Here is a 57,671-nt window from a genome sequence, read left to right as displayed (position 1 = left end):
GAGGGTCCCGGCGAAACTGGTGGCCCCGAAGAGCACGAGGTCGTAGAGACGCTCCGACTTTTTCATCCTGCTCATGACACTCCTGGGTCCCACGGATCGCGCCGTTGTCGGTGGCCGAGGCTAGCGTGAGAAGTGCGGAGCCCGACGAGGAGCCCGGAGGTGGAACGGTGGCTGTGCCCGAAAGCGCACTGACGAAATGGGTGAAAGCGTGTGAGTTCGCCCTCGGGTCGCCGGACGCGGCGGAGTTCGGTGGGCGATGACCGGCCGATAATTGGCTAAGCGCTTGCTCGTTCTGGTCTTGTGTCCACGGGAACGTGTTCATAGCATCGCTGGTGTTACATCAGTTGTGTCACGCCAATGGGGGCTGGATGACAACGGCAAGGACGCCCGGGCACGGCCCGCTCACCGGCGTACGCGTGATCGAGCTGGCCGGCATCGGGCCGGGCCCGTTCGCGGGCATGCTCCTCGCCGACCTGGGGGCCGATGTCGTCCAGGTGTGCCGCCCCGGCGGCACCGCCCTCGCGATCGACCCCGACCACGACATCACCAACCGCAACAAGCGGTCGGTGGTCGTCGACCTCAAGGCCCCCGACGGCCCCGCGCGCGTGCTCGACCTCGCCGCCCGCGCCGACATCCTGATCGAGGGCAACCGCCCCGGCGTCGCCGAGCGCCTCGGGATCGGCCCCGAGCAGTGCCACGCGCGCAACCCCGCCCTCGTCTACGGCCGGATGACCGGCTGGGGCCAGGACGGGCCGCTGGCCGCGCGCGCCGGGCACGACATCGCGTACATCGCCGTCACCGGCACCCTCGGCCTGATCGGCGAACCGGGCCGTCCCCCCACCGTCCCCGCCAACCTCCTGGGCGACTACGCGGGAGGCTCCCTCTACCTCGTCGTCGGAGTCCTCGCCGCCCTGCACCACGCGCGCGCGGCGGGCACCGGCCAGGTCGTCGACGCCGCCATCGTCGACGGCACCTCCCACCTCACGGCGATGCTCCACGGCATGACCGCCGCCGGTGGCTGGCAGGACCGGCGCGGCGCCAACCTCCTCGACGGCGGCTGCCCGTACTACGGCACCTACGAGACCGCCGACGGCACGTACATGGCGGTGGGCGCGCTGGAGCCGCAGTTCTACGACCTGTTCCTGGACCTGCTAGGCCTGCCGGACTTCACCGACGCCCGCAAGGACTGGACCCGCTGGGGCGAACTGCGCGAGGCGGTCACGGCCCGCTTCAGGTCCCGCACCCGCGATGAGTGGACGGCCGTCTTCGAGGGCACCGACGCGTGCGTGGCGCCCGTCCTGTCGCTGCGCGAGGCCCCGCACCACCCGCACCTCGCCGCCCGCGGCACCTTCACCGACCACGGCGGCATCACCCAGCCCGCGCCCGCCCCCCGCTTCTCCGCGACCCCCACCGCCGTACGCACCGGGCCCGCCCGGCCCGGCGCCGACACCGCCGGCGTGGCACGCGACTGGGACGTACCCGATCTCCTGAGAGGCCCCGAATGAAACGCCGGATCTTCGCGCCCGAGCACGACGCGTTCCGCGAGACCGTGCGCGCCTTCCTGGTCAGGGAGGTCCTGCCGTACTACGAGCAGTGGGAGAAGGACGGCATCGTCTCCCGTGAGGCCTGGCGCGCGGCCGGCAAGCAGGGCCTGCTCGGCCTCGCCGTGCCCGAGGAGTTCGGGGGCGGCGGCACGACCGACTTCCGTTACGCCACCGTCCTGGCCGAGGAGTTCACCCGCGCGGGCACTCCCGGCCTGGCCCTCGGCCTGCACAACGACGTCATCGGCCCGTACCTCACCGGTCTCGCCACCGAGGAGCAGAAGCGCCGCTGGCTGCCCGGGTTCTGCGACGGCTCGCTCGTCACCGCCATCGCCATGACCGAGCCCGGCGCGGGCTCCGACCTCCAGGGCATCCGCACCCATGCTGAGGACCGGGGCGACCACTGGCTGCTGAACGGCTCCAAGACGTTCATCTCCAACGGGATCCTGGCCGACCTGGTGATCGTCGTCGCGAAGACCACCCCCGAGGGCGGAGCCCGCGGACTGTCGTTGCTGGTCGTCGAGCGCGGCACGGAGGGCTTCGAGCGCGGCCGCAACCTCGACAAGATCGGCCAGAAGGCCCAGGACACGGCCGAGTTGTTCTTCCACGACGTACGCGTCCCCAAGGCGAACATCCTCGGTGAGCGCGACGGCGCCTTCGGACACCTGGTGACCAACCTCGCCCAGGAGCGCCTGAGCATCGCCGTCGCCGCGGTCGCCGCCGCCGAACACCTCCTGGAGATCACCACCGCGTACGTCAAGGAACGCGAGGCCTTCGGCCGCCCGCTCGCCACCAAGCAGCACATCCGGTTCGAGATCGCCGAGATGGCCACCGAGTGCGCCGTCACGCGGACGTTCATCGACCGCTGCGTCGAGGACCACTCGGTCGGGGAACTGGACGCCGTCCACGCGTCCATGGCCAAGTGGTGGGCGACCGAACTGCAGAAACGCGTCGCCGACCGCTGTCTCCAACTGCACGGTGGTTACGGCTACATGAGCGAACATCCCGTTGCCCGTGCCTTCACCGACGGCCGCATCCAGACCATCTACGGGGGGACGACCGAGATCATGAAGGAGATCATCGGCCGTTCCCTCCTGAGCTGACCCTCCCCGAAAGGCCTCCTCGTGAGCACCGAAGCGTACGTGTACGACGCGATCCGCACCCCGCGCGGCCGCGGCAAGGCGAACGGCGCCCTGCACGGCACCAAGCCCATCGACCTGGTCGTGGGACTCATCCACGAGATCCGCGACCGCTTCCCGGACCTGGACCCGGCCGCGGTCGACGACATCGTGCTCGGCGTCGTCAGCCCCGTGGGCGACCAGGGCTCCGACATCGCCCGCACTGCGGCCATCGCCGCCGGACTGCCGGACACCGTCGCCGGCGTCCAGGAGAACCGCTTCTGTGCGTCGGGCCTGGAAGCGGTCAACCTGGCCGCCGCCAAGGTGCGTTCGGGCTGGGAGGACCTGGTCCTCGCGGGCGGCGTCGAGTCGATGTCCCGGGTGCCGATGGCCTCCGACGGCGGCGCCTGGTTCAACGACCCGATGACCAACCTGGCCGTCAACTTCGTGCCGCAGGGCATCGGCGCCGACCTGATCGCCACCATCGGGGGATTCACCCGCCGGGACGTCGACGAGTACGCGGCCCTCTCACAGGAGCGCGCGGCCACGGCCTGGAAGGAGGGCCGCTTCGGCCGCTCCGTCGTTCCGGTGAGGGACCGCGCGGGCCTGGTCGTCCTCGACCACGACGAGCACCTGCGACCGGGCACCACCGCCGACTCCCTTGCCAAACTCAAGCCCTCCTTCGCGGACATCGGGGAGCTCGGCGGCTTCGACGCCGTGGCCCTGCAGAAGTACCACTGGGTCGAGAAGATCGACCACGTCCACCACGCGGGCAACTCCTCCGGCATCGTGGACGGCGCCTCGCTCGTCGCGATCGGCTCCCGGGAGGTCGGCGAGCGCTACGGTCTCACCCCGCGCGCGCGGATCGTCTCCGCGGCCGTCTCCGGCTCCGAGCCCACCATCATGCTCACCGGCCCCGCCCCCGCCACCCGCAAGGCCCTCGCCAAGGCCGGTCTGACCATCGACGACATCGACCTCGTCGAGATCAACGAGGCCTTCGCGGCGGTCGTCCTGCGCTTCGTCCAGGACATGGGCCTCTCGCTCGACAAGGTCAACGTCAACGGCGGCGCGATCGCGCTCGGCCACCCGCTCGGCGCCACCGGCGCCATGATCCTGGGCAGCCTGATCGACGAACTGGAACGCCAGGACAAGCGGTACGGCCTCGCGACCCTCTGTGTCGGCGGCGGCATGGGCATCGCCACCATCGTCGAACGCATCTGACCTCTCCCACGGATACGACGGATCACACGGAGCACTTCCACATGAGCACTCAGTCCACGACCATCCGCTGGGAACAGGACCGCACGGGCGTCGTCACCCTCGTCATCGACGACCCGAACCAGTCGGCGAACACCATGAACCAGGCGTTCCGCGATTCCCTCGCGGTGATCACCGACCGACTGGAGGCCGAGAAGGACACCGTCCGCGGTGTCATCATCACCTCCGCCAAGAAGACCTTCTTCGCGGGCGGCGACCTGCGCGACCTCATCCGGGTCACACCCGAGACCGCGCAGGACCTCTTCGACGGCGGCCTCGCCATCAAGCGCGACCTGCGCCGCATCGAGACCCTGGGCAAGCCGGTCGTCGCCGCGATCAACGGCGCCGCCCTGGGCGGCGGTTACGAGATCGCCCTCGCCTGCCACCACCGCATCGCCCTCGACGCGCCCGGCTCCAAGATCGGCTGCCCCGAGGTCACGCTCGGCCTGCTCCCCGGCGGCGGCGGAGTCGTCCGCACGGTACGCCTCCTGGGCATCGCCGACGCCCTCCTGAAGGTCCTGCTCCAGGGCACCCAGTACGCCCCGCAGCGCGCCCTGCAGAACGGCCTGGTCGACGACGTGGCCACCACACAGGACGAACTCCTCGCCAAGGCCCGCGCGTTCATCGACGCCAACCCCGAGTCCCGGCAGCCCTGGGACAGGCCGGGCTACCGCATCCCCGGCGGCACCCCCGCCCACCCGAAGTTCGCGGCGAACCTCCCCGCCTTCCCGGCCAGCCTCCGCAAGCAGACCAACGGCGCCCCCTACCCGGCCCCGCGCAGCATCCTCGCGGCCGCCGTCGAGGGTGCCCAGGTCGACTTCGAGACCGCGCAGGTCATCGAGGCGCGCTACTTCGTGGAGCTGGCGGCCGGTCAGACGTCCAAGAACATGATCCAGGCGTTCTTCTTCGACCTCCAGGCCGTGAACTCCGGCGCGAACCGCCCCAAGGGCGTCGAGCCCCGCCAGGTCCGCAAGGTGGCCGTACTCGGCGCAGGAATGATGGGCGCGGGCATCGCCTACTCGTGCGCCCGCGCGGGCATCGACGTGGTCCTGAAAGACGTCTCCGCGCAGGCGGCGGCCAAGGGCAAGGCCTACTCCGAGAAGCTCTGCGCGAAGGCGGTCTCCCGGGGCCGTACGACCCAGGAGAAGGCCGACGCGCTCCTGGCCCGCATCACACCGACCGCGGACCCCCAGGACCTGGCCGGCTGCGACGCCGTCATCGAGGCCGTGTTCGAGGACTCGGCGCTGAAGCACAAGGTGTTCCAGGAGATCCAGCACATCGTGGAGCCGGACGCGCTGCTGTGCTCGAACACCTCGACGCTGCCGATCACGGCGCTGGCCGAGGGGGTGGAGCGCCAGGCCGACTTCGTCGGCCTGCACTTCTTCTCACCGGTCGACAAGATGCCGCTGGTCGAGATCATCAAGGGCGAGCGCACAGGAGAGGAGGCGCTGGCGAGGGCCTTCGACCTGGTCCGGCAGATCAGGAAGACCCCGATCGTCGTCAACGACTCGCGCGGCTTCTTCACCTCCCGCGTCATCGGGCACTTCCTCAACGAGGGCGTCGCGATGGTCGGCGAGGGCATCGAGCCCGCGTCGGTCGAACAGGCGGCGGCGCAGGCGGGCTATCCGGCGAAGGTGCTGTCGCTGATGGACGAGCTGACGCTCACGCTTCCGCGCAAGATCCGCAAGGAGACCCGGCAGGCGGTGGAGGAGTCGGGCGGCACCTGGACGCCCCACCCCGCGGAGACGGTCATCGACCGCATGGTCGACGAGTTCGGCCGCACCGGCCGCAGCGGGGGCGGCGGCTTCTACGACTACGGCGACGACGGCAGGCGCACATCCCTGTGGCCGGGTCTGCGCGAGCACTTCACCCGCCCGGCCTCCGAGATCCCCTCCGAGACGGTGCCTTTCAAAGACATGCAGGAACGCATGCTCTTCGCCGAGGCCCTGGACACGGTCAGGCTCCTGGAGGAAGGCGTCCTGACCTCGGTCGCCGACGCCAACATCGGCTCCATCTTCGGCATCGGCTTCCCGGGCTGGACCGGCGGCGTCCTGCAGTACATCAACGGCTACGAGGGCGGCCTCCCGGGCTTCGTGACCCGCGCACGCGAACTGGCGGAGCGGTACGGGGAGCGCTTCACGCCGCCGGCGCTGCTGGTGGACAAGGCGGCGAAGGGGGAGCAGTTCTCTTCCAGCCCGTCCGGCGCTTGAGGACGAGGCCCTTTCAGGGCCGATGGGGGTCTGGGGGCGCAGCCCCCAGGGAGCGGGGGTCGAAGGGGCAGCGCCCCTGAGGACGGGACGGGTAGGGGCGGCGGGGGCGAGAAGACCCTCCCCGCCGCCTCGTACCGCTGAGCGACACGCCCCCCTTGCCCCGCACCCCCCGACTCCCACGGCGACGGGCGGCCAGGGCACCTGCCCCGGCACCGAACCGGGCCCCCTCGACTTCACCCGGGCCGCCCGTTTCTTCGGCATCGACGCGGTCCGCGCCGCCGGCGCCGACCACCTGCGCGAACTGGTGGCCGGAGCCGGCGAACTGACCGGACCACTGCTCGTCGACGTGCCGGTCCGGGCGTAGGGCGTGCGGCGGACGTCCCGCCTGCCCGGCGCGCGGCGGGGTTCGTCAGGCCGGTGCGCAGGGCCCGGTTCGGCGAGGTGCCCGGCAGACCCTCAAGGGGTCAGGAGGCAGCCCCGCCCACCTCTGACGTCCACTCCCGCAGTTCCTCCTTCAGGGACCGCTGAAAGGCCGTCAACAGGGCCTGGACGACCACGGGTGCCATGTGCGCGGACAGCGACCTCACGTCCTGGGCGGCGCGTTGGGCCACCTCGCCCCGGAACAACTGCGACAACTCGTGCGCGGCGGCCCGGGAGTGCTCGATGAGCACCTTCCGCGAGGCCAGGATCGCCTCCTGGGACAGCGGGACGTCGAGCAGTCCGACACCCAGCCGGAGCAGCCCCAGGTCGACCCGGTAGGCGTCGCCGTCCCGCCGTACCACGTCCATCGCGGTGAGCCGCTCCACGTCGTCGTCGCTCAGTTCCCGCCCCGCGCGCCGCCGCAGTTCCTCCGGGGTCACCCGCTCCACGACGTCGGGAGCCCACGAGGCCACCACGGACCGGTGGATCGCCAGGTCGTGGGCGCTCAGGTCGGCCGGCAGCTGCTGCATGTACCGCTCGATCGCCGCCAGTGTCATGCCCTGCTGCTGCAGTTCCTCGATCAGTGCCAGGCGGGCGAGGTGCTCACGGCCGTAGTGACCGACCCGGCGGGCACCGATCACCGGTGGCGGCAGCAGCCCTCGCGTGCCGTAGAAGCGCACGGTGCGGACCGTGACCCCCGCCCGCGCGGCCAGCTCGTCGACGGTGAGCGTCGGCCCCTCGGCGTCAGCCTTCAGGCCGGCGTCGGCGTCGTGATCGGCATCGCGGCCATCGGGGGAGGCGTCGGTCGTCATGTGCAGCAGTATCGCTGTCTCACCAACGCTGTGAAACCCGCCCTCTGTGACGGCCGCCACCGTGTGGGATGTGGCGTGCGGGGCAGGCGAGCCCTCGGCCTGTGCCCTGCGTCAGGAGGTACGGGCCGACGCACGTCCGGACATCCGAGCGAGACCCCCCGGGGCGCACCAGAGAGTGGATCATCCGTGAGCAAGGACGCCGTGTCATCGGTACAGGCCGTCTCCCGCACCGACGTGGCCCAGGTGCCCGCGGACGCGGGCGACGCCGGCTACAGCAAGGACCTCAAGCCCCGCCACGTCAACATGATCGCCATCGGCGGGGCCATCGGCACCGGCCTCTTCCTGGGCGCCGGCGGACGCCTGCACACCGCGGGTCCGGCGCTCGCGCTCGCCTACCTCGTCTGCGGGATCTTCGCCTTCTTCGTGGTGCGGGCCCTCGGTGAGCTGGTCCTCTACCGCCCCTCCTCGGGCTCCTTCGTGTCGTACGCGCGCGAGTTCCTCGGTGAGAAGGGCGCCTACGTCGCCGGCTGGATGTACTTCCTGAACTGGTCGACGACCGGTATCGCCGACATCACCGCGATCGCGCTCTACACGCACTACTGGAGTCTGTTCACGGACATCCCCCAGTGGACGCTGGCCCTGATCGCGCTGGCCGTCGTCCTCGCCGTGAACCTGATCTCGGTGAAGATCTTCGGCGAGATGGAGTTCTGGTTCGCGATCATCAAGGTCGCCACACTCGTCGGCTTCATGCTGATCGGCATCTTCCTGCTCGCCACGCAGCACGAAGTGGGCGGTGGCACACCCGGCCCGAACGTGATCACCGAGAACGGCGGCGTCCTGCCGCACGGCGCGATGCCCGTCGTCCTCGTCATGCAGGGCGTGATCTTCGCGTACGCCGCGCTGGAGCTGGTCGGAGTCGCGGCGGGCGAGACCGCGGAACCGCAGAAGGTCGTCCCGCGCGCGGTGAACTCGATCATGTGGCGCGTGGCCCTGTTCTACGTCGGCTCGATCGTCCTCCTGGCCCTGCTGCTCCCCGGCTCTGTCTACTCGGCCGACGAGAGCCCCTTCGTCACCGTCCTGTCGAAGATCGGCATCCCGGCGGCGGGCGACGTGATGAACCTGGTGGTCCTGACGGCGGCGATGTCGTCCCTGAACTCGGGTCTGTACTCCACGGGCCGCATCCTGCGCTCCATGGCGACGGCCGGTTCGGCACCGAGGTTCACCGCGCGCATGAACCGCAGCCAGGTCCCCTACGGCGGCATCCTGCTGACCTGCGCGGTCTGTGTCCTCGGTGTCGGGCTGAACTACCTCATGCCGAGCCAGGCCTTCGAGATCGTGCTGAACATCGCCTCCCTCGGGGTCATCAGCACCTGGGTGATCATCATGGTCTGCCACCTGGTCTTCGTCCGCCGCGCCCGGGAGGGCCTGGTGACCCGCCCCTCCTTCCGCCTCCCCTTCAGCCCGGCCACCGAGATCACCACGATCGCCTTCCTCCTGGCCTGCCTCGGCATGATGTGGAACGACGCGGAGGTCGGCCGCAGGACCCTGCTCCTGATCCCGGTGATCGCGGCGCTCCTGGTCGCGGGCTGGTTCGCCGTCCGCCGCAGGGTCGACAGCAGGACCGACCGCGACCTGACCGGCCTGACGGACTGAGCAGGGGCCGATTGTCAGTGGCGACCTCTACGGTGACGTCATGGGGGAGATCACGTACATCCGAGGCGACGCCACCACTCCGTCCGTGAAGGGCGTCAAGGTGATCGCGCATGTCTGCAATGACATCGGGGGGTGGGGGAAGGGCTTCGTGGTCGCCCTCTCCCGCCGCTGGCCCGAGCCGGAGGCCGCCTACCGTTCCTGGCACCGGGGGCGCGCGTCCAGCGACTTCGGGCTGGGAGCGGTTCAGTTCGTGCAGGTCGAACCCTATGTCTGGGTGGCCAACATGGTCGGGCAGCGGGGCATACGGACGGGCAGCAAGGGCGTCCCGGTGCGGTACGAGGCGATCGACGAGGCACTGGGGCGGCTGGCCGACAAGGCCGTGGAGCTCGACGCGTCCGTGCACATGCCACGGATAGGGTGCGGGCTCGCCGGGGGAAAGTGGTCCCGGGTGGAGCCGTTGATCGTGGAGCGGCTGCTGAAGCGGGGGCTCTCGGTCACGGTCTACGACCACGGGGGAAGCGGGAGCTGACCCAGGACGTCGACGCGCCCGAGCCCGGCCCGTAGGGCCCCATTCTCGAATCCCTGGAGATCGGGTACCCGGCGGGTGTGAGAAAGGCGCTCCGCAGCGGCACGCTGGTATTCCTGGCCCTGTTCGGACTGGTCCTCTCGGGCTGCGGCAGTGCCGGAGACCGCCGTTCGGACGCCGAATCCACCGCCGCCGGATTCGAGCACCTGCTCCGCACCCACGAGGCTCACGGCCTGTGCGCGGCGCTCGCCCCGGAAACCCGCAGCGAACTGGAGCAGTCCGAGAAGGCGAGCTGCGACAAGGCGATCTCCTCCCAGGACATTTCACTCGGAGGCACCGCCCACCGCGTGGACGTCCACGGCCGGCAGGCCCGTGTCGTCCTGGACGCCGACACCCTTTTCCTCTCCCTGTTCCCCGGGGGCTGGAAGGTCGTCGCCGCGGGGTGCACCCCCCGCCCGGGCCGGCCGTACCAGTGCACGATCCAGGGAGGCTGAGGAGGTATGCGGACCATGTTCACGCTCTGCCTGGTCGTCGTCCTCAGCGGCCTCGTCTACCTCACCGTCCTGGGGCTGATGCACCGATGAGCACACGCACCCGCGGCTTCCTGCGTGACAACGGTCTCGGTCTGGTCTTCGGCATCGGATTCCTGCCGGCCCTCGCCGGGCAGGCCATCGCGGGCCAGGCGGACTTCAACAACCAGCTCGCCTCGGAAGGACTCACCCAGGTCGGATTCGGCGAGTACCTGATGTCGTCCGACTTCGCCGTGGACGTGTCGGAGAACTGGCAGTCGGAGTATCTGCAGTTCTTCCTCTACATCACCGCGACCGTCTGGCTCCTGCAGCGGGGCTCGCCCGAGTCCAAGGAGATGCACAAGGCCGGAGCCGAATCCGACAGGGATCAGCGGGTCGGACGGTACGCCCGCCACGACTCCCCTCGATGGGCCGGTGCCGGTGGACTGCGCCAGGCGCTCTACTCCCACTCCCTCGGACTGGTCATGGGCACCCTGTTCGCCTTCTCCTGGCTGGCCCAGTCGATCAGCGGCGTCGCCGCGTACAACGAGGAGCAACTCCGCAGTCTGCAGGCCCCCATGAGCTGGGGGAGCTACCTCGGCTCCGCGGACTTCTGGAGCCGGACCCTGCAGAACTGGCAGTCCGAACTCCTCGCCGTTGCCTCCATGGCCGTTCTCTCCGTCTACCTCGGACAGCGCGGCTCACCGGAGTCCAAGCCGGTCGGGGCGGCCCACACCTCGACGGGTGTCGAAGGTTAGGACCGCCCTGAGGCCCTAACCGGCGTGTACGTCGTCCGTCGCGGCGATCTTCCTCCACGACTTCGGCTGTACGACGGCCCCCGCAGCCTTGGCGATCGACGCGCCCCGCGCCGCCGGCGCCCCCGGCTTCGACGGCTGGAAGAGCCACGTGTCGAACAGCGCGCTCAGCGACTGCCCGGACACCTCCTCGGCGTATGTCCGGAAGTCGCCGACGGAGGCGTTGCCGTACGCGTGCTTCTGCGGCCAGCCTTTCAGCACCGCGAAGAACGCCTCGTCGCCGATCTCGTTGCGCAGCGCCTGCAGAGCCAGCGCGCCCCGGTCGTAGACGGCGATGTCGAACTGGTTCTCCGGCCCGGGGTCACCCGGCTTCACGGTCCAGAACGCGTCGTCGGCCGGATGCGAGGCGTACACGTAGTCGGCGAGTTCCTGTGCCGTGCCCTCGTCCTCGTGCTCGGACCACAGCCACTGCGCGTACCGCGCGAAGCCCTCGTTGATCCAGATGTCCTTCCAGCCCCGCACGGACACGAGGTCGCCGTACCACTGATGGGCCAACTCGTGCACGACCACGGAGGTGTTGGACCCGTTCGCGAACTGCCGCGGGCTGTAGAAGGGGCGGGTCTGCGTCTCCAGCGCGTACCCGGTGTTCGTGTTCGGCACATAGCCGCCAAGCGCGTCGAACGGGTACGGCCCGAAGTAGCCGCTCAGCCAGTCGGCGATCTCCCCGGTCCGCTCCACGCTGGCCCGCGCGGCCCCGTAGTTGGCGCCGAGGTCCTTGCTGTAGGCGTTGACGACCGGAATGCCGCCGTCGGTCGTCCCGGTGGTGATGTCGAACTTCCCGACGGCCAGGGTCGCGAGATAGGTGGCCTGCGGCTTGTCGGAGCGCCAGGCATAGCGCGTCCAGCCGAGGCGTGAACTCGTCGACTGGAGCGTTCCGTTGGAGATGGCCTGGCTGCCGTCCGGAACCAGGACCGACACGTCGTAGGTGGCCTTGTCGAGCGGGTGGTCGTTGCTCGGGAACCACCACCAGGCCGACTCGGGCTCGTTCGCCCCGACCCCGCCGTCGGGAGTGCGGTGCCAGCTGGTGAAGCCGTACGCCTGCTTCGACGACGGCACTCCGCTGTAGCGCACGACGACACTCACGTCGGTGCCCTTCGGCAGCGGTGTCTTCGGCGTGATCTCCAGTTCGTGCTCGCCCGAGGTGGTGAACGACGCCTTCGATCCGTTGACCCGCACCTCGCTCACGTCGAGGAGAAAGTCCAGATCGAAGCGGGACAGATCCTGTGTGGTGTGGGCCAGGAGGGTGGCCGTGCCCTCCAGTTCGTCCGTCGCCGGCTGGTATTTCAGCCGCAGGTCGTAGTGGTCGACGTCGTATCCGCCGTTGCCGTAGGCCGGGTAGTAGGGGTCGCCGATACCCGGAGCGCCGGGGGAGAAGGTCGCCGCCGACGCCGGGATCGCCAGCATCAGGGAGGCCGCCGCGAGTGCGCCCGGCGCGATGAGTCTGCGGTGCACGAAAGCTCCAAGTCGTGGGGGGACCGAGTCTGTTCGCAGCCTATTCACCACCTGTGAGCTGGGTGTGTCCATGGCCACCCGTGTCACACGATCGTCATCCGGCCGTTCTGGTCGCAAGGGGCCCTCTTTTGCACGGGAGTTGACCGCAGTACCGTCCGCGCATGTCGATACGCACGCGCTTCACGACCTGGAGACCGCTCGCGACAGCAGCCGCAGCCACCGCTGCCCTGCTGGCCACCTTCCTCGCACCCGCGACCGCACAGGCACAGCCACAGGCACAGCCACCGGCCCAGACGGTCTCGCGGGAGACCCGGGTGAGCCAACCCGTCTACTCGTACGAGAACGCCGTCCGCGAAGCCGTCTGGGTGGACACCCGGCTCGACGGCGACGGTGACGGGAAGACCGACCGCGTGGCCGTCGACATCGTCCGGCCCCGCGAACTCGACCGGCAGGGCCGCAAGGTGCCGGTCATCATGGACGCGAGCCCGTACTACTCCTGCTGCGGACGCGGCAACGAGAGCCAGCTGAAGACGTACGACGCGAACGGCCACGTCGTCCAGATGCCGCTGTTCTACGACAACTACTTCGTGCCCCGCGGCTACGCCTTCGTCGGCGTCGACCTCGCCGGCACCAACCGCTCCGACGGCTGTGTGGACGTCGGCGGCCGATCCGACATCCAGTCCGCCAAAGCGGTGGTCGACTGGCTGAACGGCCGAGCCACCGCCTACACGACCCGCACGGGCACCGCGAAGACCAGGGCCGGCTGGACCAACGGCAGGACCGGCATGATCGGCAAGAGCTGGGACGGCACCATCGCCAACGGTGTCGCCGCCACCGGGGTCGAGGGCCTGAAGACCATCGTCCCGATCAGCGCCATCTCCACCTGGTACGACTACTACTTCGCCCAGGGCGCCCCGCTCTACGACTCCGGCCCCGACTGGCTCTCCGACTACGTCGACAGCCCCGACGCCCGCGCCAGGTGCGCCGCCGTCCAGCGCAAGCTCGTGGACCAGGCGCCCCGCACCGGCGACCGCACCCCGCTGTGGACCGAACGCGACTACGTGAAGGACGCGCGCAAGGTCAGGGCCAGCGTCTTCGCGGTCCATGGCATGCAGGACCTCAACGTCCGTCTCCAGCACCTCGGTCCATGGTGGGACGCCCTCGCGAAGAACGGCGTCGAGCGCAAGATCTGGCTCTCCCAGACCGGCCACGTCGACCCCTTCGACTTCCGTCGCGCGCAGTGGGTGGACACCCTGCACCGCTGGTTCGACCACGAACTCCTCGGCTACGACAACGGGGTCGACCGTGAGCCGATGGCCGACATCGAGCGCCACCCCGACCAGTGGGTCACCTCGACGACCTGGCCCCCGCGCGGAACCTCCGCGACGACGCTCCGCCCCGCGAAGGGCGCACAGCCGGGCGTCGGCACCCTCGGCCTGACCAAGGCCAAGGGCACCGAGACCTTCACCGACGACCCGGCGCTCAGCGAGACCGACTGGGCCGCCCGGATCGACACACCGACCCCCGACAAGGCGGGCTTCACCACCGGCACCCTCACCAAGAACCTCCGGCTGTCCGGCTCCTCCAAGGCCACCGTGCAGGTGACTCCGACCACCACCACGGCCCATCTCTCCGCCGTCCTCGTGGACCTCGGCCCCGACACCATCCGCGACTACGCGGCCTCGGGCGAGGGCATCACGACGCTCACCGACCGCACCTGCTGGGGCGTCAGCACGACCGGCGACAGCGCCTGCTTCAAGGCGACCCGGGCCAAGACCACCGCCGTCGACCACACGGTCGTCAGCCGCGGCTGGGCCGACCTCGGCACCTACGCCGACCCCGGAAAGGGCGTCCCGCTCACCCCGGGCAAGGCCTACACGATCACCCTCGACCTGGGCGCCACGGACCACGTCGTCCCGGCGGGCCACCGCCTCGCCCTGATCGTCGCGGGCACCGACAAGGACCTCATCGACCCGCCGTCCACCAGGCCCACCCTCACGATCGACCTGTCCCGCACCTCGGCCCGGGTCCCGCTGGTCGGCGGCGCGGCCGCCTTCGCACACGCCACGAAGGGCGCCGGGACCGTCGTACCGGACGAGGCCACGGCCCTCGACGGCGTCCGGGCACCGCGCACCGCCCACCGCGTCCCCGAGGGCGGATGACGATCCGATACGTCACCGTGGACACGGCGGCCCTGCTCGCATCCGCGCGCGGGGCCGACCCGCCCGAACCGGGCGGGGTGAGGACGAAGGGCGCCCTCGTCCCGCCCTGACGACCGGAGAACCGGCCGGGAAGCCCGACACCGGCTGCTGAATCGGTGGAGATCTGCGGTAGCTGTGGTAGGTCCTGGGGAACTGTGTGAATCCCGGCGTATCCACCGCTCCAGGGGAAGGTGCCGCAGATGACTGAAGACCTGAAGAAGAGAGGTGGCCGGGAAGGGCCCGCGGGCGTTCTCGGCCAACAGACCGACATGGTGGTGTTCGGCGTCACCGCCGCCATCACCGTGGCCTTCGTGATCTGGGGATGGGCGGGGACGGACTCGCTGGAGGACGTCTCCACCACGATGCTCGGCGGACTGATCCACAACGGCGGCTGGGCCTTCATCCTGGCCGCGTCGAGCTTCGTGGTCTTCGCCCTGTGGCTCGCGATGAGCCGCTACGGCCGCATCCACCTCGGCGCCGAGGGCGAGGAACCCGAGTTCAGGACGGTGTCCTGGGTCGCCATGATGTTCAGCGCGGGCATGGGCATCGGCCTGATGTTCTACGGCGTCAGCGAGCCGCTCGCGCACTACACCACCCCGCCCCCGGGCACAAACCCGCCAAACTCCGGCGAACGCATGGAGACGGCGATGGCCACCACCCTCTTCCACTGGACGCTGCACCCCTGGGCGATCTACGCGGTGGTCGGCCTCGCCATCGCCTACAGCACCTTCCGCAAGCGCCGGCGTCAGACCATCAGCGCCGTCTTCACCCCGCTCATCGGGGAGAAGCACGCGAACGGCACCGCCGGCCGGGTCATCGACATCCTCGCGATCATCGCCACCGTGTTCGGCTCCGCCGCCTCCCTGGGCCTCGGCGCCCTCCAGATCGGCTCCGGCTTCCGGGAACTGGACTGGATGGACGACGTCAGCACCGGGCTGCTCGTCACGATCATCGCCGTGCTGACCCTGGCCTTCGTGCTCTCGGCGGTCTCCGGCATCGAGCGGGGCATCCAGTGGCTGTCCAACACCAACATGGTGCTGGCCCTGGTCCTCGCCGTGTTCGTGTTCATCGCGGGTCCCACGATCATCGTGCTTGACCTGCTGCCCACCTCGGTCTTCTCCTACCTCGGCGACCTGCCCCAGCTCGCCGGCCGCACCGAGGCCAGCGGCGGCAAGGGCGTCGCGGACTGGCTCGGCAGCTGGACCGTCTTCTACTGGGCCTGGTGGATCTCCTGGACGCCCTTCGTCGGCATGTTCATCGCCCGCATCAGCCGCGGCCGCACGATCCGGCAGTTCGTCGGCGGTGTCATCCTCGTGCCCAGCACGGTCAGCCTCGTCTGGTTCGCGATCTTCGGCGGTACGGCCATGAAGCTGAAGGAGGGCGGCGCACTCGGCGGCGAGAACACCCCTGAGGGCCAACTCTTCGGCGTACTCCAGGAGTTCCCCCTGGCCACCGCCACCAGCCTGCTCGTGATGATCCTGGTCGGCATCTTCTTCGTGTCCGGCGCCGACGCCGCGTCCATCGTGATGGGCACGCTCTCCCAGCGGGGCGCACTCGAACCCGGCCGCTTCGTCGTCGTGTTCTGGGGTGTGGTCACCGGAGCCGTCGCCGCCATCATGCTGATGGTCGGCAGCGGCCAGGGCGACGCGCTCACCGGCCTGCAGAACCTCACGATCCTGGCCGCCGCGCCCTTCGTCCTCGTGATGATCGGCATGTGCGTCGCCCTCATGCGGGACCTGCGCCGGGACCCGGTCATCGTGCGCGGCGCGATGGGCTCCGAGGCCGTCGAACTCGCGGTGATCGAGGGCCACAAGAAGTACGACGGCGACTTCGAGATCAAGGTCGGCCCGGGCCCCGGCACGGACACCGAGGGCGACCCGCTGGGCCACGACCACGTGTGACCCGTGTGCGCGGGCCGGGGCGAGTCCGTCGGCCTCGTCCAGGCCCGCCGCGCCCGGTACCCCTTCGACCGTGCGTACGCCGGTGGCCCCGGTCCGCGCGGCCGCTCTCCCCGGCTTTCGTCGAGTCGCTGTGGCGCCCACGCGCGCGGACGGCCCGGCCCCGGACCACCACGAACCCGCCACTTGGCACACCCTCCGCGCGGGGCCGTTAACGGAATGACTCATGCCGTGCTCAGACCGCCCCGGAGCCGGGAATACTCACAGCATGTCTGCCGCATACGCGACCTTCGGCCTGGCACCGGCGATGCGTGCCGGTGGAGTCCTCGCCAACGGTGACCTCCAGATCCACCGGGACTTCGTGGACTTCATCGTCGACGGCCGCCCGCTCCTCTTCCAGCTCTCCGACCTCGACGCCGTCTCCCCCCTCGCCTCCGACGTCCCACCCGCGATCTTCACCGCCCAGGTCCGCAGCCTCCTGGGCGAGACGGACGCCCCGCTTCCGGGCGGCCGTCATGTCATCTACGGCTGCCCCGAGTGCGAGGACCTCGCCTGCGGTGCCGTCACCGCCGTCATCGAACGGGACGGCGACGACTTCATCTGGCGGGAGTTCGCCTGGCAGACCGAGGAGACCGCGGACCTCCAGCTCAACGGCTACCACGGCATCGGTCCCTTCCGCTTCCGGGGCGACGAGTACCGGGCCGCCCTGGACTCCCTCCTCCGGGACGAGGACGGCGAGTCCCCGGGAGCCCGCCGCCGCGTCCTGCTCATCGGCGCCCGCGTCGCCGTCCTCGCCAAACTGGCCGCAGCCCTGCGCACCATCGGCATCGGCGCCGACATCACCCACGGCGTGGCCGACGTCCCCGCCGACGAACTGCGCCGCTACGGCGCCGTCGCCTTCGGCCGCGCGGTCACCGAGGAGGAACGTGCCGCCGTGCGCCACTCCTTCCACCACGCGGGCGTCGACGTGGCCTACGTCGACGGCCTCGCCCCGATCGTCCCGCTCCTCGTGGCCCAGATAGAGCACGCCCTGGACCGCAGCCCGGTCGAACAGCGCCGTCTGACCCACCTGGTCGCCGCCGACGGCGAGGCGGGCGTCGAGATCACCTCACCGTGCCGGGTGCGCCTGACGGCGTACCGCCTGGACCGGCTCTACCGGACCCACGCCCACGAGGTCTTCGACGGTCTCCTGGAGGCGGGCCGGCACCGGATCCCCCTGGACGCCAAGGCGGTCAAGGGGGAGTCGTTCGTGGTGGCCCGGGCCTCGGGAAGTGTCCTGGTGGAGGCCATGGCACGCTGAAAGCGGAGGACCGGGCATCCGCTGCGGCCGTTAGGATCGGCGGTCTGATGACTGCCACCCTTGTCGCCAAGAACCTCGCCGCCGGCCACGGCGACCGCTCCCTGTTCAGCGGGCTCGACCTCGTCGTCGCGCCCGGAGACGTGATCGGCCTGGTCGGGGCCAACGGCGCGGGCAAGTCCACCCTGCTCAGGATGCTCGCCGGGCTGCTCGCACCGGAGGAGGGGGAGCTCCGGCTCTCCCCGCCGTCGGCGACCGTCGGCCACCTGCCGCAGGAGCCGGAGCGCCGCCCCGGCGAGACCGTCCGCGCGTTCCTCGCCCGCCGCACCGGAGTCGCCGAGGCCCAGCGCACGATGGACGCGGCGACCCAGGGCTTGGTCGACGGGACACCGGGCGCGGACGACGCGTACGCCACGAGCCTGGAGCGCTGGCTGGACCTGGGCGGCGCCGACCTCGACGAACGGGCCGAGGAGATCGCCGACTCCCTGGGCCTGGCAGTGGACCTGGACCTGCCGATGACCTCCCTGTCGGGCGGCCAGGCGGCCAGGGCGGGCCTCGCGTCCCTCCTGCTCTCCCGCTACGACGTCTTCCTTCTCGACGAGCCGACCAACGACCTGGACCTGGACGGTCTGGAGCGCCTGGAGCGGTTCGTGAAGGGCCTGCGTACCGGCACCGTGGTCGTCAGCCACGACCGCGAATTCCTCACCCGCACCGTCACCAAGGTCCTCGAACTCGACCTGGCCCAGCGGCAGATCAACCTCTACGGCGGCGGCTACGAGGCCTACCTGGAGGAGCGGGAGGTGGCCCGCCGCCACGCCCGCGACGACTTCGAGGAGTACGCCGACAAACGGTCCTCGCTGCAGGACCGGGCGCAGATGCAGCGCTCGTGGATGGACAAGGGCGTCAAGAACGCCCGGCGCAAGGCGAACAACGACAACGACAAGATCGGCCGCAAGTTCCGCAGCGAGGCCAGCGAGAAGCAGGCCGCCAAGGCCCGCCAGACCCAGCGCATGATCGAACGCCTCGACGTCGTCGAGGAACCCCGCAAGGAGTGGGACCTGCGGATGGAGATCGCCTCCGCCCCGCGCTCCGGCGCGGTCGTCGCGACCCTGCGGGACGCCGAGGTGCGCCAGGGTGAGTTCGTGCTCGGCCCGGTCTCCCTCCAGATCGACTGGGCGGACCGGGTCGCGGTCACTGGGGCCAACGGTGCGGGCAAGTCGACACTGCTGGGCGCCCTGCTGGGCCGGGTGCCGCTGACCGCGGGACAGGCCTCCCTCGGTTCCGGCGTCCTGGTCGGCGAGGTCGACCAGGCCCGCAAGCTGTTCCACGGGTCGGAGGCCCTGATGGACGCGTTCGGCGCGGCCGTCCCCGACACCGAGCCCGCCGAAGTCCGCACCCTGCTGGCCAAGTTCGGCCTGAAGGCGGACCATGTGCTGCGCCCGGCGGCGACCCTGTCCCCGGGCGAGCGCACCAGGGCGGCGCTCGCTTTGTTGCAGGGCCGAGGAGTGAACCTCCTGGTCCTGGACGAGCCCACCAACCACCTCGACCTCCCGGCGATCGAGCAGCTGGAGTCGGCCCTGAACGCCTACGAGGGCACCCTGCTGTTGGTGACGCACGACCGCAGAATGCTGGACGCGGTGCACGTGACTCGCCGTCTGGAGATCTGTTCGGGCAAGGTAACGGAAACTCGTTAGGGGCGCGGGGAACTGCGCGACCAGCCACAGCCGGCCCGCAGTTCCCCACAAACCGCTACCGCCCCTTCTTCTTGGAATCCAGCAGCCCGGCCTTGCGCAGCGCGTCGGCCATCGCGTTGTTGGCCGGAGCAGGCGCCTGCCGCGGTTGCTGCTGCCGCTGCTGAGGGGCCCGCTGCTGAGAGGCCCGCCCGCCCCGCTGCTGCTGACGCCGCTCACCGCCGGAGGCCTGCGCTTCGTCATCGAGCCGCAGGGTCAACGAGATCCGCTTGCGCGGAATGTCGACGTCCAGCACCTTCACCTTGACGATGTCGCCCGGCTTCACCACGTCCCGCGGATCCTTGACGAACGTCTTCGACAGCGCGGACACATGCGCCAGCCCGTCCTGGTGGACGCCGATGTCGATGAACGCCCCGAACGCCGCCACGTTCGTCACGACCCCCTCCAGCACCATCCCGGAGGACAGGTCGGAGATCTTCTCGACGCCTTCCTTGAACGTGGCCGTCTTGAAGGCCGGCCGAGGGTCACGCCCCGGCTTCTCCAGCTCCTTGAGGATGTCGCTCACCGTGGGCAGACCGAACGTCTCGTCCACGAAGTCCTGCGGCCTCAGCGAGCGCAGCACACCGGTGTTGCCGATGAGGGACGCCACCTCCTGCCCCACGGTCTTCACCATGCGCCGCACCACCGGGTACGCCTCGGGGTGCACGCTGGAGGAGTCCAGCGGGTCGGTGCCGCCGCGGATCCGCAGGAAGCCGGCGCACTGCTCGTACGCCTTGGGGCCGAGCCGGGCCACCTTCTTCAGCTCGGTGCGCGAGGTGAAAGGACCGTTGGCGTCGCGGTGCGACACGATGTTCTCGGCCAGCCCGGAGGTGATCCCGGAGACCCGGGAGAGCAGCGGAGCGGACGCGGTGTTCACGTCCACCCCCACGCCGTTCACACAGTCCTCCACCACCGCGTCCAGCGAACGCGACAGCTTCACCTCGGACAGGTCGTGCTGGTACTGGCCGACACCGATGGACTTCGGGTCGATCTTCACCAGCTCCGCCAGCGGGTCCTGCAGCCGGCGGGCGATGGAGACCGCGCCGCGCAGCGTCACGTCCATGTCGGGCAGCTCCTGCGAGGCGAACGCGGAGGCCGAGTACACGGAGGCGCCCGCCTCGGACACCATCACCTTGGTGAGATTCAACTCCGGGTGCTTGGCGATGAGTTCACCGGCGAGCTTGTCGGTCTCGCGGGACGCCGTGCCGTTGCCGATCGAGACCAGCTCGACCGCGTGCTCCTTGGCCAGCCGGGCCAGCTTGGCGATCGCCTCGTCCCACCTGTTGGCCGGGACGTGCGGGTGGATGACGTCGGTGGCGACCACCTTGCCGGTCGCGTCGACCACTGCGACCTTCACGCCCGTGCGGAAGCCGGGGTCCAGGCCCAGGGTCGCGCGGGTGCCGGCCGGGGCGGCGAGCAGCAGGTCGCGGAGATTCGCCGCGAACACGTTGACCGCCTCGTCCTCGGCGGCCGTCCGCAGCCGCAGCCGCAGATCGATGCCGAGGTGGACGAGGATGCGGGTCCGCCAGGCCCAACGGACCGTCTCCTTCAGCCACTTGTCGCCGGGGCGGCCGCGGTCGGCGATCCGGAACCTCCCGGCGACGATTCCCTCGTAGGACGAGGGACCCTCCGTGGCCTCCTCCGGCTCCAGGACGAGGTCGAGGACGTCCTCCTTCTCGCCGCGCAGCATCGCCAGGATCCGGTGCGAGGGCAGCTCGGTGAAGGGCTGGGAGAAGTCGAAGTAGTCGGCGAACTTGGCGCCCGCCTCCTCCTTGCCGTCCCGCACCTTGGCGGCCAGGCGTCCACGCACCCACATCCGCTCACGCAGTTCGCCGATCAGGTCGGCGTCCTCCGAGAACCGCTCGGTCAGGATCGCCCGTGCGCCGTCGAGGGCGGCCTGCGGATCGGCGACGCCCTTGTCCGCGTCGACGAACGCGGCGGCCGCGGCGAGGGGATCCACGCTCGGATCGCCCAGCAGGCCCTCGGCGAGCGGCTCAAGACCCGCCTCGCGCGCGATCTGGGCCTTCGTCCGCCGCTTCGGCTTGAACGGCAGGTAGATGTCCTCCAGGCGCGCCTTGGTCTCCGCGCCCCGGATCTGCGCCTCCAGCTCCGCGGTGAGCTTGCCCTGCTCCCGCACCGAGTCGAGGATCGCGGTCCGTCGCTCCTCCAGCTCCCGCAGATAGCGCAGCCGCTCCTCGATCGTGCGCAGCTGCGCGTCGTCGAGTTCCTCGGTCGCTTCCTTGCGGTAGCGGGCGACGAAGGGAACCGTGGAACCGCCGTCGAGCAGTTCCACGGCAGCCTTCACCTGCCGTTCCCGTACGCCGAGTTCCTCGGCGATCCTGCCTTCGATGGACCCTACGCTGATGGACCCGCTGGACCCGGGTGTCGTCACGATCCCGTACCGCCTTCTCACTGGGGTTGCGCGGCAATTGTGGCAGGCGGCACCGACAGTCGGGGATCAGGGCGCGGTCATCCGGCCGTGACCGTCAGGCCCGGCGGCTCCTCGTGGAGCCGGACGCACCGCCGAAGAGCCGGGCCACAGCCCGGAACGGGAGCGTCACCACGGTGGCCACTGCGCCACCGATCTGGCGCAGTACGTCTGCGATCGCGCCAAACATGTACATCCCCTTTCGTCTCCCGGCCACGGCGACCGGGAGCGGAACGGGTACCTCCATTACGGCCCGGCAATCTTCGGTACGGGACTCCGGCGGGCCGCCGCGGTTCAGCCCTTGCCGATCAGGTCCGCGGGGAAGGCCCCCGCGGTCATCGCCGCCCGGGCGAACCCCGTCGCGAGTTCCGTCAGCCGCCGCACACCCGCGGCGCCCAGATGCTCGTACGGGGCCCGGTCGAGCCGGTCCGTCTCCGCCTCGGTCCGCTCCCGCAGGGCGACACCCCGCTCCGTCAGCTCACCGCCGGCGTCCAGCAACCCGCGCTCCCGGAGCCGTCCCGCGGCCGCGTCCCACTCTTCCCGCGTCCAGCCGCGGGTGGTGAACACCCACGGCGGTGTCATGCCCCGGCCCGTCGCGGTGTGGGTCACCAGGGCCTCCAGACCGTCGAGCTCCGCGGCCATCAGGACGGCGAGATGCCCGTCGCCCCGGTGCTCACGCAGCAGCGTCGCGGCATGCCAGAACGCCAGGTGCGGCTCCTCGGGAACCGGCAGGTCGGCGTGTGCGGAGTACAGCGGGCGCCCGCCGCGCGTGCAGGCCTCGCCGGCGCGGAGCGCGAGCCGCGCGGCCTCGGCCATGGCGTCGGATGCCACGGCCTCGTCCCCCAGCAGCCGGCGCAGTGTCGTGTCGACGGCACGCAGACGGGCCGCCAGGACCTGTTCGGGCGTGGCCGTACGCCACACCGCGGGCACATGCTCGGCCACCAGTTCGTACTTGTAGTTGTAGAACGCCGCAGCCACCGCCCCCGCGCCGACCGGCCCCAGCGCGGCCGACCGCACCGCGAAGTTGACGGCCCTGGGATGGGTGACGCCGATCGCGGCCAGCTCCCCGGCCAGGTCGGCGGAGAAGTAGTGCGCGGCGTGCAGGGAGTTGAGCGGCTGCTGACAGCGCCGGCCGGCGCGCGGTTCGAGGGCGTCAGAGGTCATGAAGGGCAGGTTACCGACCGCTTGGTATCCCCCGGTGAGGGAGTCACCGACAGGGAGTCACCCGATGGCAGAAAAGGTGGGGAACCCGTCATTGCCGCCATCGGGCTCTGCCACAAGAATCGGACGCATGGCGCAGCGCACCGTTCTCTTCGTCCTGTTCGACGGCATGCAGAGCCTCGACCTCACCGGCCCCCTGGAGGTCTTCGCGGGCGCCGAGCAGCACACCCCGGGCACCTACCGCATCCGAACCGCCTCACTGGACGGCGCTCCCGTCCGCACCTCCAGCGGCCTGACCGTCGTACCGGACGAGTCCCTTCCGCGGACCGGTGCCCCGCACACCCTCCTTGTGCCCGGCGGCCAGGGCACCCGAGGCCCGGACCCGCGCCTGACCGACTGGCTGCGTGAGCACGGGCCGGCGGCCGAGCGCCTGGTCTCGGTGTGCACCGGCGCGATCCGGCTCGCCGAGGCGGGGCTGCTGGACGGCCGCCGCGTCACCACGCACTGGGCGTACAGCGACAAGCTCGCCCGCGACCACCCGGCCGTCGAGGTGGACCCCGACCCGATCTACATCCGGGACGGACAGGTGTCGACGTCCGCCGGCGTCACCTCGGGCATCGACCTCGCCCTCGCCCTGGTCGAGGAGGACCTGGGCCGGGACACCGCCCTCACCATCGCCCGCCACCTCGTCGTCTTCCTGCGCAGGCCCGGCAACCAGGCCCAGTTCAGCGCCCAGCTCGCCGCCCAGACCGCGCAGCGCGAACCGCTGCGCGAGGTCCAGCACTGGATCACCGAGCACCCCGCCGACGATCTGAGCGTGGAGACCCTCGCAGCCCGGGCCCGTCTCTCACCCCGCCACTTCGCCCGCGCCTTCCAGGCCGAGACCGGCATGACACCGGGCCGGTACGTCGACCGGGTGCGGCTGGAACACGCCCGCCGACTCCTCGAAGAGACCTCCGACGGGATCGAGGAGATCTCCCGCGCCAGCGGCTACGGCACCCCGGAGGCCATGCGCCGCGCCTTCGTCAGAACGCTCGGCGCGGCACCGGCCGAGTACCGGCGCCGGTTCCGCCCGGCGCCCGCCCACTGAAAGGACTCCCGTGCAGATCGCCATCGTCCTCTTCGACGGTTTCACCGCCCTGGACGCGGTCGGGCCGTACGAGACCCTCGGCCGCCTCCCTGACGCAGAGGTCGTCTTCGTCGCCGAGGAGACCGGCCCCGTCCGCGCCGACAGCGGCACCCTCGCCCTGATCGCCGACCGGACCCTGACCGAGGTCCCGAACCCCGATGTCCTCGTCGTCCCCGGCGGCCCAGGGCAGACCCCGCAGATGGAGAACGAGGCACTCCTCGACTGGATCCGCGCCGCCGACGCCACCAGTACCTGGACGACGTCCGTGTGCACCGGCTCCCTGCTGCTCGCCGCCGCGGGCCTCCTCCAGGGGCGCCGCGCCACCTCGCACTGGCTGGCGCTCGACGAACTGCGGAAGTTCGGGGCCGAGCCGACGGGGGAGAGGGTGGTGACCGACGGCAAGTACGTCACCGCGGCCGGAGTCTCCTCGGGCATCGACATGGGGCTCGCGCTGATCGGCCGCATCGCCGGAGACTTCGTCGCCCGGGCCGTGCAACTCGGCATCGAGTACGACCCCCAGCCGCCCTACGACGCCGGAGCCCCGCAGAAGGCACCCGCCGACGTCGTCGACCTGCTCCGGTCGAGGAGCCGGTTCATCCTCGGCCGGGAACCGACCACGTGAACCGCGGCTGACGGCGCTCCAGGAACGCGGCGACACCCTCCGCCCTGTCGCCGCTGCCCTGCGCCTGCCCGGCCCAGTGGGCGTCGCGGTCGGTGCGCCCGTTCGCGAACTCCTTCGCCGCGGCCTGGGTCAGCTGTGACCGGGAGACCAGAGTCCGGGTGAACTCCCCGACCCGCTTGGCGAGTTCACCCTCGGGCAGCACCTCATCGACCAGGCCCGTACGCAGTGCCCGCTCCGTGTCGATCAACTCACCCGAGAACAACAGGTACTTGGCGGCCGACGGACCGACCAGTGACACCAACCGCCGCGTGGAGGACGCCGCGTACACGATCCCGAGCTTCGCCGGTGTCACGCCGAACAGCGCGCCCTCCTCGGCGAACCGCAGATCGCAGGCCGCCGCGAGCTGCGACCCGCCGCCCACACAGTGCCCCCGGATCGCCGCGAGCGTCGGCTTCGGAAACGCGGCCAGCGCTTCCTCGGCGTCCACCGCGAGCCTCTGCGCGTCCTCGGGCGCCTGACGCAGCGTGGAGATGTCGGCGCCCGCGCAGAACGTCCCGCCCGCACCCGTGAGCACCAGCGCCCGTACGTCCAGATCGGAGGCCAGCGTGTCCAGGAGCGGCGGCAGCGCCCGCCACATCGCGGCCGTCATGGCATTGCGCTTGGCCGGATGGTGGACTACGACGGTGGCGACCGATTCGGTGACGGTGTGCAGCAGCTGCGGCTCCGGGAGCTCCATGCGTCGGATGCTAGCCGTACCCCTCGACCGTACGATCAGGAAGGGGGCCGCAGCGCGAGGAGGCCCCGTATGGCAGTGAACAAGGCGGAGAACAGTGAGACGGCCAAGCTGAGCCGCGACTTCGGCCGGCTCGCGGCGCTCGGCGTGATCCTGGTGGTCGCCGGACTCGTCGGGCTGGCCTACACCGGGCTGGCCACGCTCACCTCGATGCTCCTGTTCGGCTGGCTCCTGCTGATCGGCGGCACGGTCGGACTGCTCCACGCGATCCAGGCCCGGGGTTCCAACTTCTTCTGGCTCGGTGTCGTGGTCGCCGCCCTGAACATCGCGGCCGGCGTGGTCGTCATCGGGCGCCCGGAGGCGGCGGCCGCGGCCCTGACCATGTTCGCCGCGCTGCTCTTCCTGACCGGCGGGGTGTTCCGGCTGGCGGGCAGCCTGGTGGTGCGCGGACCGCAGTTCGGCTGGACGCTGGTGCAGGGGGCCTTCGGCCTGCTGCTCGGCATCCTGGTGCTGGCCTCCTGGCCGAGCAACAGCAAGTACGTGATCGGCTGCTTCTTCTCGCTCGCGCTGCTCTTCGACGGTCTCGGCCTCATCGCGACCGGCTTCGGCGGCCGCAAGATCGTCGGTATCGTCTCCGAACAACATGAGACCGCCGCCAAACCGACCTCACCCGAATAGTTCGCAGAGCTGGTGCGAACCGGTCGTAAACGGTCCCGCATGTGATCGCGTCATGCCGTAACGATCAGAAGTGCTCGATATCTGCTGACTTCTGTTCAGTCCCGTGGGTCGGAACGACGCGCTGCCAACACTCGACGTGTGGTGACAATCGAGCGCGAGGACGGCGACCGGAGAATGGACGACCACGGGCGCGGGTACGGCCCCCGCCCACCAGGCGGCGCGGAAGAAGAACCTTCAGAACCGGACCCTCTCGGACAAGACATTCTCGGACCCGACCCTCTGGGAGAGGCCCCTCTGGGACCGGACCCCCTCGGCCCGGGCGCCCTGGGCACCCCGGATCCGCCACCCCCGCCACCACCACCGCCGTACGAGTACGAGGGCGTGTGGCGGTTCACCGCTCCCGCCGTCGACGCGTCCGTCCCGCAGGCACGGCACGCGGTACGGGACCTGCTGTACCGCCAGGGCGTGCCCGCCTCGGAGGACCTCGTCCACGGACTCCTGCTGATCGTGTCGGAGCTGGTCACCAACGCCGTCCGGCACGCGGCCCTGCTCTCGCCGATGCTCGCCGTGGAGGTGGCCGTGGGCGCGGAGTGGGTGCGGGTGTCCGTCGAGGACAACCACCCCTACCGTCCGACCGCCCTGGAAGCGGCGCACAGCGAGACCGGGGGCCGGGGGCTGCTGCTGGTGCGCGAGGTCACCCGGGAGGCGGGCGGGGCCTGCGACGTCGAGCACACGGCCGGCGGCGGCAAGGTGATCTGGGCCGCCCTGCCGTTCAGTACCGTGCGCGTGCCCTGAGGGCGCTCACCAGCCGGCGGACGGGCCCGTCAGCTCCCTGACCGCGGGACGGGCCGCGTCCAGCACCGTCATGAACCACGCCGAGAAGGTGTCCTTCGCGTGCCGCTCCGCCAGCTCGGCCGGGGTCACGAAGACGGTCGTGCCGACCTCCTCCGGGTCCGGAGCGAGCGGGGACTGCACCATGCCGACGAACAGGTGGTTGTACTCCTGCTCGACCAGGCCCGAGTCCGGGTCCGGGTGGTTGTAGCGGACCGTGCCCGCCTCGGCGAGCAGTGACGGGGAGACACCCAGTTCCTCGTGGGTGCGCCGGGCCGCCGCCGCGAAGGGCGCCTCGCCCGGGTAGGGGTGGCCGCAGCAGGTGTTGGACCACACACCGGGGGAGTGGTACTTGCCCAGCGCCCGCTGCTGGAGCAGCAGTCGGCCCCGTTCGTCGAAGAGGAACACCGAGAAGGCGCGGTGCAGTTGTCCCGGCGGCTGGTGAGCGGCGAGCTTCTCCGCGGTGCCGATCGTCACACCGTGCTCGTCGACCAGTTCCAGCAGGATCGCGTTCGCGGCGCCGTTCGACGGAGTGTGCGTCGTGGTGGCAGGTGTGGTCGGCATACCCATCCTTCACATCGGTCTTCGCGCCCCAAGTGTGCCGCACGAATCAGGCACTCCCAGCCAGTGATCATGCCCGGCGCGGCGGCCGGGGAACCGTCCGGGGCGGGGCTGTGGGGTGGAGGACGCAAAGGAGACCCGGATCGCTGCATTCCGTCAGAACGGGCGTTTCATGCGCCGTACACGTGTGTCAGTGGCACAGCCGCGCCTCGTGCTCCGCGTGCCCGACGGGCTCCAGCTGGAAGGTGCAGTGCTCCACGTCGAAGTGGTCGCCGAGGCAGCCCTGGAGTTCGTGCAGCATCTTCTCGTGGCCGATCGCGTTCAGGACGTCGGAGCGCACCACCACGTGCGCGGACAGCACCGGCATGCCCGAGGTGATCGTCCAGGCGTGCAGGTCGTGGACGTCCTCCACGCCGTCCAGGGCGAGGATGTGGGTCCGTACCTCGGTCATGTCCACGTCCCTGGGTGCCGCCTCAAGCAGGACGTCGAGGGTCTCGCGCAGCAGCTTGAAGGTGCGCGGCACGATCATCAGGCCGATCACCAGCGAGGCGATCGGGTCGGCGGCCTGCCAGCCCGTGGTCAGGATCACCGTCGCCGAGATCAGCACCGCGAGCGAGCCCAGCGCGTCCGCCGCGACCTCCAGGAACGCCCCACGTACGTTCAGGCTCTCCTTCTGACCGCGCATCAGCAGAGTCAGCGAGATCATGTTCGCGACCAGACCGATCGCGCCGAACACGATGGTCAGCCCGCCCTCGGTGGCGGTCGGCGTGATGAACCGCTGGATCGCCTCGTACAGGACGTAGCCGCCGACACCGAGGAGCAGCAGACAGTTCGCCAGGGCCGCCAGGATCTCGGCGCGGGCGAACCCGAAGGTGCGGTTGCCGGTCGGCGGGCGGTTCGCGAAGTGGATCGCCAGGAGCGCCATGCCGAGGCCCAGCGCGTCCGTCGCCATGTGCGCGGCGTCGGCGACCAGGGCGAGGGAGTCCGCGACGACCCCGCCGACGATCTCGACGACCATGACGGTGAGCGTGATCGACAGCGCCACCCGCAGTCTGCCGACGTACGCCGCGGTCGCCGTACCACCAACCGGGGCGTGCGTGTGCCCGTGATCGTGCCCTGCCCCCATGGAAGCCGCCTCCTACGCGTGGACCCGGAACAGCCGAACAGCCCGCCCGGGATCACAGTGAACTACGGGCGGGGGGTATCGGGCAACGCGGCACTGAACACCGTTGTCATGTGCCCTGACCTGGGGAAACGAATCGCAGGTCAGGGGAGCCTCAGTTGTGGTGCAGCTGCCAGCCCCGCCAGGCGGAGTCGATCATCTCGCGCACCCCTCGCCGCGCGCTCCAGCCGAGCACCTCGGCGGCCTGGGCGGCCGAGGCCACCGACACGGGCGCGTCCCCCGGACGCCTCGGCTCGACGACGGGCGGCCGTCGGTCTCCGGTCACCTCGCCGATGACCGTGACCATCTCGCGCACGGAGACGCCCTCACCGCGACCGATGTTGACCGTCAGGTCGCCGCTCAGGCCGCCTTCGGACAGCCGTCGGGCCGCCGCGAGATGGGCCTCGGCCAGGTCGGCCACATGGATGTAGTCACGGATGCAGGTGCCGTCCGGCGTCGGATAGTCGTCGCCGAAGATCCGCGGGGCCTCGTCGCGGGTGAGCCGGTCGAAGACCATCGGGACGATGTTGAAGACCCCGGTGTCCGCGAGTTCCGGCGCGGCGGCCCCGGCGACGTTGAAATAGCGCAGACAGACGGTGGAGATTCCGTGCGCCTGCCCGGCCGCCCGCACCAGCCACTCCCCGGCGAGCTTCGTCTCGCCGTAGGGGTTCACCGGTGCGCACGGCGTCTCCTCCGTGATCAGTTCCACATCGGGGTTGCCGTAGACGGCCGCCGACGAGGAGAAGAGGAAGCGGGTGACGCCGGCCTCCGCGACCGCCTCCAGGAGCGTCGCGAGACCGCCGACGTTCTCCTGGTAGTAGGGGGTCGGCTGCGCCACCGACTCGGCGACCTGCTTGCGCGCCGCGAGATGCACCACACCCGTCACCGCGTGTTCGGCCAGCACCCGCTTCAGCAGGCCGCCGTCGAGCGAGGAGCCGCGGACCAGCGGCACGTCGGCGGGGAGCCGGGCGGGCACGCCCGCCGACAGGTCGTCCAGGACGAGGACCCGCTCCCCGGCCCCCGTCATGGCCCGCGCCACATGCGCCCCTATGTACCCGGCACCGCCGGTGATCAGCCACGTCATGGTCGCCCACCCTATGCCGACGCGCCGGGGCCCCTCACGGTGTCCCGGATGTCCGCTCTGCGGGGCGCGGTTTGTGGGCGGGGGCCCGGATCACCGATGATGATCGCGGCAAAGGCCGGGGGAGACGGTGTTGATCGGCCCGTGAACGGGCGGTGAACGCAGCCTTCTTGGCATCCGATAGCCTCTGCCGACATGCCGCCCGCCTGGTGTTGCCAAGGGGCGCCCCCATCGTGCACATGACCGGCGCCCGCGCGTCGGCACCCAGGGAGTGAGTTCGGTTGTCGACCGCCATCCTCACCGGTCAGCCGGTCCCCGGATCGTCGATCGAGGGTGATCTGCGGGCCCTCGGCTTCGACGTGCAGGTCGCCGTGGACGCCGCCGACGCCGAGCGCAGGGTCGCCGAGGCGCCCTGCGACCAGCGGATCGCCCTCGTCGACGCCCGTTTCGTCGGCCACGTGCACGCCCTGCGCCTGGGCCTCACCGACCCCCGCTTCCCGCTCGCCGCGCTGCCCGGCGCCGTCACCGCGCAGCCCGACGGCCGCGTGACCCTCACCCGGGCGCTGGCCCGCGAGAACTCCGCGGGCGGCGGTACGGCGGTAGCCGTGAACAGCGTGCCCGACCGGGTCGTCACCGCGCTGGCCGACGACGGCGCCGACGTGTACCGCCCCGAGCTCGGCAGCCTGGTCGCCGCCGTCCCCGCCGACCCGCAGGCCCGCAACGAGGCGCGGCAGGCCGTCGCGGACGTCGACGACGAGGCCGTACGCCTGAAGTCGGCCGTGAAGTCCCGGGACGGCTTCTTCACCACGCACTTCATCAGCCCGTACTCCCGCTACATCGCCCGCTGGTGCGCCCGCCGCGGGCTGACCCCGAACCAGGTCACCACCGCCTCCCTGATCACCGCGCTGATCGCGGCGACCTGCGCGGCCACCGGCACCCGGGCCGGCTTCGTCGCCGCCGGCGTCCTGCTCATCGCGTCCTTCGTCCTGGACTGCGTGGACGGCCAGATCGCCCGCTACGCCCTGCAGTACTCCACCCTCGGCGCCTGGCTCGACGCCACCTTCGACCGGGCCAAGGAGTACGCCTACTACGCGGGACTCGCCCTGGGGGCGGCCCGCGGCGGCGATGACGTCTGGGCCCTCGCCCTCGGCGCGATGGTCCTGCAGACCTGCCGCCACGTCGTCGACTTCTCCTTCAACGAGGCCAACCACGACGCCACCGCCAACACCAGCCCCACGGCCGCCCTTTCGGGCAAGCTCGACAGCGTCGGCTGGACGGTGTGGGTGCGGCGGATGATCGTCCTGCCGATCGGGGAGCGCTGGGCCATGATCGCCGTGCTCACGGCGGTCACGACCCCGCGGATCACCTTCTACGCCCTTCTCATCGGGTGCGCCTTCGCGGCGACGTACACCACGGCGGGCCGGGTGCTGCGGTCGCTGACCCGCAAGGCGCAGCGCACCGACCGGGCGGCGCAGGCGCTGGCGGACCTGGCGGACAGCGGACCGCTGGCGGAGCTGCTCGCCCGCTACCTGCCGGGCCCGCCCCGCAGGACGGCGCCGCTCAGCGCCGCCGCCGGTGCGGTCGCGGTGACGCTGGCCGCCTGGGCGTGGGGTCCGGACTGGATGGTCGTCCTGCTCGCCGGCCTGTACGTCCTGCTGTCCGCCGAAGCCGTCTCGCACCCCCTCAAGGGCGCCCTCGACTGGCTGATCCCCCCGCTCTTCCGCGCCGCCGAATACGGCACCGTCCTCATCCTCGCGGCGAAAGCGGACGTGAACGGGGCCCTTCCTGCAGCTTTCGGCCTCGTGGGGGCAGTCGCCTACCATCACTACGACACGGTGTACCGCATCCGCGGCAACGCCGGAGCGCCCCCGGCGTGGCTGGTACGCGCCATCGGAGGGCACGAAGGGCGGACGCTGCTCGTCACCGTCCTGGCCGCCGCGCTCACCGCTTCGCAGTTCACGGCCGCGCTCACGGTCGTCGCCGTGGTCGTCGCCCTGCTGGTGCTCGTCGAGAGCATCCGCTTCTGGGTGTCCTCCGGGGCGCCCGCCGTACACGATGAAGGAGAACCCGCATGATCGGCCTCGTGCTGGCGGCCGGCGCCGGACGCCGTCTGCGCCCCTACACCGACAGCCTGCCCAAGGCGCTGGTGCCGGTGGGCCCTGCGGGCATAGAGGGCGAGCCGACGGTTCTCGACCTGACTCTCGCCAACTTCGCCGAGATCGGTCTTACCGAGGTCGCGATCATCGTCGGCTACCGCAAGGAGGCCGTGTACGAGCGCAAGGCGGCCCTTGAGGCGAAGTACGGCCTCACGCTCACCCTCATCGACAACGACAAGGCCGAGGAGTGGAACAACGCCTACTCCCTGTGGTGCGGCCGTGACGCCCTCAAGGACGGCGTGATCCTCGCCAACGGCGACACCGTGCACCCGGTCTCCGTCGAGCGGACGCTGCTCGCCGCGCGCGGTGAGGGCAGGCGGATCATCCTCGCCCTGGACACGGTGAAGTCGCTGGCCGACGAGGAGATGAAGGTCGTCGTCGACGCCGAGAAGGGCATGACGAAGATCACCAAGCTGATGGACCCGGCCGAGGCGACCGGCGAGTACATCGGGGTCACCCTCATCGAGGGCGACGCCGCCGCCGAGCTGGCCGACGCGCTGAAGACGGTCTGGGAGACCGACCCGCAGCAGTTCTACGAGCACGGCTACCAGGAACTCGTGAACCGCGGCTTCCGGATCGACGTCGCGCCGATCGGCGACGTCGCGTGGGTGGAGATCGACAACCACGACGACCTCGCCCGCGGACGGGAGATCGCATGCCGGTACTGACCAGGCTGATTCCCTCACCGCTCGTCGTCGACATCCGCCCCGGTGCCCTCGACGACCTGGCGTGCGTGCTCGCCGACGAGCGCATCTCGACCTCGGGCCGGCTCGCCGTCGCCGTCAGCGGCGGCTCGGGCGTCAAGCTGCGTGAGCGTCTGGAGCCGACGCTGCCCGGCGCCACCTGGTACGAGGTCGGCGGCGGCACCCTCGACGACGCCGTGCGGCTGGCGGGCGACATAAAGGCCGGCCGCTTCGACGCGGTGGTCGGCCTCGGCGGCGGGAAGATCATCGACTGTGCCAAGTTCGCCGCGGCACGTGTCGGCCTGCCCCTGGTCGCCGTACCGACGAACCTCGCGCACGACGGCCTGTGCTCGCCGGTCGCCACCCTCGACAACGACGCCGGGCGCGGCTCCTACGGTGTGCCGCACCCGATCGCGGCCGTCATCGACCTCGACGTCATCCGCGAGGCCCCGGTGCGGTTCGTGCGCGCGGGCATCGGCGACGCGATCTCCAACATCAACGCGATCGCGGACTGGGAGCTCGCCAACCGGGTCCGGGGAGAGAAGATCGACGGTCTCGCCGCCGCCATGGCCCGTCAGGCCGGCGAGGCGGTCCTGCGTCACCCCGGGGGCGTCGGAGACAACGACTTCCTGCAGGTGCTCGCCGAGGCGCTGGTCCTCACCGGCATCGCGATGTCGATCTCCGGTGACTCACGTCCCGCCTCGGGCTCGTGCCACGAGATCAACCACGCCTTCGACCTGCTCTACCCCAAGCGCGCCGCCGCCCACGGCGAACAGTGCGGCCTGGGCGCGGCCTTCGCGATGTATCTGCGCGGAGCCCACGAGCAGGCGGTGTACATGGCCGAGGTACTGCGCCGGCACGGACTGCCGGTGCTGCCGGAGGAGATCGGCTTCACGCCCGCGGAGTTCGTCCGTGTCGTGGAGTTCGCTCCGGAGACCCGCCCCGGCCGCTACACCATCCTCGAACACCTCGACCTCAAGACCGAACAGATCAAGGACATCTACACCGACTATGTCAAGGCCATCGGTAGCTGAACTCCGTCCGGTCGTCCACCCCGCAGGGGTCAAGGACCGGCGCAGCGGTGAGCACTGGATGGGACGCCTCTACATGCGTGAGGTGTCCCTGCGGGTGGACCGCTACCTGGTGAACACCAGGGTCACGCCCAACCAGCTCACGTACCTGATGACCGTCTTCGGCGTCCTCGCGGCCCCGGCGCTCCTGGTGCCGGGGATCCCGGGGGCCGTGCTCGGCGTGGTGTGCGTCCAGATGTACCTGCTGCTGGACTGCGTCGACGGCGAGATCGCGCGCTGGAAGAAGCAGTACTCGCTGAACGGCGTCTACCTCGACCGGGTCGGCGCCTACCTGACCGACGCGGCCGTGCTCGTGGGCTTCGGCCTGCGCGCCGCCGACCTGTTCGGCAGCGGCCGTATCGACTGGCTGTGGGCCTTCCTCGGCACCCTGGCGGCCCTCGGTGCGATCCTCATCAAGGCCGAGACCGACCTCGTGGGTGTCGCCCGCCACCAGACCGGCAAGCCCCCCGTGCAGGAGGCCGCCGCCGAGATGCGCTCCTCCGGGATGGCGCTGGCCCGCAAGGCCGCCGCGATGCTGAAGTTCCACCGGCTGATCCTCGGCATCGAGGCGTCCCTGGTGATCCTGGTCCTGGCGGTCGCCGACCAGATGCGCGACGACCTGTTCTTCTCCCGGCTCGGCGTCGCCGTGATGGCCGGCATCGCGCTCCTGCAGACCCTGCTGCACCTCGTCTCCATCCTCGCCTCCAGCAGGCTGAAGTGAGCACCGGCATGAAGGTCGGCGCGGTGATCATCACCATGGGCAACCGTCCCGAGGAACTGCGCGCCCTGATCGACTCGGTCGCCAAGCAGGACGGCGACCCGGTCGAGGTGGTCGTCGTCGGCAACGGCTCGCCCGTCCCTGACGTCCCCGACGGTGTCCGGACGATCGAGCTGCCCGAGAACCTCGGCATCCCCGGCGGCCGCAACGTCGGCATCGAGGCCTTCGGCCCCAGCGGCCGCGACGTCGACATACTGCTCTTCCTCGACGACGACGGCCTCCTGGCCACCCACGACACCGCCGAGTTGTGCCGCCGGACGTTCACCGAGGACCCGACGCTCGGCATCGTCAGCTTCCGCATCGCCGACCCCGAGACCGGCATCACCCAGCGTCGGCACGTCCCGCGGCTGCGCGCGGCCGACCCGATGCGCTCCTCCCGGGTCACCACCTTCCTCGGCGGCGCCAACGCCGTACGCACCCAGGTCTTCGCCGAAGTGGGCGGCCTCCCGGACGAGTTCTTCTACGCCCACGAGGAAACCGACCTGGCATGGCGGGCGCTCGACGCGGGCTGGATGATCGACTACCGGTCCGACATGGTGCTGTACCACCCCACGACCGCGCCCTCGCGGCACGCGGTCTACCACCGCATGGTCGCCCGCAACCGCGTCTGGCTCGCCCGCCGCAACCTGCCCGCGCCGCTGATCCCGGTCTACCTCGGCGTCTGGCTGCTGCTCACGCTGGTGCGCCGCCCCTCGCGGCCCGCCCTCAAGGCCTGGTTCGGCGGCTTCCGGGAAGGCTGGAGCACCCCGTGCGGCCCGCGCCGGCCCATGAAGTGGCGTACGGTGTGGCGGCTCACCCGACTGGGCCGGCCCCCCGTCATCTGACAAGCTCGTCCCTGAGAGCACCCGGGCCGCACCGCGGCCCCACCCCCGTGCCCTGCCTGCACAGGCCGCGCATCTCGAAGACGAAAGACACCCACCATTGAGTGAGACAACGCACGACGGCAAGGTCGCGACCAGCGCGTCCGCGTCGCTCGCCCAGGGTCCGACGGCCGCACAGCTCGCCGCGCGGCACGGACTGTCCCAGAGCGGCGCCCGGCCCTCGCTCGTCGCATACGTACGCCAGCTCTGGGCCCGGCGCCACTTCATCCTCGCGTTCTCGCGGGCGAAGCTGACCGCGCAGTACAGCCAGGCCAAACTCGGCCAGCTGTGGCAGGTGGCGACCCCGCTGCTGAACGCCGCCGTGTACTTCTTCATCTTCGGCGTCATCCTGAACGCGAGCCGGGGCATGTCGAAGGACGTGTACATCCCGTTCCTCGTCACGGGCGTCTTCGTGTTCACCTTCACGCAGAGCTCGGTCATGGCGGGCGTGCGCGCCATCTCCGGCAACCTCGGCCTCGTCCGCGCGCTGCACTTCCCGCGCGCCTCGCTGCCGATCTCCTTCGCGCTCCAGCAGCTCCAGCAGCTGCTGTTCTCGATGGTCGTGCTGTTCGCCGTGGCCATCGGCTTCGGCCACTACCCCGACCTGTCCTGGGCGCTGATCGTGCCGGTGCTGGCCCTGCAGTTCCTCTTCAACACCGGCCTGGCGCTGATCATGGCCCGCGCGGGCGCCAAGACGCCCGACCTGGCACAGCTCATGCCGTTCGTGATGCGTACCTGGATGTACGCCTCCGGCGTGATGTTCTCGATCCCGATCATGCTGGCCGACAAGCCGCAGTGGGTCGCCACGGTCCTCCAGTGGAACCCGGCAGCCCTCTACATGGACCTGATGCGCTTCGCGCTCATCGACGAGTACGGCGCCGAGAACCTGCCCGACCACGTCTGGGCGGCCGCGGGCGGCTGGGCGGCGCTCTTCGCGCTCGGCGGCTTCGTGTACTTCTGGAAGGCTGAGGAGAGGTACGGCCGTGGCTGAGCAGATCACCGACGAGCAGATCCCCACGGTCATCGCGGACGAGCTGCACATCGTCTACCGCGTCAACGGCGCCAAGACCGGCAAGGGCAGCGCCACCTCCGCCCTGAGCCGCATCCTCAAGCGCGGTGAGGAGCGCGGCGTGCGCAAGGTGCACGCCGTCCGGGGCGTCTCCTTCGTCGCCTACAAGGGCGAGGCGATCGGCCTGATCGGCTCCAACGGTTCCGGCAAGTCGACGCTGCTGCGCGCGATCGCGGGCCTTCTGCCCGCCGAGCGAGGCTGTGTCTACACGCACGGCCAGCCCTCCCTCCTCGGGGTGAACGCGGCTCTGATGAACGACCTGACCGGCGAGCGCAACGTCATCCTCGGCGGGCTCGCCATGGGCATGTCCCGGGAGCAGATCAAGGAGCGCTACCAGGAGATCGTCGACTTCTCCGGGATCAACGAGAAGGGCGACTTCATCACCCTTCCGATGCGGACGTACTCCTCCGGCATGGCGGCCCGGCTGCGCTTCTCCATCGCCGCCGCCAAGGACCACGACGTCCTCATGATCGACGAGGCCCTGGCCACCGGTGACCGCTCCTTCCAGAAGCGTTCCGAGGAGCGCATCCGCGAACTGCGCAAGCACGCGGGCACGGTGTTTCTCGTCAGTCACAACAACAAGTCGATCCGTGACACCTGCGACCGGGTGCTGTGGCTGGAGCGCGGCGAGCTGCGCATGGACGGCCCGACCGACGAGGTCATCAAGGAGTACGAGAAGTTCACGGGCAAGTAGTCCACCTCGCCCGGACGAAAGACACCGCTCCGCTTCCCAGGGCCTCGCCGGAACTGTTCCGGCGGGGCCCTGCGTCTGCAAAGGAAACGTCAACTTCGGCCCCCCTTAGGAATCTTGGGGCCAATCGGTGTGTTGTTGTGATGTGCAGGACACCCCGACGATCCTTAACGCGTTGTACAACGTAAGCTGTACCGGTGCTCAATCGCGTCAAGTGGGGCGATAACGCGCGACACCCGCTACCCTGACGCCGCACGGACGGCTGGGCCGCGTGTCCGAAATAGTGCGTATGGGGTCGGCGGTGTAGAACGGGAGATGTGACGGCAATGGCGACCGAAGATCCCCAGCTCCACCCGGCTCGTGCCGTCCCCGCCCCGGGAAGTGAGCGGTGACGGAGACCGGTAGGGCCCGTGCCGGCGATCCGGAGCGTGGCACGCTCGACAAGGCCGCGGGGGAGAACTTCCCCGTGGCTCCGTTCTTCCTGCCCAAGGACTGGCGCACCGACCTCATGGCCGTCTACGGTTTCGCCCGCCTTGTCGACGACATCGGCGACGGCGACCTGGCCCCCGGCGGTGCCGACGCGGAGCTGCTCGGCGTGCCGCCCGAGCAGGCGCAGGACCGGCTGATCCTCCTGGACGCCTTCGAGGCCGACCTGAACCGGGTCTTCTCCGGAGAGCCCCGCCACCCCCTGCTGCGCCGACTGCAGCCGACCGTCCGCCGCCGCGCCCTCACGCCCGAGCCCTTCCTCGGTCTGATCGCCGCCAACCGGCAGGACCAGCTGGTCGCGCGCTACGAGACGTACGACGACCTGCTCGCCTACTGCGAGCTGTCCGCCAACCCCGTCGGCCGTCTCGTGCTCGCCGTCACCGGCACCTCGACCCCCGAGCGCGTCCGGCTCTCCGATGCGGTCTGCACCGCCCTCCAGGTCGTCGAACACCTCCAGGACGTCGCCGAGGACCTCGGCCGCGACCGGATCTACCTGCCCGCCGAGGACATGAAACGCTTTCATGTCCAGGAGACGGATCTCGCCACGAAAACCGCGGGCGCATCGGTGCGCGCACTGGTTGCATACGAAGCACAACGCGCCCGCGAACTCCTGAATGAAGGCGCCCCCCTGGTGGGTAGCGTCCACGGCAGGTTGAAGCTGCTGCTCGCAGGGTTCGTGGCGGGGGGAAGGGCGGCGATCCGAGCGATCGCCGCCGCCGAATACGACGTACTTCCCGGCCCGCCCAAGCCCGGCAGGATCCAGCTGCTGCGCGAGGTGGGCGTCACTCTGCGAGGAAAGGGGTGATCCGGACCGTGGAGTCATCACCGCACGCGTCCGCACCGGTACTCGCCGCCTACAGCTATTGCGAGGCCGTCACCGGGCAGCAGGCCCGGAACTTCGCGTACGGCATCAGGCTGCTGCCGACATCCAAGCGGCGGGCGATGTCCGCGCTCTACGCCTTCTCACGGCGCGTCGACGACATCGGCGACGGCGCGCTGGCGGACGACGTCAAGACCGCGAGGCTCGAGGACACCCGGGCGATGCTGACCCGGGTGCGTGACGGTGTGGTCGACGAGGACGACACCGATCCGGTGGCCGTCGCCCTCGCCCACGCCGCCCAGACCTTCCCGATCCCGCTCGGCGGCCTGGACGAACTGATCGACGGCGTCCTCATGGACGTACGGGGCGAGACCTACGAGACCTGGGACGACCTGAAGGTGTACTGCCGCTGTGTGGCGGGCGCCATCGGGCGGCTCTCGCTCGGCGTGTTCGGTCCGGAACCAGGGGCGCGCGCCGCCGAACGCGCGCCGGAGTACGCCGACACGCTCGGGCTGGCGCTCCAGCTCACCAACATCCTCCGGGACGTCCGCGAGGACGCCGAGGGCGGGCGGGTCTATCTGCCCGCCGACGACCTCGCGAAGTTCGGCTGCTCGGCCGGCTTCAAGGGGTCGCAGCCACCCGAGGGCGCCGACTTCGCGGGCCTCGTGCACTTCGAAGTGCGACGGGCCCGCGCTCTTTTCGCCGAGGGCTACCGGCTGCTCCCCATGCTCGACCGGCGCAGCGGCGCCTGTGTCGCCGCCATGGCCGGCATCTACCGCCGACTGCTCGACCGCATCGAGCGCGACCCCGAGGCGGTGCTGCGCGGCCGCGTCGCACTGCCCGGGCGCGAGAAGGCGTACGTCGCCGTACGCGGCCTGTCCGGCCTCGACGCACGGCATGTGACCCGGCGGACCGTCAGGAGGCGCGCCTGATGGCCAGTATGGACAATTCGGTCCAAGGTGATGCCGCCGGAGAAAAGTGGCACGCAACCCTCCGCTCCGGGACGGCGTCCCTGACTGCAACGGTCGGCCGCGTACCGCTCGAACACCGCGGCGGCCGCGCAGGGGAGGGTGTGCGATGACCGACGGGCATCAGTCCGCGCGGCACGCCGTCGTGATCGGCGGCGGGCTCGCCGGCATCACCGCCGCGCTCGCGCTCGCCGACTCCGGAGTGCGCGTCACCCTGCTCGAAGGCAGGCCACGCCTGGGCGGACTCGCCTTCTCCTTCCAGCGCGGCGAACTGACCGTCGACAACGGACAGCACGTCTATCTGCGCTGCTGCACCGCCTACCGCTGGTTCCTCGACCGCATCGAGGGGACGGCACTGGCGCCGCTACAGAATCGTCTCGACGTGCCCGTACTCGACGTGGCCCGGCCCGAGGGCCGACGGCTCGGCAGACTGCGGCGCGACGCGCTGCCGGTGCCCCTGCATCTGGGGCGCAGCCTCGCGACCTATCCGCATCTCTCGCTCGCCGAGCGGGCCGCGGTGGGGCGTGCCGCGCTCGCTCTCAAGGGACTCGACCTCGCCGATCCGAGCCTGGACGCACAGGACTTCGGCAGCTGGCTGACCGCGCACGGTCAGTCGGCGCGTGCCGTCGAGGCCCTGTGGGACCTGGTCGGGGTCGCCACCCTCAACGCGGTCGCGGGCGACGCCTCGCTGGGGCTCGCCGCGATGGTGTTCAAGACCGGTCTGCTGTCCGACCCCGGCGCGGCCGACATCGGCTGGGCCCATGTCCCGCTGGGTGAACTGCACGACCGGCTCGCCCGCAAGGCGCTCGACTCCGCGGGCGTGCGTACCGAGGTCCGTACACGCGTCACCTCCGTCTCTACTGACGAGAACGGCAGTTGGAGCGTCCAGGTTCCCGGGGAGACGCTCCGCGCCGACGCCGTGGTCCTCGCCGTCGCCCCGAACGAGGCGGGTGACCTGCTGCCGGAGGGTGCGCTGGACGCCCCGGAAAAACTCCGGGAGATCGGCACCGCCCCGATCCTCAACATCCATGTCGTCTACGACCGCAAGGTCCTCGACACGCCGTTCTTCGCGGCCCTCGGCACCCCGGTGCAGTGGGTCTTCGACCGCACCGACGCCTCCGGACTGCGCGAGGGCCAGTACCTCGCCCTGTCCCAGTCGGCCGCGCACGACGACATCGACAAGCCCGTGGCAGAGCTGCGCGAGCGCTATCTGCCCGAGCTGGAGCGGCTGCTGCCCCTCACACGCGGCGCCGAGGTGCGGGACTTCTTCGTGACCCGGGAGCGCACGGCGACGTTCGCTCCGGCCCCCGGCGTCGGACGGCTGCGGCCCGGCGCCCGTACCAAAGCCCCCGGCCTGTATCTGGCCGGCGCGTGGACTGCCACAGGGTGGCCCGCGACCATGGAAAGTGCGGTCCGCAGTGGCGTGAGTGCGGCGGACGCCGCGCTGAGCGCCCTGGGTCGGCCCCGCCCCGCCCGCCTCTTCGAGTTCGAGGAGGCCGCATGATGCTCGATCAGCACGGCGCGTCAGGCCCCCGCACCCCTGGTACCGCAACAAGAGGAGAGACTGTGCCCACTGTGCCCCCGGCCGAGACGGCCGCTCGGAGGACCGCGGTGGACGTGACCGCGCTTCTCGAGCGCGGCCGGACCCTGGCCACCCCGGTGCTGAAGGCGGCCGTGGACCGCCTGGCATCCCCGATGGACACCGTTTCCGCCTATCACTTCGGCTGGATCGACGCGGCGGGCAACCCGGCCGACGGGGACGGCGGCAAGGCCGTGCGCCCCGCCCTCGCCGTCCTCTCGGCCGAGGTCACCGGTGCCGCGCCCGAAATCGGCATCCCCGGCGCCGTCGCCGTCGAACTGGTCCACAACTTCTCGCTGCTGCACGACGACCTCATGGACGGCGACGAGCAGCGCCGCCACCGCGACACCGTCTGGAAGGTGCACGGCCCGGCCCAGGCCATCCTGGTCGGCGACGCCCTGTTCGCGCTGGCCAACGAGGTCCTGCTGGAGCTCGGCACCGTCGAGGCCGGCCGCGCCACCCGCCGCCTGACCACTGCCACCCGCGCCCTCATCGACGGCCAGGCCCAGGACATCTCCTACGAGCACCGCGACCGCGTCAGTGTCGAGGAGTGCCTGGAGATGGAGGGCAACAAGACCGGCGCCCTGCTCGCCTGCGCCAGCTCCATCGGCGCGGTGCTCGGCGGCGCGGACGACCGCACCGCCGACACCCTGGAGAAGTACGGCTACCACCTCGGCCTCGCCTTCCAGGCCGTCGACGACCTGCTCGGCATCTGGGGCGACCCGGTCTCCACCGGCAAGCAGACCTGGAGCGACCTGCGCCAGCGCAAGAAGTCCCTGCCGGTCGTGGCCGCGCTCGCGGCGGGCGGTGCCGCCTCCGACCGGCTCGGTGAGATCCTCGCCGCCGACGCCAAGAGCAGCGACTTCGAGAACTTCTCCGAGGAGGAGTTCGCCGCCCGTGCCGCCCTCATCGAGGAGGCGGGCGGCCGCGAGTGGACGGCCGCGGAGGCACGCCGCCAGCACACCGTCGCCGTCGAAGCCCTCGACGCCATCGACATGCCCGACCGGGTACGGGCGCAGTTCACGGCGCTCGCCGACTTCGTCGTCGTACGGAAGAGATGATCACTATCGGTCGAATAGCCCTCGCGTAGTCGCCGGCCGGTGCTGCGAGGAAAGGAAAGGCACCGGCCGACGGCGGACCCACAGCAGAGCACCACATTGCACACTGCACGAAGGGGAAGCCATGACAGCGACGACCGACGGAAGCACCGGGGCCCTGCCGCCCCGTGTTGCCGCGGCCAGCGAAACCGACATCGCCACACCCGTGGCGGCCGGGGTACAAGAAGCCGCCGTACGCGCAGTCCAGCGCGCCACCGATCACCTGCTCGCGCGACAGGACGCCCAGGGCTGGTGGAAGGGCGACCTCGAGACCAACGTCACGATGGATGCCGAGGATCTGCTGCTCCGTCAGTTCCTGGGCATCCGCGACGAGTCCACCACGCGGGCGGCCGCCAGGTTCATCCGCGGCGAGCAGCGCGAGGACGGCACCTGGGCCTCGTTCTACGGCGGTCCCGGCGAACTCTCCACCACCATCGAGGCGTACGTCGCCCTCCGCCTGGACGGCGACGCGCCGGAGGATCCGCACATGGCGAGGGCTTCCGCCTGGATCCGTGCGCAGGGGGGTATCGCCGCCGCCCGGGTGTTCACCAGGATCTGGCTCGCACTGTTCGGCTGGTGGAAGTGGGAGGACCTGCCCGAACTCCCGCCGGAACTCATCTACTTCCCGAAGTGGGCCCCGCTCAACATCTACGACTTCGGGTGCTGGGCGCGCCAGACCATCGTCCCGCTGACGATCGTCTCCGCGAAGCGGCCGGTCAGGCCCGCGCCCTTCCCCCTCGACGAGCTGCACATCGACGCCACCGACCCGAACCCAGCCAAACCGCTTGCCCGGGTGGCGAGTTGGGACGGCGCTTTCCAGCGGCTGGACAAGGCGCTGCACCAGCTGCGCAAGGTCGCCCCGCGCAGACTCCGCAGAGCCGCGATGAACAGCGCGGCCCGCTGGATCATCGAGCGGCAGGAGAACGACGGCTGTTGGGGCGGCATCCAGCCGCCGGCCGTGTACTCGGTGATCGCGCTGCACCTGGTCGGCTACGACCTCGAACACCCGGTCATGCGGGCGGGATTGGAGTCCCTGGACCGCTTCGCCATCTGGCGTGAGGACGGGTCCCGGATGATCGAGGCCTGCCAGTCGCCGGTGTGGGACACCTGCCTCGCCACCATCGCGCTCGCCGACGCGGGAGTGCCCGCCGACCACCCGCAACTCGTCAAGGCGGCGGACTGGATGCTCGGCGAGGAGATCGTCCGGCCCGGCGACTGGGCGGTGAAGCGACCGCAACTGCAGCCGGGAGGCTGGGCGTTCGAGTTCCACAACGACAACTACCCCGACATCGACGACACCGCCGAGGTCGCCCTCGCCCTGCGCCGGGTCAGGCACCACGATCCCGAGCGGATCGAGAAGGCCATCGGGCGCGGGGTGCGCTGGAACCTCGGGATGCAGTCGAAGAACGGCGGGTGGGGCGCGTTCGACGTCGACAACACCAGCCCGTTCCCCAACCGGCTGCCGTTCTGCGACTTCGGCGAGGTCATCGACCCGCCGTCCGCCGACGTCACCGCACATGTGGTGGAGATGCTGGCCGTCGAGGGGCTCGCGCACGACCCGCGCACCCGGCGCGGAATCGACTGGCTGCTCGCCGAACAGGAGCAGGACGGCTCGTGGTTCGGGCGCTGGGGCGTCAACTACGTCTACGGCACCGGCTCGGTGGTGCCCGCGCTGACGGCCGCCGGTCTGCCCGCCTCGCACCCGGCGATCCGGCGGGCCGTGGCGTGGCTGGAGAAGGTGCAGAACGACGACGGCGGCTGGGGTGAGGACCTGCGCTCCTACAAGCACGCCAAGGAGTGGAGCGGCCGCGGTGCCTCCACGGCCTCGCAGACGGGCTGGGCGCTGATGGCGCTGCTGGCCGCGGGGGAGAGGGAGTCCAAGGCCGTCGAGCGGGGCATCGAGTGGCTCGCGAGCACCCAGCGCGAGGACGGCTCCTGGGACGAGCCGTACTTCACGGGCACCGGCTTCCCCTGGGACTTCTCCATCAACTACCACCTCTACCGGCAGGTCTTCCCACTCACCGCGCTCGGCCGTTACGTCCACGGAGAACCGTTCTCCCGGCCCGAGGCGGTCTGATGAGCACCCGGCCCGCCACCGCCCCGCTGCTGATCGCCTGCGCCCTCGGCATCGAGCAGCTCGCACTGCGCACGGGCGAGCGGGGTGGGGCCGGCGAGTCGGTCAGCGTGCTCCGCACGGGTATGGGGCCCAAGGCGGCGGAACGGTCCGTCACCCGGCGTCTGGCCGATCCCCTGCTCGACGGGGCCGCCGTACTGGCCACCGGTTTCTGCGCGGGGCTCGCCCCCGGGATGCACCCCGGCGATCTGGTGGTCGCCGAGGAGACCCGACATCCGGACGGAACCGTTCCGTGTGTGGAGACCGACCTACTCGTCAAGGAGCTCGTACGGGCCGTACCGGGACGCACCGTGCATACCGGTCCGCTCATCGGCTCCGATCACGTCGTCCGCGGTCACGAGCGGTCGGAGCTGTTCGTGACCGGCGCGATCGCGGTCGACATGGAGTCCGCGGCCACGCTCCTGAGCGCCGTGCGCGCGGGCGAGCGCCCCGTTGCGGCCGTCCGGGTGGTCGTGGACGCTCCACAACATGAACTCGTCCGGATCGGCACGGTACGCGGTGGAATATCAGCCTTCCGCGTTCTTCGTTCCGTTCTCCCAGCTTTCTATGAATGGCACCGTTCCTTGCTGCTCCCCAGGAGGTGAGCCAGATGGCCATGCCGCTGCGTCAATCCATCAAGGTCGCTACATACTTGGCCGAACAGAAGCTCCGCAAGCGGGAGAAGTTCCCGCTGATCGTGGAGCTGGAGCCCCTCTTCGCGTGCAATCTCAAATGTGAGGGCTGCGGCAAGATCCAGCATCCGGCGGGTGTGCTCAAGCAGCGCATGCCGGTGGCGCAGGCCGTCGGGGCGGTGCTGGAGTCCGGTGCCCCGATGGTGTCCATCGCCGGCGGAGAGCCGCTGATGCACCCTCAGATCGACGAGATCGTGCGGCAGTTGGTGGCGAAGAAGAAGTACGTCTTCCTCTGCACCAACGCCATGCTGCTGCGCAAGAAGATGGACAAGTTCACCCCGTCCCCCTACTTCGCCTTCGCGGTGCACATCGACGGGCTGCGGGAGCGGCACGACGAGTCCGTGGCGAAGGAGGGCGTGTTCGACGAGGCCGTGGCGGCGATCAAGGAGGCCAAGCAGCGCGGCTTCCGGGTCACCACCAACTCGACCTTCTTCAACACCGACACCCCGCAGACCATCATCGAGGTGCTCAACTTCCTCAACGACGACCTCAAGGTCGACGAGATGATGATCTCGCCCGCCTACGCCTACGAGAAGGCGCCCGACCAGGAGCACTTCCTGGGCGTGGAGCAGACCCGGGAGCTGTTCAAGAAGGCCTTCTCGGGCGGCAACCGCAAGAAGTGGCGGCTCAACCACTCCCCGCTCTTCCTGGACTTCCTGGAGGGCAAGGTCGACTTCCCGTGCACGGCCTGGGCGATCCCGAACTACTCCCTGTTCGGCTGGCAGCGCCCCTGCTACCTGATGAGCGACGGGTACGTGCCGACGTACCGTGAACTCATCGAGGAGACCGACTGGGACAAGTACGGACGCGGCAAGGACCCGCGCTGCGCCAACTGCATGGCGCACTGCGGCTACGAACCCACGGCCGTGCTCGCCACCATGGGCTCCCTGAAGGAGTCCCTGCGGGCCATGCGCGAGACCGTCAGCGGAAACCGCGAGTAGCGCCATGACCGCCATCTCCTTGGGCGTCCCCGAGGTACCGGTCCGGCCGATCGCCGAGCGGCGCCTGTCGCGGCAGATCATGGTCGGACCGGTGGCGGTCGGGGGCGGGGCCCCGGTGTCGGTGCAGTCGATGACGACGACCCGCACGTCCGACATCGGCGCCACCCTGCAGCAGATCGCCGAACTCACGGCGTCCGGCTGCCAGATCGTCCGCGTCGCCTGCCCCACGCAGGACGACGCGGACGCCCTCGCGACGATCGCGCGCAAGTCTCAGATCCCGGTGATCGCGGACATCCACTTCCAGCCGAAGTACGTGTTCGCGGCGATCGAGGCCGGCTGTGCGGCCGTACGCGTCAATCCCGGGAACATCAAGCAGTTCGACGACAAGGTCAAGGAGATCGCGCGGGCCGCGAAGGACCACGGCACGCCGATCCGGATCGGCGTGAACGCGGGGTCGTTGGACCGGCGTCTTCTCCAGAAGTACGGGAAGGCGACTCCGGAGGCGCTGGTCGAATCGGCGCTGTGGGAGGCGTCGCTGTTCGAGGAGCACGGCTTCCGGGACATCAAGATCTCCGTCAAGCACAACGACCCCGTGGTGATGGTGGCCGCCTACACGCTGCTCGCCGAGCAGTGCGACTACCCGCTGCACCTGGGGGTCACGGAGGCGGGCCCGGCGTTCCAGGGGACGATCAAGTCGGCGGTGGCCTTCGGGGCGCTGCTGAGCAGGGGAATCGGCGACACCATCCGGGTGTCCCTGTCCGCACCGCCCGTCGAGGAGGTCAAGGTCGGCATCCAGATCCTCGAGTCGCTGAACCTGCGGCAACGGCGGCTGGAGATCGTGTCGTGTCCGTCCTGCGGGCGGGCGCAGGTCGACGTATACAAGCTGGCCGACGAGGTCACGGCGGGTCTTGAGGGCATGGAAGTGCCCCTGCGGGTCGCGGTGATGGGGTGTGTGGTCAACGGTCCCGGCGAGGCACGCGAGGCGGACCTGGGTGTCGCCTCCGGCAACGGCAAGGGGCAGATCTTCGTCAAGGGCGAGGTCATCAAGACCGTGCCCGAGTCGAAGATCGTGGAGACCCTCATCGAGGAGGCGATGAAGATCGCCGAGCAGATGGAACAGGACGGCGTCGCGGCGGGGGAGCCGGCCGTCACCGTGAGTTGAACAGCACGGACCGAAGGGGGCCCGAGCGTGACGATGCTGGAGAACATCCGGGGACCACGCGACCTGAAGGCGCTGTCCGAGTCGGATCTCGGTGAACTGGCCGAGGAAATCAGAGAGTTCCTGGTGCATGCGGTCGCCAGGACCGGCGGACACCTCGGACCCAACCTGGGGGTGGTGGAACTGTCCATCGCGCTCCACCGGGTCTTCGAGTCGCCGGTCGACCGCATCGTGTGGGACACCGGCCATCAGAGCTATGTGCACAAGATCCTGACAGGGCGTCAGGACTTCTCCAAGCTGCGCGGCAAGGGCGGCATGTCCGGCTACCCCTCGCGCGAGGAGTCCGAGCACGACATCGTCGAGAACAGCCACGCGTCCACCTCGCTCGGCTGGGCCGACGGGCTCGCCAAGGCGCGCCAGGTGCAGGGGGAGAAGGGCCATGTCGTCGCGGTCATCGGCGACGGCGCCCTCACCGGCGGGATGGCCTGGGAGGCACTGAACAACATCGCGGCCGCCAAGGACCGGCCACTGATCATCGTCGTCAACGACAACGAGCGGTCGTACTCGCCGACCATCGGCGGCCTCGCCAACCATCTGGCCACCCTGCGCACCACCGACGGTTACGAGAAGGTGCTGGCCTGGGGGAAGGACGTACTCCTCAAGACCCCGCTGGTCGGCAACACCGTCTACGAATCCCTGCACGGCGCGAAGAAGGGCTTCAAGGACGCCTTCGCACCGCAGGGCATGTTCGAGGACCTCGGGCTGAAGTACGTCGGCCCGATCGACGGACACGACATCGGGGCCGTCGAGTCCGCGCTGAGGCGCGCGAAACGCTTCCACGGGCCGGTGCTCGTCCACTGTCTGACGGAGAAGGGACGCGGCTACGAACCCGCCCTGGCCCACGAGGAGGACCACTTCCACACCGTCGGGGTGATGGACCCCCTCACCTGCGAGCCGCTCGCGCCCTCCAACGGGCCTTCCTGGACCTCGGTGTTCGGCGACGAGATCGCCGCGATCGGGGAGGAGCGCGAGGACGTCGTGGCGATCACGGCGGCCATGCTGCACCCGGTCGGGCTCGGCAAGTTCGCCGCCCGGTTCCCGGACCGGGTGTGGGACGTCGGCATCGCCGAGCAGCACGCGGCGGTGTCCGCGGCCGGCCTCGCGACCGGCGGGCTGCACCCCGTCGTCGCCGTCTACGCGACCTTCCTCAACCGGGCCTTCGACCAGCTCCTGATGGACGTCGCCCTGCATCGCTGCGGGGTCACGTTCGTGCTGGACCGGGCGGGGGTGACGGGGGTCGACGGGGCGTCCCACAACGGCATGTGGGACATGTCGATCCTCCAGGTGGTGCCGGGACTGAGGATCGCCGCACCCCGGGACGCCGACCAACTGCGGGCGCAGCTGCGGGAGGCGGTCGCCGTGGACGACGCGCCGACGCTGGTGCGGTTCCCGAAGGAGTCGGTGGGGCCGGCGGTTCCGGCGATCGACCGGGTGGGGGGCCTGGACGTCCTGCACCGTTCCGTGGACGTGCCCGACGTCCTCCTGGTCGCCGTCGGCGTGATGGCCCCCGTCTGCCTCCAGGCCGCCGAGCTGCTGGAGGCCCGCGGCATCAACTGCACCGTAGTGGACCCCCGTTGGGTCAAGCCCGTCGACCCCGCTCTGCCGGGGCTCGCCGCAGAACACCGGCTGGTGGCCGTCGTCGAGGACAACAGCCGGGCCGCCGGGGTGGGCGCCGCGGTCGCGCTCGCGCTGGGCGACGCCGATGTCGACGTGCCCGTACGGCGGTTCGGGATCCCGGAGCAGTTCCTCGCGCACGCCAAGCGGGGCGAGGTGCTCGCCGACATCGGGCTGACGCCGGTCGAGGTGGCGGGGCGGATCAGCGCGAGCCTGGCCGTGAAGGACCGGGCCGAAGTCAAGGAGCAGGCTGAATGACCACGGAGTTCGACCTCGGCAGACTCCTGGCCGAGCGCGGAGCCGAGCGTTACGAGCTGCACGGCAAGTACCTCAACCACCAGCTCCCGCGCATGTTGCACACCATCGGCTTCGACAAGGTCTACGAGCGCGCCGAGGGCGCCCACTTCTGGGACGCGGACGGGAACGACTACCTGGACATGCTCGCCGGGTTCGGGGTGATGGGCCTGGGCCGCCACCACCCCGTCGTCCGCAAGGCGCTGCACGACGTCCTCGACGCGGGCCTCGCCGACCTCACCCGCTTCGACTGCCAGCCGCTGCCCGGACTGCTCGCAGAGAAGCTCCTCGCGTACAGCCCGCACCTGGACCGGGTGTTCTTCGGCAACAGCGGCACGGAGGCCGTGGAGACCGCGCTGAAGTTCGCCCGGTACGCCACCGGGAAACCACGGATCCTGTACTGCGACCACGCCTTCCACGGACTGACCACCGGGTCGCTGTCGGTCAACGGCGAGTCCGGCTTCCGGGACGGCTTCGCGCCCCTGCTGCCCGACACCGCCGTACCCCTTGGTGATCTCGACGCCCTGGCAAGGGAGTTGAAGAAGGGCGACGTGGCCGCCCTGGTCGTCGAGCCGATCCAGGGCAAGGGGGTGCTGGAGGCGCCGCCCGGCTATCTGAGGGCAGCGCAGGACCTGCTCAGGGGACACAAGGCGCTGCTCATCGCCGACGAGGTGCAGACCGGGCTCGGCCGGACCGGGGACTTCTACGCCTACCAGCACGAGGACGGCGTAGAACCCGACCTGGTGTGCGTGGCCAAGGCGCTCTCCGGCGGCTATGTCCCGGTCGGCGCCACCCTCGGCAAGGACTGGATCTTCAAGAAGGTCTACTCCTCGATGGACCGGGTGCTGGTGCACTCGGCGAGCTTCGGATCCAACGCCCAGGCGATGGCGGCCGGGCTCGCGGTCCTGTCGGTCATGGAGAACGAGCAGATCGTCGCGAACGCCCGCGCCACCGGCGACCTGCTCAGGTCCCGGCTCGCGGCGCTGACCGACAAGTACGAACTGCTCGCAGACGTCCGCGGCCGGGGCCTGATGATCGGCATCGAGTTCGGCAGGCCCAGGTCACTGAAGCTGCGCAGCCGCTGGACCATGCTCCAGGCCGCACGCAAGGGCCTGTTCGCGCAGATGGTCGTCGTTCCGCTGCTGCAGCGGCACCGGATTCTCACCCAGGTCTCCGGGGACCACCTGGAGGTCATCAAGCTCATCCCGCCGCTCGTCGTCGGGGAGGCGGACGTGGACCGGTTCGTCGACGCCTTCACCGCCGTCATGGACGACGCGCACAGCGGCGGCGGGCTGATGTGGGACTTCAGCAAGACCCTGGTGAAGCAGGCGGTGGCCAACCGCTAGAGAACCCGGGGCTTTTGCCTCTGAGGCAAGAAATTTGCCGCAGAGGCAAACCTCCGGCTCAATGGAGTCATGAGTTCCTCGGAAGCCTTCACGGAGCTGCCTTCGGTGGCTCCCCAGCTCCGCGCACTGCGTCGCCGCGCCTCCCTCACCCTGGAGGCCGCGGCCGGTGCCGCGGGACTGTCGCCCGCTCACCTCTCCCGGCTGGAGACCGGGCAGCGTCAGCCTTCGCTGCCGATGCTGCTGGCCCTCGCCCGTATCTACGGTACGACGGTCTCGGAACTGCTCGGTGAGACGGTTGCCGAACGGGACGCCGTCATGCGCTCGGGCGACATGGAACCGACCGCTGCGGGCGGCTGGAACTACTTCCAGGCGGGCGCGCCCGGCCGCGGCATGCAGGCCCTGCGGGTGCAGGTTCCGCACGGCTCCCAGGGCGACATCGTGCGGGTGCACCCGGGCGAGGAATGGCTCTACGTCCTCAAGGGGCGGCTCCGGCTGCGCCTCGGCGACAGCACGCACCGGCTCGACCCGGGCGACAGTGCCCACTTCGACTCACTGACCCCGCACCGCATCGCCGCCCACGACCCCGACGGCGTCGAGCTCCTGTTCGTCCACACCCTCTTGCAGAGTCCCACGGCCGCGCTGTGCCTGGGCCCGAACCTTGGAGAGACGCCATGACCGACATGGAGGAGAAGTTCCCCCGCGCCCTGTGGGTCCGCCTGATCATCTACCTCGCGGTGGGCCACGTCTTCGCGGCCTTCGTCTACTTCCTCTTCGCGGTGGGAGCAGGCCAGTAGCGGCTGATCCTGCTTGTTCCTGCTTCAGGACAAGAGCCGGGCGGCAGCGGCCGTACGGCTCAGTCGAGGAGCCGCTCCCGCAGGCGCTCGCGGAGCTCCGGGGTGAGGCCGAGCCCCTGCTCCAGGTACGCGTCGACACTGCCCCACGTCTCCTCGATGGTCTCGAAGGCCGCCGTCAGATACTCGACGCGTGCGTCGAAGAGGGGGCTGAGCAGCTCCATGACCTCGGGGGAGTAGGCCGTGGCGGCATCGGAGCCGCTGCGGCGCACCTTGTACCGCCGGTGCTTGGCGTTGGACTCCAGATAGTCGGCGACGATGGCCTCACGCTCCACGCCCACGGCGAGCAGTGTCACGGCTATCGACAGGCCCGCGCGGTCCTTGCCGGCCGCGCAGTGCATGAGGGCGGGCACGCTGTCCTCGGCGAGGGAGCGCAGCACCTGGGAGTGCTCCGCGGTGCGCTCCTTGATGATCTTGCGATAGGCGGTGATCATCCGGTGGGCGCCCTTGCCGTCGCTGAGGATCTCGCGCAACTGGTCGAGCTCGCCGTCGCGGACCATCTTCCAGAACTCGACGCCGTCGGCCGGGTCGCTCAGCGGGAGGTTCACATTGCGCACCCCCGCCAGCTCGACGTCCATGCCCTCCAGCTTCTGGTCCGCGGCGTTGCGGAAGTCGAAGACCGTGTGCAGGCCGAGGGAGGACAGGAACGCGGCGTCGTCCTCCGTGGCGTGTGCGAGGTGACCGCTGCGGAACAGCACTCCGTACCGCACCCGACGTCCGTCCACCGTCGGCATTCCGCCCACATCACGGAAGTTGCGGACACCGGCCAGTTCGGGTTCGGTCGACGGGATCTGCTGCGTCACGGGGTTCCTCCCAGCCGGTCGCCGCCGGCGCTGCTCGTCGACGGGCACGCTCCCGACCATACGACATGTGTTCCTGGGGCAATCAGTTGTCCACAACCCCGGCAATGAGTTGTCCACAGGCGTTGCAGCCGGGCTCACGGCCGATGATGATGTTGGTGCCTGAGCACACCTGATGGCACCTGTTCGAATCTGTGAGGGGCATGATGCTGGAGATCGCCGAGAACGGCCGTACGTGGATTCTTTCCGGGCCGGCCAGCAGTTACGCCCTGCACCTCACCGCCGAGGACGAGCTGCTGCACCTGCACTGGGGTCCGAGGATCGCGCTCGCCGACGCCGAGGCCCTCGCCGTTCGGCCCCTGCCGGAGTACTGGCCCTTCGAGTCGCCGCTGGACGGACGCGAGGAGTACCCGGTCGAAGGCGGCCCCCGTTTCACCCGCCCCGCCCTGTCCGTGCGCACGGACGAGCGGCGCGGCACCGAGTGGAGCTTCGAGGCGTACGACACAGAGGGCGACGAACTGCGGCTGCGGTTCCGGGACGCCGGGCTGACCGTGACCCTGCACTACCGGATGCGCCACGACGTCCTGGAGCGCTGGGTGACCCTGGTCAACCAGGGCCCGGCACCGGTCGAGCTGCTGCGCGCCGACTCCGCCACCTGGACCCTGCCCGACCGCGAGGACGGCTGGCGGCTCTCCCAGCTGCACGGCCGCTGGGCCGCCGAGTCCCAGCTCACCCAGACCCCCCTCACCTACGGCGAGAAGGTCATCGGCAGCCGCCGCGGCCACACCGGGCACCAGCACCTGCCGTGGGTCGCCCTCGACACCGACGCGACCGAGGAACGCGGAGAGGTCTACGGCTGTGCCCTCGGCTGGTCCGGGTCCTGGCGTATCGCGGTGGCCCAACTCGCCGACACGCGCGTGCAGATCACCGGCGGCGCCGGCTACGACGACTCGGGACTGCTGAGCCTGGCGGCCGGGGAGTCCTTCACCACCCCCGTCTTCGCCGGCCTCTGGAGCGACGGCGGCTTCGGCGGCGCGAGCCGGGCCTGGCACGCCTACCAGCGGGCGTACGTCATCCCGGACGCGGACCAGGACCGGCCGGTCCTGTTCAACTCGTGGGAGGCCACGAACTTCGACATCTCCGAGGAGCAGCAGGGCACCCTCGCCAGGCGGGCCGCGGCGATCGGCGTCGAGCTGTTCGTGGTCGACGACGGCTGGTTCGGCGCCCGCACCAGTGACCGGGCCGGGCTCGGCGACTGGGCGCCCAACCCCGACCGCTTCCCCGCCGGCCTCAAGCCGCTCGGCGACTACGTGCGGGCGCTCGGCATGCAGTTCGGCATCTGGGTCGAGCCGGAGATGGTCAACCCGGACAGCGAGCTGTACCGCGCCCATCCGGACTGGGTGCAGTACCAGACGGGGCGAAAGCAGACGGAGTTCCGTAATCAGCTCGTACTGAACCTCGCGCGTGAGGACGTCCAGGAGTACCTGTGGGAGCAGCTGGACACACTGCTCTCCTCGGCCCCGGTCGACTATGTGAAGTGGGACTTCAACCGCTGCTTCACCGACGCGGGCTGGCCGGGCGACCCGTACCCGCAGCGTCTGTGGGTCGACCATGTGCGCGGCTTCTACGCACTGTTGGACCGGCTGCGGGAGGCTCACCCCGGGGTTGCCTTCGAGTCCTGCTCGGGTGGCGGCGGCCGGATCGACCTCGGGGTGCTGAGCCGCACCGACCAGGTGTGGACCTCCGACAACACCGACCCGCTCGACCGGCTCGTCATCCAGCACGGGTTCAGTCAGATCCACCCCGCGCGGGTGATGGCCGCCTGGGTCACGGACAGCCCCAACACCCAGCTCAACGGCCGGGTGAGCTCTCTTCGGTTCCGGTTCGTGAGCGCGATGGCCGGGGTGCTCGGCGTCGGCGGAGACCTTGAGGAGTGGACCGAGGAGGAGCTCGCCGAGGCCCGGCGGTGGGTGGATCTCTACAAGGAGATCCGGCCCGTGGTGCAGCGCGGCGACCTCTACCGGCTGCGGCCTCCGCGGGGCGGAGCGAGTGCCGTGCAGTACGTCCTCGGGGACGAGGCCGTCGTCCTCGCCTGGCTCCAGGCGCAGCAGTACGGCGAGCCCGTACCGGCGTTGCGGCTGCGCGGACTCGACCCGGCGGCATCGTATGAATGCCCTGAAACGGGCGAAGTGCACCGAGGGGCCGTATTGCTGCATCACGGACTTTCCACCGGTTTGCGTGGTGACCTCGATGCGACGGTTATCCGACTCCGCCGCATCTAGGGCTTCTGTCCGAATTGATGGATTCCTTCCAACTCCTTCCGGGGTGTGAGTTCCTGTGAATTCATGACGTGAGGAGCGTCATATCCGTGACGGTGTGTCGCTCGTCATGTTCACGTAATTCTTATGGTTTTCAAGGGGATTCGGGCCGGGTATCGGGCTTCCGATTCACGCAGGGTGACTGCTTATTCCCGTAAGCGATCAACAGAAACGCATTCACAGGGAACCACTCACTTGTCCCTTTGCGTCCTGCTCGCTTACGTTCACCTCCGATCCGGTCGGACGCCTAATCCTGCCGCCGAACGGATTCCGCACACACTCACCCGTACACGGCAGGAGCGGGGGACCCACAGGCAGTACCGCCTGTTCCGGTCTCCGGAACAGGCTTGGGGTCAAGTCGCGCCTCGGCGCGGCCGGACATCTCCAGTCCGCACCCGACAGCTCACCTCGCAGGCGCCGGAGAGGAATTCACCATGCCCGCGAAGGGTAAGCACCGCCGTCCGAAGCCCCAGCGCTTCACCCGCTCGATAGCCGTCGCCGGAACCGGGGGTGCCGCACTCGCCCTCCCGCTCATGGGGGCCACCGGTGCCCACGCCGCCACCTCGCAGTCGGTGTCGGAAAAGGCCGTTCAGTCGCTTCCGGTGACGCAGAAGGCCGTTGAGAAGACCGCCGAAAAGGCGGCCGCGAAGAAGAAGGCCGCGACCGTGCGCACCTATTCGGTGCGGACCGGTGACTATCTCTCGAAGATCGCCGACGAGCAGAACGTCACCGGCGGCTGGAAGAAGCTATACGCCGACAACCGCCAGGCGGTCGGCGACGACCCCTCGCTCATCCACCCCGGTCTCAAGCTCTCGATCGGCAAGAGGAGCGTGACGAGCACGGCGAAGACCGGCTCCTCCGCCTCCTCTTCCTCGGCCTCCTCGAAGGCCGAGAAGTCCGCGTCGAAGTCGTCGAACGCGACGGCCGCCACCCAGAGCTCCGACACCACCGGCTCCAGCGGCTACACCCTGCCGGTGACGGGTGCCACCATCGGTACCGGTTACCGCGTGGCGGGCGCCATGTGGTCCAGCGGTTACCACACCGGCGTCGACTTCGTCGTCCCGACCGGAACCTCGCTGAAGGCCGTGGCCGCGGGCACGGTCGTCTCCGCCGGCTGGGGCGGCGCCTACGGCAACCAGGTCGTCATCAAGCTGAACGACGGTTACTACGCCCAGTACGCCCACCTGTCCCAGCTCTCCGTCTCGGCCGGCCAGACCGTGACCGAGGGTCAGCAGATCGGCCTCTCCGGCGCGACCGGCAACGTCACCGGCCCGCACCTGCACTTCGAGATCCGCACCACGCCGGACTACGGCTCGGACGTGGACCCGGTCTCCTACCTCCGCTCGAAGGGCGTCGCCGTCGGCTGACGCCCCCCTGTGCCACCGAAGGCCGGACCCCGATCCCCGGGTCCGGCCTTCGGTGTTCCCTGCTGAGTGTCCTTGCGCGTTCATGATCACTTCATTGCGGTCGTGTGGCAGACGTGCTCGGAGCGTCGACAGGTGAGGGAGGGTGGGGACAGAGTGAACTCCGTAGCTGTGCAAGCGCTTTCTAAGGCCTTCGGAGGTCACAGTGTCCGGCGTCGACCGACGCACCGTGTTCAAGGGCGCCGCAGCTGCGGCAGCCCTCACCCAGTTCTCCTGGGCCGTGTCCCACGCCGCCACAGCGGCGGACGGCGACGCCACCGAACTCCACTGGCTGGAGGGTTCGGCCCCCGACGTCCACGCCGGTGCCACCTGGGGCGTGCCCTGGGCGCGTGGCACCCACCGCCCGGAGCAGCCGTTCCGGCTCGCGACCTCCGGCGGCGACGAGGTCCCGGTCCAGAGCTGGGTCACCGGCTACTGGCCAGACGGTTCGGTGAAGTGGACCGCGCACGCGATAGCGCCCGACGCGCCGAAGGCCGACCGTTACGTACTGAGCGCGGGCAGCCCGGCCGCCCCCGGGCACCGCGTCGAGGTGGGCCGGAGAGGCGGCCGTATCGAGGTGTCGACCGGCGTGATCACCGCCGTCTTCGAGACCAAGGGCTCCGACACCGTCGTGCGCAGCATCAGGCGCGGTACGACCGAGATCGCCAGGGACGGGCGGCTGGTCGCCCTGCGGCAGAAGTCCGTGCGTGAGGGCACGGACCTCGACGGTTTCGCGGGCCGGATCGAGAAGATCGCAGTCGAGCAGGAGGGGCCCGTCCGTGCCGTGATCCGGGTCGAGGGCCGGCACCGGCACGGCGGCCGGGCCTGGCTGCCCTTCGTGCTGCGGTTCGCGTTCTCCGCCGGCGCGGAATCCTTCCGCCTGGTGCACACCTTCGTCTGGGACGGCGAGCAGCGGCCCGGGTCCGACCAGGGGGACTTCCTGCGCGGGCTCGGTGTCCGCTTCACCGTGCCGCTGAGCGACCAGCCGTACGACCGCCATGTGCGGTTCGCCGACTCGGGCGGCGGACTGTTCAGCGAGGCCGTCCAGGGCGTCACCGGGCTGCGCCGCGACCCGGGCGCCGCGGTGCGGGCCGCGCAGATCGCGGGCGAGAGACTGCCGGACACCGCCACCTGGGACACCCGGGTGGCGAGCCGGCTGGCGTACATCCCGCGGTGGGGCGACTACACGCTGACCCAGCCGACCGCCGACGGCTACCACGTGCGCAAGCGGACGAAGGCCGGGTACGGCTGGATCACGGCCGCGGCCGGACAGCGCGCGGGCGGCTTCGGATACGTCGGCGGCGCGAGCGGCGGACTCTCCTTCGGCCTCAGGGACTTCTGGCAGCGCCACCCCACCCAGCTGGACGTCCGCGGTGCGGCCTCCGACGCCGCCGAGGTCACCCTCTGGCTCTACTCGCCCGAGGCCCAGCCCCTCGACCTGCGCTTCTACCACGACGGCCTCGGTCAGGACACCTACGAGGAGCAGTCCGACGGCGGTCTGGAGATCACGTACGAGGACTACGAGCCCGGTTTCGGCACCCCGTACGGCATCGCCCGGACCAGTGAACTGACCTTCTGGGCCCTGGAGAAGACCCCCTCCGCCGCCGCTCTGGCGGCTCAGGCGAAGGCGGTGGCCGCTCCTCCACTGCTGGCGGCCTCGCCCCAACGGCTGCGCTCCGCAGGCGTGTTCGGCGACTGGACGCCCGTGGACCGCTCCTCGAAAGCCCGCGCGGCGATCGAGGACCACCTCGACGACCTGTTCGCCTACTACCGCGACCAGCGCGAGGAGCGCCGCTGGTACGGCTTCCTCGACTACGGCGACGTCCAGCACACCTACGACAACGACCGGCACGTCTGGCGCTACGACGTCGGCGGATTCGCCTGGGACAACTCCGAGTTGGGCACCGACCTCTGGCTCTGGTACCACTTCCTGCGCACCGGCTCCGCCGAGGCGTTCCGGTTCGCGGAGGCGATGACCCGGCACACCGGTGAGGTCGA

The 57,671-nt window shown here is 70.3% G+C and carries 50 protein-coding genes and 1 riboswitch (2 of these 51 cut by a window edge); of the genes, 39 read left to right on the top strand and 11 right to left on the bottom strand.

All coding sequences use genetic code 11. The features are described from left to right. A protein-coding gene (locus tag ACZ48Z_RS11595; RefSeq protein ID WP_468735616.1) for a saccharopine dehydrogenase family protein crosses the window boundary here: on the bottom strand, positions 1-75 show its 5' portion. The gene continues 1,104 nt to the left of window position 1, outside the view; only the first 75 of its 1,179 coding nucleotides appear in the window; its start codon is at positions 73-75; the stop codon falls past the left edge of the window. Between the two features lie 293 nt (positions 76-368). Here ACZ48Z_RS11595 and ACZ48Z_RS11590 point away from each other — a divergent pair, with 293 nt between their 5' ends. The 4 genes from ACZ48Z_RS11590 to ACZ48Z_RS11575 are packed head-to-tail and all read left to right on the top strand — an operon-like array spanning position 369 to position 6,126. After that, a complete protein-coding gene (locus ACZ48Z_RS11590) occupies positions 369-1,505 on the top strand; it encodes a CaiB/BaiF CoA transferase family protein (protein WP_468735615.1) in 1,137 nt (378 codons plus the stop codon). Next, entirely contained in the window at positions 1,502-2,644 is a 1,143-nt protein-coding gene (locus ACZ48Z_RS11585) for an acyl-CoA dehydrogenase family protein (RefSeq protein ID WP_468735614.1), read from the top strand. The genes ACZ48Z_RS11590 and ACZ48Z_RS11585 overlap by 4 nt, the downstream gene beginning before the upstream one ends. 21 nt (positions 2,645-2,665) lie before the next feature. Next, positions 2,666-3,880 carry an acetyl-CoA C-acetyltransferase gene (locus tag ACZ48Z_RS11580; RefSeq protein WP_468735613.1) on the top strand — a complete coding sequence of 405 codons (1,215 nt, stop codon included), beginning with the start codon at positions 2,666-2,668 and terminating at the stop codon, positions 3,878-3,880. Positions 3,881-3,921: 41 nt separating this feature from the next. Beyond that, the gene (locus ACZ48Z_RS11575) at positions 3,922-6,126 is read left to right on the top strand and encodes a 3-hydroxyacyl-CoA dehydrogenase NAD-binding domain-containing protein (protein ID WP_468735612.1); all 2,205 of its coding nucleotides are present in this window, start codon (positions 3,922-3,924) and stop codon (positions 6,124-6,126) included. Positions 6,127-6,590: 464 nt separating this feature from the next. Here ACZ48Z_RS11575 and ACZ48Z_RS11570 read toward each other — a convergent pair whose 3' ends face one another. After that, positions 6,591-7,358, bottom strand: a complete 768-nt coding sequence (locus ACZ48Z_RS11570) for a MerR family transcriptional regulator (protein WP_468735611.1) — start codon at positions 7,356-7,358, stop codon at positions 6,591-6,593. Positions 7,359-7,544: 186 nt separating this feature from the next. On the opposite strand from ACZ48Z_RS11570, the gene ACZ48Z_RS11565 reads away from it, so the two are divergent. The 4 genes from ACZ48Z_RS11565 to ACZ48Z_RS11550 all read left to right on the top strand — a co-directional run bounded on the left by ACZ48Z_RS11565 (position 7,545) and on the right by ACZ48Z_RS11550 (position 10,804). Then, positions 7,545-9,011, top strand: a complete 1,467-nt coding sequence (locus ACZ48Z_RS11565) for an amino acid permease (protein ID WP_468735610.1) — start codon at positions 7,545-7,547, stop codon at positions 9,009-9,011. Positions 9,012-9,051: 40 nt separating this feature from the next. After that, the gene (locus ACZ48Z_RS11560; RefSeq protein WP_468735609.1) at positions 9,052-9,540 is read left to right on the top strand and encodes a macro domain-containing protein; all 489 of its coding nucleotides are present in this window, start codon (positions 9,052-9,054) and stop codon (positions 9,538-9,540) included. Positions 9,541-9,617: 77 nt separating this feature from the next. Then, positions 9,618-10,031: a hypothetical protein gene (locus tag ACZ48Z_RS11555; RefSeq protein WP_468735608.1), complete on the top strand. Its 414-nt coding sequence runs from the start codon at positions 9,618-9,620 to the stop codon at positions 10,029-10,031. Positions 10,032-10,117: 86 nt separating this feature from the next. Next, positions 10,118-10,804: a DUF6766 family protein gene (locus ACZ48Z_RS11550; RefSeq protein WP_468735607.1), complete on the top strand. Its 687-nt coding sequence runs from the start codon at positions 10,118-10,120 to the stop codon at positions 10,802-10,804. Positions 10,805-10,819: 15 nt separating this feature from the next. Here the strand turns inward: ACZ48Z_RS11550 and ACZ48Z_RS11545 are convergent, their stop codons facing one another. Continuing rightward, positions 10,820-12,313, bottom strand: coding sequence for a M1 family metallopeptidase (locus ACZ48Z_RS11545; RefSeq protein ID WP_468735606.1), 1,494 nt, complete (start codon positions 12,311-12,313; stop codon positions 10,820-10,822). Between the two features lie 161 nt (positions 12,314-12,474). Here ACZ48Z_RS11545 and ACZ48Z_RS11540 point away from each other — a divergent pair, with 161 nt between their 5' ends. The 4 genes from ACZ48Z_RS11540 to ACZ48Z_RS11525 all read left to right on the top strand — a co-directional run bounded on the left by ACZ48Z_RS11540 (position 12,475) and on the right by ACZ48Z_RS11525 (position 19,403). Continuing rightward, positions 12,475-14,475 carry a Xaa-Pro dipeptidyl-peptidase gene (locus tag ACZ48Z_RS11540; protein ID WP_468735605.1) on the top strand — a complete coding sequence of 667 codons (2,001 nt, stop codon included), beginning with the start codon at positions 12,475-12,477 and terminating at the stop codon, positions 14,473-14,475. A 239-nt stretch (positions 14,476-14,714) separates the two neighbouring features. Continuing rightward, positions 14,715-16,415, top strand: a complete 1,701-nt coding sequence (locus tag ACZ48Z_RS11535) for a BCCT family transporter (protein ID WP_468735604.1) — start codon at positions 14,715-14,717, stop codon at positions 16,413-16,415. Positions 16,416-16,680: 265 nt separating this feature from the next. Further along, positions 16,681-17,712, top strand: a complete 1,032-nt coding sequence (locus ACZ48Z_RS11530; RefSeq protein ID WP_468735603.1) for an oxidoreductase — start codon at positions 16,681-16,683, stop codon at positions 17,710-17,712. 47 nt (positions 17,713-17,759) lie between these two features. Continuing rightward, positions 17,760-19,403, top strand: coding sequence for an ABC-F family ATP-binding cassette domain-containing protein (locus tag ACZ48Z_RS11525; RefSeq protein ID WP_468735602.1), 1,644 nt, complete (start codon positions 17,760-17,762; stop codon positions 19,401-19,403). Between the two features lie 55 nt (positions 19,404-19,458). Here ACZ48Z_RS11525 and ACZ48Z_RS11520 read toward each other — a convergent pair whose 3' ends face one another. From ACZ48Z_RS11520 to ACZ48Z_RS11510, 3 genes are all read right to left on the bottom strand, one after another. After that, a complete protein-coding gene (locus ACZ48Z_RS11520; protein ID WP_468735601.1) occupies positions 19,459-21,831 on the bottom strand; it encodes a Tex family protein in 2,373 nt (790 codons plus the stop codon). A 94-nt stretch (positions 21,832-21,925) separates the two neighbouring features. Continuing rightward, positions 21,926-22,057, bottom strand: coding sequence for an LPFR motif small protein (locus ACZ48Z_RS11515; RefSeq protein ID WP_468735600.1), 132 nt, complete (start codon positions 22,055-22,057; stop codon positions 21,926-21,928). Positions 22,058-22,161: 104 nt separating this feature from the next. After that, positions 22,162-23,031 carry an SCO6745 family protein gene (locus tag ACZ48Z_RS11510; protein ID WP_468735599.1) on the bottom strand — a complete coding sequence of 290 codons (870 nt, stop codon included), beginning with the start codon at positions 23,029-23,031 and terminating at the stop codon, positions 22,162-22,164. Between the two features lie 127 nt (positions 23,032-23,158). Between ACZ48Z_RS11510 and ACZ48Z_RS11505 the strand changes: the two genes are divergently transcribed. Together ACZ48Z_RS11505 and ACZ48Z_RS11500 are read left to right on the top strand one after the other, a co-directional pair. Further along, the gene (locus ACZ48Z_RS11505; RefSeq protein WP_468735598.1) at positions 23,159-24,118 is read left to right on the top strand and encodes a GlxA family transcriptional regulator; all 960 of its coding nucleotides are present in this window, start codon (positions 23,159-23,161) and stop codon (positions 24,116-24,118) included. Positions 24,119-24,128: 10 nt separating this feature from the next. Next, on the top strand, positions 24,129-24,779 hold the full coding sequence (locus tag ACZ48Z_RS11500) for a DJ-1/PfpI family protein (RefSeq protein WP_468735597.1): 651 nt from the start codon (positions 24,129-24,131) through the stop codon (positions 24,777-24,779). Here the strand turns inward: ACZ48Z_RS11500 and ACZ48Z_RS11495 are convergent. Continuing rightward, positions 24,751-25,515, bottom strand: coding sequence for an enoyl-CoA hydratase/isomerase family protein (locus tag ACZ48Z_RS11495; RefSeq protein ID WP_468735596.1), 765 nt, complete (start codon positions 25,513-25,515; stop codon positions 24,751-24,753). The two genes, ACZ48Z_RS11500 and ACZ48Z_RS11495, sit on opposite strands and share 29 nt — an antisense overlap. Positions 25,516-25,584: 69 nt before the next feature. Here ACZ48Z_RS11495 and ACZ48Z_RS11490 point away from each other — a divergent pair, with 69 nt between their 5' ends. Together ACZ48Z_RS11490 and ACZ48Z_RS11485 are read left to right on the top strand one after the other, a co-directional pair. After that, positions 25,585-26,190, top strand: a complete 606-nt coding sequence (locus ACZ48Z_RS11490) for an HdeD family acid-resistance protein (protein WP_468735595.1) — start codon at positions 25,585-25,587, stop codon at positions 26,188-26,190. A 138-nt stretch (positions 26,191-26,328) separates the two neighbouring features. Further along, on the top strand, positions 26,329-26,985 hold the full coding sequence (locus tag ACZ48Z_RS11485) for an ATP-binding protein (protein WP_468735594.1): 657 nt from the start codon (positions 26,329-26,331) through the stop codon (positions 26,983-26,985). 6 nt (positions 26,986-26,991) lie between these two features. On the opposite strand, the gene idi is transcribed toward ACZ48Z_RS11485, so the two are convergent. The 3 genes from idi to galE all read right to left on the bottom strand — a co-directional run bounded on the left by idi (position 26,992) and on the right by galE (position 29,828). Continuing rightward, entirely contained in the window at positions 26,992-27,585 is a 594-nt protein-coding gene (gene idi / locus ACZ48Z_RS11480; RefSeq protein WP_468735593.1) for an isopentenyl-diphosphate Delta-isomerase, read from the bottom strand. 187 nt (positions 27,586-27,772) lie between these two features. Then, positions 27,773-28,708, bottom strand: coding sequence for a cation diffusion facilitator family transporter (locus ACZ48Z_RS11475; RefSeq protein ID WP_468735592.1), 936 nt, complete (start codon positions 28,706-28,708; stop codon positions 27,773-27,775). Between the two features lie 151 nt (positions 28,709-28,859). Next, the gene (galE, locus tag ACZ48Z_RS11470; RefSeq protein ID WP_468735591.1) at positions 28,860-29,828 is read right to left on the bottom strand and encodes a UDP-glucose 4-epimerase GalE; all 969 of its coding nucleotides are present in this window, start codon (positions 29,826-29,828) and stop codon (positions 28,860-28,862) included. Between the two features lie 278 nt (positions 29,829-30,106). Here galE and ACZ48Z_RS11465 point away from each other — a divergent pair, with 278 nt between their 5' ends. The 20 genes from ACZ48Z_RS11465 to ACZ48Z_RS11370 all read left to right on the top strand — a co-directional run bounded on the left by ACZ48Z_RS11465 (position 30,107) and on the right by ACZ48Z_RS11370 (position 51,095). Continuing rightward, positions 30,107-31,900 carry a DUF5941 domain-containing protein gene (locus tag ACZ48Z_RS11465; RefSeq protein WP_468735590.1) on the top strand — a complete coding sequence of 598 codons (1,794 nt, stop codon included), beginning with the start codon at positions 30,107-30,109 and terminating at the stop codon, positions 31,898-31,900. Next, a complete protein-coding gene (locus ACZ48Z_RS11460) occupies positions 31,897-32,649 on the top strand; it encodes a phosphocholine cytidylyltransferase family protein (RefSeq protein ID WP_468735589.1) in 753 nt (250 codons plus the stop codon). Before ACZ48Z_RS11465 ends, ACZ48Z_RS11460 begins: the two co-directional genes overlap by 4 nt. Continuing rightward, entirely contained in the window at positions 32,637-33,698 is a 1,062-nt protein-coding gene (locus ACZ48Z_RS11455) for an iron-containing alcohol dehydrogenase family protein (RefSeq protein ID WP_468735588.1), read from the top strand. Before ACZ48Z_RS11460 ends, ACZ48Z_RS11455 begins: the two co-directional genes overlap by 13 nt. Continuing rightward, complete coding sequence (locus ACZ48Z_RS11450; protein ID WP_389101970.1) at positions 33,676-34,455, top strand: CDP-alcohol phosphatidyltransferase family protein; 780 nt, start codon at positions 33,676-33,678, stop codon at positions 34,453-34,455. Before ACZ48Z_RS11455 ends, ACZ48Z_RS11450 begins: the two co-directional genes overlap by 23 nt. A gap of 8 nt (positions 34,456-34,463) precedes the next feature. After that, entirely contained in the window at positions 34,464-35,336 is an 873-nt protein-coding gene (locus ACZ48Z_RS11445) for a glycosyltransferase family 2 protein (RefSeq protein ID WP_468735653.1), read from the top strand. A gap of 97 nt (positions 35,337-35,433) precedes the next feature. After that, positions 35,434-36,363, top strand: coding sequence for an ABC transporter permease (locus ACZ48Z_RS11440; protein WP_468735587.1), 930 nt, complete (start codon positions 35,434-35,436; stop codon positions 36,361-36,363). Beyond that, positions 36,356-37,135: an ABC transporter ATP-binding protein gene (locus tag ACZ48Z_RS11435; protein ID WP_389101975.1), complete on the top strand. Its 780-nt coding sequence runs from the start codon at positions 36,356-36,358 to the stop codon at positions 37,133-37,135. Before ACZ48Z_RS11440 ends, ACZ48Z_RS11435 begins: the two co-directional genes overlap by 8 nt. Positions 37,136-37,520: 385 nt before the next feature. Beyond that, complete coding sequence (hpnC, locus tag ACZ48Z_RS11430) at positions 37,521-38,423, top strand: squalene synthase HpnC (protein ID WP_468735586.1); 903 nt, start codon at positions 37,521-37,523, stop codon at positions 38,421-38,423. Next, the gene (gene hpnD, locus ACZ48Z_RS11425) at positions 38,420-39,370 is read left to right on the top strand and encodes a presqualene diphosphate synthase HpnD (RefSeq protein ID WP_468735585.1); all 951 of its coding nucleotides are present in this window, start codon (positions 38,420-38,422) and stop codon (positions 39,368-39,370) included. The genes hpnC and hpnD overlap by 4 nt, the downstream gene beginning before the upstream one ends. Beyond that, positions 39,370-39,519 carry a DUF6380 family protein gene (locus ACZ48Z_RS11420; protein WP_468735584.1) on the top strand — a complete coding sequence of 50 codons (150 nt, stop codon included), beginning with the start codon at positions 39,370-39,372 and terminating at the stop codon, positions 39,517-39,519. The genes hpnD and ACZ48Z_RS11420 overlap by 1 nt, the downstream gene beginning before the upstream one ends. Next, positions 39,516-40,910: a hydroxysqualene dehydroxylase HpnE gene (hpnE, locus tag ACZ48Z_RS11415; protein WP_468735583.1), complete on the top strand. Its 1,395-nt coding sequence runs from the start codon at positions 39,516-39,518 to the stop codon at positions 40,908-40,910. Before ACZ48Z_RS11420 ends, hpnE begins: the two co-directional genes overlap by 4 nt. Before the next feature lie 71 nt (positions 40,911-40,981). Next, positions 40,982-42,046, top strand: a complete 1,065-nt coding sequence (locus ACZ48Z_RS11410) for a polyprenyl synthetase family protein (protein WP_468735652.1) — start codon at positions 40,982-40,984, stop codon at positions 42,044-42,046. Between the two features lie 121 nt (positions 42,047-42,167). Then, a complete protein-coding gene (gene shc / locus ACZ48Z_RS11405) occupies positions 42,168-44,159 on the top strand; it encodes a squalene--hopene cyclase (protein WP_468735582.1) in 1,992 nt (663 codons plus the stop codon). Further along, on the top strand, positions 44,159-44,800 hold the full coding sequence (locus tag ACZ48Z_RS11400; protein ID WP_468735581.1) for a phosphorylase family protein: 642 nt from the start codon (positions 44,159-44,161) through the stop codon (positions 44,798-44,800). Before shc ends, ACZ48Z_RS11400 begins: the two co-directional genes overlap by 1 nt. Before the next feature lie 5 nt (positions 44,801-44,805). After that, complete coding sequence (gene hpnH / locus ACZ48Z_RS11395; RefSeq protein ID WP_468735651.1) at positions 44,806-45,828, top strand: adenosyl-hopene transferase HpnH; 1,023 nt, start codon at positions 44,806-44,808, stop codon at positions 45,826-45,828. Positions 45,829-45,832: 4 nt separating this feature from the next. Continuing rightward, positions 45,833-46,990 carry a flavodoxin-dependent (E)-4-hydroxy-3-methylbut-2-enyl-diphosphate synthase gene (gene ispG / locus ACZ48Z_RS11390; RefSeq protein ID WP_468735580.1) on the top strand — a complete coding sequence of 386 codons (1,158 nt, stop codon included), beginning with the start codon at positions 45,833-45,835 and terminating at the stop codon, positions 46,988-46,990. A 27-nt stretch (positions 46,991-47,017) separates the two neighbouring features. Further along, entirely contained in the window at positions 47,018-48,919 is a 1,902-nt protein-coding gene (dxs, locus tag ACZ48Z_RS11385; protein ID WP_468735579.1) for a 1-deoxy-D-xylulose-5-phosphate synthase, read from the top strand. After that, the gene (locus tag ACZ48Z_RS11380) at positions 48,916-50,301 is read left to right on the top strand and encodes an aspartate aminotransferase family protein (protein ID WP_468735578.1); all 1,386 of its coding nucleotides are present in this window, start codon (positions 48,916-48,918) and stop codon (positions 50,299-50,301) included. The genes dxs and ACZ48Z_RS11380 overlap by 4 nt, the downstream gene beginning before the upstream one ends. A 69-nt stretch (positions 50,302-50,370) precedes the next feature. Then, positions 50,371-50,976: a helix-turn-helix domain-containing protein gene (locus tag ACZ48Z_RS11375; protein ID WP_468735577.1), complete on the top strand. Its 606-nt coding sequence runs from the start codon at positions 50,371-50,373 to the stop codon at positions 50,974-50,976. Continuing rightward, the gene (locus ACZ48Z_RS11370) at positions 50,973-51,095 is read left to right on the top strand and encodes a DUF6126 family protein (RefSeq protein WP_468735576.1); all 123 of its coding nucleotides are present in this window, start codon (positions 50,973-50,975) and stop codon (positions 51,093-51,095) included. The genes ACZ48Z_RS11375 and ACZ48Z_RS11370 overlap by 4 nt, the downstream gene beginning before the upstream one ends. Positions 51,096-51,154: 59 nt before the next feature. On the opposite strand, the gene ACZ48Z_RS11365 is transcribed toward ACZ48Z_RS11370, so the two are convergent. Beyond that, positions 51,155-51,955, bottom strand: coding sequence for a tyrosine-protein phosphatase (locus ACZ48Z_RS11365; protein WP_468735575.1), 801 nt, complete (start codon positions 51,953-51,955; stop codon positions 51,155-51,157). A 203-nt stretch (positions 51,956-52,158) separates the two neighbouring features. Here ACZ48Z_RS11365 and ACZ48Z_RS11360 point away from each other — a divergent pair, with 203 nt between their 5' ends. The 3 genes from ACZ48Z_RS11360 to ACZ48Z_RS11350 all read left to right on the top strand — a co-directional run. Beyond that, complete coding sequence (locus ACZ48Z_RS11360; protein ID WP_468735650.1) at positions 52,159-54,234, top strand: alpha-galactosidase; 2,076 nt, start codon at positions 52,159-52,161, stop codon at positions 54,232-54,234. Positions 54,235-54,537: 303 nt separating this feature from the next. Next, positions 54,538-54,702: riboswitch (cyclic di-AMP (ydaO/yuaA leader) on the top strand. Positions 54,703-54,704: 2 nt separating this feature from the next. Beyond that, complete coding sequence (locus ACZ48Z_RS11355; protein ID WP_468735574.1) at positions 54,705-55,637, top strand: M23 family metallopeptidase; 933 nt, start codon at positions 54,705-54,707, stop codon at positions 55,635-55,637. A 202-nt stretch (positions 55,638-55,839) separates the two neighbouring features. Continuing rightward, positions 55,840-57,671 carry the 5' portion of an exo-rhamnogalacturonan lyase family protein gene (locus ACZ48Z_RS11350; protein ID WP_468735573.1) on the top strand. 892 nt of this gene lie beyond the right edge of the window, so the window shows 1,832 of its 2,724 coding nt (coding positions 1-1,832); it begins with the start codon at positions 55,840-55,842; the stop codon falls past the right edge of the window.

The sequence above is a fragment of the Streptomyces sp. NPDC031225 genome (assembly GCF_055570355.1).
Note: the sequence above shows the minus strand (reverse complement) of the source record. Positions and strands in the feature narration are given on the sequence as shown.

Bases quoted from the DNA above. Each gene is read 5' to 3' on its own strand.
- ACZ48Z_RS11590 (WP_468735615.1), top strand. From the start codon at position 369: ATGACAACGGCAAGGACGCCCGGGCACGGCCCGCTCACCGGCGTACGC.
- ACZ48Z_RS11585 (WP_468735614.1), top strand. From the start codon at position 1,502: ATGAAACGCCGGATCTTCGCGCCCGAGCACGACGCGTTCCGCGAGACC.
- ACZ48Z_RS11575 (WP_468735612.1), top strand. From the start codon at position 3,922: ATGAGCACTCAGTCCACGACCATCCGCTGGGAACAGGACCGCACGGGC.
- ACZ48Z_RS11570 (WP_468735611.1), bottom strand. From the start codon at position 7,358: ATGACGACCGACGCCTCCCCCGATGGCCGCGATGCCGATCACGACGCC.
- ACZ48Z_RS11560 (WP_468735609.1), top strand. From the start codon at position 9,052: ATGGGGGAGATCACGTACATCCGAGGCGACGCCACCACTCCGTCCGTG.
- ACZ48Z_RS11550 (WP_468735607.1), top strand. From the start codon at position 10,118: ATGAGCACACGCACCCGCGGCTTCCTGCGTGACAACGGTCTCGGTCTG.
- ACZ48Z_RS11540 (WP_468735605.1), top strand. From the start codon at position 12,475: ATGTCGATACGCACGCGCTTCACGACCTGGAGACCGCTCGCGACAGCA.
- ACZ48Z_RS11535 (WP_468735604.1), top strand. From the start codon at position 14,715: ATGACTGAAGACCTGAAGAAGAGAGGTGGCCGGGAAGGGCCCGCGGGC.
- ACZ48Z_RS11530 (WP_468735603.1), top strand. From the start codon at position 16,681: ATGTCTGCCGCATACGCGACCTTCGGCCTGGCACCGGCGATGCGTGCC.
- ACZ48Z_RS11525 (WP_468735602.1), top strand. From the start codon at position 17,760: ATGACTGCCACCCTTGTCGCCAAGAACCTCGCCGCCGGCCACGGCGAC.
- ACZ48Z_RS11515 (WP_468735600.1), bottom strand. From the start codon at position 22,057: ATGTTTGGCGCGATCGCAGACGTACTGCGCCAGATCGGTGGCGCAGTG.
- ACZ48Z_RS11510 (WP_468735599.1), bottom strand. From the start codon at position 23,031: ATGACCTCTGACGCCCTCGAACCGCGCGCCGGCCGGCGCTGTCAGCAG.
- ACZ48Z_RS11505 (WP_468735598.1), top strand. From the start codon at position 23,159: ATGGCGCAGCGCACCGTTCTCTTCGTCCTGTTCGACGGCATGCAGAGC.
- ACZ48Z_RS11495 (WP_468735596.1), bottom strand. From the start codon at position 25,515: ATGGAGCTCCCGGAGCCGCAGCTGCTGCACACCGTCACCGAATCGGTC.
- ACZ48Z_RS11490 (WP_468735595.1), top strand. From the start codon at position 25,585: ATGGCAGTGAACAAGGCGGAGAACAGTGAGACGGCCAAGCTGAGCCGC.
- idi (WP_468735593.1), bottom strand. From the start codon at position 27,585: ATGCCGACCACACCTGCCACCACGACGCACACTCCGTCGAACGGCGCC.
- ACZ48Z_RS11475 (WP_468735592.1), bottom strand. From the start codon at position 28,708: ATGGGGGCAGGGCACGATCACGGGCACACGCACGCCCCGGTTGGTGGT.
- galE (WP_468735591.1), bottom strand. From the start codon at position 29,828: ATGACGTGGCTGATCACCGGCGGTGCCGGGTACATAGGGGCGCATGTG.
- ACZ48Z_RS11460 (WP_468735589.1), top strand. From the start codon at position 31,897: ATGATCGGCCTCGTGCTGGCGGCCGGCGCCGGACGCCGTCTGCGCCCC.
- ACZ48Z_RS11455 (WP_468735588.1), top strand. From the start codon at position 32,637: ATGCCGGTACTGACCAGGCTGATTCCCTCACCGCTCGTCGTCGACATC.
- ACZ48Z_RS11450 (WP_389101970.1), top strand. From the start codon at position 33,676: ATGTCAAGGCCATCGGTAGCTGAACTCCGTCCGGTCGTCCACCCCGCA.
- ACZ48Z_RS11445 (WP_468735653.1), top strand. From the start codon at position 34,464: ATGAAGGTCGGCGCGGTGATCATCACCATGGGCAACCGTCCCGAGGAA.
- ACZ48Z_RS11420 (WP_468735584.1), top strand. From the start codon at position 39,370: ATGGCCAGTATGGACAATTCGGTCCAAGGTGATGCCGCCGGAGAAAAG.
- hpnE (WP_468735583.1), top strand. From the start codon at position 39,516: ATGACCGACGGGCATCAGTCCGCGCGGCACGCCGTCGTGATCGGCGGC.
- shc (WP_468735582.1), top strand. From the start codon at position 42,168: ATGACAGCGACGACCGACGGAAGCACCGGGGCCCTGCCGCCCCGTGTT.
- ACZ48Z_RS11400 (WP_468735581.1), top strand. From the start codon at position 44,159: ATGAGCACCCGGCCCGCCACCGCCCCGCTGCTGATCGCCTGCGCCCTC.
- hpnH (WP_468735651.1), top strand. From the start codon at position 44,806: ATGGCCATGCCGCTGCGTCAATCCATCAAGGTCGCTACATACTTGGCC.
- ispG (WP_468735580.1), top strand. From the start codon at position 45,833: ATGACCGCCATCTCCTTGGGCGTCCCCGAGGTACCGGTCCGGCCGATC.
- ACZ48Z_RS11380 (WP_468735578.1), top strand. From the start codon at position 48,916: ATGACCACGGAGTTCGACCTCGGCAGACTCCTGGCCGAGCGCGGAGCC.
- ACZ48Z_RS11375 (WP_468735577.1), top strand. From the start codon at position 50,371: ATGAGTTCCTCGGAAGCCTTCACGGAGCTGCCTTCGGTGGCTCCCCAG.
- ACZ48Z_RS11370 (WP_468735576.1), top strand. From the start codon at position 50,973: ATGACCGACATGGAGGAGAAGTTCCCCCGCGCCCTGTGGGTCCGCCTG.
- ACZ48Z_RS11360 (WP_468735650.1), top strand. From the start codon at position 52,159: ATGCTGGAGATCGCCGAGAACGGCCGTACGTGGATTCTTTCCGGGCCG.
- ACZ48Z_RS11355 (WP_468735574.1), top strand. From the start codon at position 54,705: ATGCCCGCGAAGGGTAAGCACCGCCGTCCGAAGCCCCAGCGCTTCACC.